At 68.0% G+C, this 46,316-nt stretch carries 42 protein-coding genes and 1 pseudogene; 17 read left to right on the top strand and 26 right to left on the bottom strand.

The window, feature by feature from the left end; all coding sequences use genetic code 11:
- Positions 1 to 949: ABC transporter permease (locus V7053_RS03575; protein ID WP_334170897.1), on the bottom strand; the 949-nt coding region annotated here is incomplete at its 3' end.
- 62 nt (positions 950 to 1,011) lie between these two features.
- Positions 1,012 to 2,008 (bottom strand): annotated as a pseudogene (locus tag V7053_RS03580) (substrate-binding domain-containing protein).
- 213 nt (positions 2,009 to 2,221) lie between these two features.
- Here V7053_RS03580 and V7053_RS03585 point away from each other — a divergent pair.
- The gene (locus V7053_RS03585) at positions 2,222 to 2,443 is read left to right on the top strand and encodes a hypothetical protein (protein WP_334170899.1); all 222 of its coding nucleotides are present in this window, start codon (positions 2,222 to 2,224) and stop codon (positions 2,441 to 2,443) included.
- 22 nt (positions 2,444 to 2,465) lie between these two features.
- Here the strand turns inward: V7053_RS03585 and V7053_RS03590 are convergent, their stop codons facing one another.
- Positions 2,466 to 3,092: an SOUL family heme-binding protein gene (locus V7053_RS03590; RefSeq protein WP_334170900.1), complete on the bottom strand. Its 627-nt coding sequence runs from the start codon at positions 3,090 to 3,092 to the stop codon at positions 2,466 to 2,468.
- A gap of 169 nt (positions 3,093 to 3,261) precedes the next feature.
- Between V7053_RS03590 and V7053_RS03595 the strand changes: the two genes are divergently transcribed.
- Positions 3,262 to 4,029, top strand: a complete 768-nt coding sequence (locus tag V7053_RS03595; RefSeq protein WP_334170901.1) for an IclR family transcriptional regulator — start codon at positions 3,262 to 3,264, stop codon at positions 4,027 to 4,029.
- On the opposite strand, the gene V7053_RS03600 is transcribed toward V7053_RS03595, so the two are convergent.
- The 3 genes from V7053_RS03600 to V7053_RS03610 are packed head-to-tail and all read right to left on the bottom strand — an operon-like array spanning position 4,026 to position 7,032.
- Complete coding sequence (locus V7053_RS03600; protein WP_334170902.1) at positions 4,026 to 5,651, bottom strand: FAD-dependent oxidoreductase; 1,626 nt, start codon at positions 5,649 to 5,651, stop codon at positions 4,026 to 4,028. The genes V7053_RS03595 and V7053_RS03600 overlap by 4 nt on opposite strands.
- Complete coding sequence (locus tag V7053_RS03605; RefSeq protein ID WP_334170903.1) at positions 5,648 to 6,742, bottom strand: zinc-binding dehydrogenase; 1,095 nt, start codon at positions 6,740 to 6,742, stop codon at positions 5,648 to 5,650. The genes V7053_RS03600 and V7053_RS03605 overlap by 4 nt, the downstream gene beginning before the upstream one ends.
- Positions 6,739 to 7,032, bottom strand: coding sequence for a YciI family protein (locus V7053_RS03610; RefSeq protein WP_334170904.1), 294 nt, complete (start codon positions 7,030 to 7,032; stop codon positions 6,739 to 6,741). The genes V7053_RS03605 and V7053_RS03610 overlap by 4 nt, the downstream gene beginning before the upstream one ends.
- 120 nt (positions 7,033 to 7,152) lie before the next feature.
- Between V7053_RS03610 and V7053_RS03615 the strand changes: the two genes are divergently transcribed.
- The 6 genes from V7053_RS03615 to V7053_RS03640 all read left to right on the top strand — a co-directional run bounded on the left by V7053_RS03615 (position 7,153) and on the right by V7053_RS03640 (position 15,423).
- On the top strand, positions 7,153 to 8,055 hold the full coding sequence (locus V7053_RS03615; RefSeq protein WP_334170905.1) for a LysR substrate-binding domain-containing protein: 903 nt from the start codon (positions 7,153 to 7,155) through the stop codon (positions 8,053 to 8,055).
- 113 nt (positions 8,056 to 8,168) lie between these two features.
- Positions 8,169 to 9,530 carry an MFS transporter gene (locus tag V7053_RS03620; RefSeq protein WP_334170906.1) on the top strand — a complete coding sequence of 454 codons (1,362 nt, stop codon included), beginning with the start codon at positions 8,169 to 8,171 and terminating at the stop codon, positions 9,528 to 9,530.
- Between the two features lie 36 nt (positions 9,531 to 9,566).
- Positions 9,567 to 10,640, top strand: coding sequence for a Gfo/Idh/MocA family protein (locus V7053_RS03625; protein ID WP_334170907.1), 1,074 nt, complete (start codon positions 9,567 to 9,569; stop codon positions 10,638 to 10,640).
- Positions 10,641 to 10,652: 12 nt separating this feature from the next.
- Entirely contained in the window at positions 10,653 to 12,725 is a 2,073-nt protein-coding gene (locus V7053_RS03630) for an FAD-dependent oxidoreductase (protein WP_334170908.1), read from the top strand.
- Positions 12,722 to 13,558, top strand: a complete 837-nt coding sequence (locus V7053_RS03635) for a sugar phosphate isomerase/epimerase family protein (protein WP_334170909.1) — start codon at positions 12,722 to 12,724, stop codon at positions 13,556 to 13,558. The genes V7053_RS03630 and V7053_RS03635 overlap by 4 nt, the downstream gene beginning before the upstream one ends.
- Positions 13,558 to 15,423, top strand: coding sequence for an FAD-dependent oxidoreductase (locus V7053_RS03640; RefSeq protein ID WP_334170910.1), 1,866 nt, complete (start codon positions 13,558 to 13,560; stop codon positions 15,421 to 15,423). The genes V7053_RS03635 and V7053_RS03640 overlap by 1 nt, the downstream gene beginning before the upstream one ends.
- Positions 15,424 to 15,923: 500 nt before the next feature.
- Here the strand turns inward: V7053_RS03640 and V7053_RS03645 are convergent, their stop codons facing one another.
- Together V7053_RS03645 and V7053_RS03650 are read right to left on the bottom strand one after the other, a co-directional pair.
- Complete coding sequence (locus V7053_RS03645; protein ID WP_334170911.1) at positions 15,924 to 16,829, bottom strand: alpha/beta hydrolase; 906 nt, start codon at positions 16,827 to 16,829, stop codon at positions 15,924 to 15,926.
- A 104-nt stretch (positions 16,830 to 16,933) separates the two neighbouring features.
- Entirely contained in the window at positions 16,934 to 17,809 is an 876-nt protein-coding gene (locus V7053_RS03650; RefSeq protein ID WP_334170912.1) for a response regulator transcription factor, read from the bottom strand.
- Positions 17,810 to 18,035: 226 nt separating this feature from the next.
- Between V7053_RS03650 and V7053_RS03655 the strand changes: the two genes are divergently transcribed.
- Positions 18,036 to 19,037 carry a heparan-alpha-glucosaminide N-acetyltransferase domain-containing protein gene (locus V7053_RS03655; RefSeq protein WP_334170913.1) on the top strand — a complete coding sequence of 334 codons (1,002 nt, stop codon included), beginning with the start codon at positions 18,036 to 18,038 and terminating at the stop codon, positions 19,035 to 19,037.
- Here V7053_RS03655 and V7053_RS03660 read toward each other — a convergent pair.
- Together V7053_RS03660 and V7053_RS03665 are read right to left on the bottom strand one after the other, a co-directional pair.
- Positions 18,972 to 19,457: a hypothetical protein gene (locus tag V7053_RS03660; protein ID WP_334170914.1), complete on the bottom strand. Its 486-nt coding sequence runs from the start codon at positions 19,455 to 19,457 to the stop codon at positions 18,972 to 18,974. The genes V7053_RS03655 and V7053_RS03660 overlap by 66 nt on opposite strands.
- Positions 19,458 to 19,475: 18 nt before the next feature.
- Positions 19,476 to 19,610, bottom strand: a complete 135-nt coding sequence (locus V7053_RS03665; RefSeq protein WP_334170915.1) for a hypothetical protein — start codon at positions 19,608 to 19,610, stop codon at positions 19,476 to 19,478.
- Positions 19,611 to 19,859: 249 nt separating this feature from the next.
- Between V7053_RS03665 and V7053_RS03670 the strand changes: the two genes are divergently transcribed.
- The 4 genes from V7053_RS03670 to V7053_RS03685 all read left to right on the top strand — a co-directional run bounded on the left by V7053_RS03670 (position 19,860) and on the right by V7053_RS03685 (position 24,724).
- Positions 19,860 to 20,714, top strand: a complete 855-nt coding sequence (locus tag V7053_RS03670) for a hypothetical protein (RefSeq protein ID WP_334170916.1) — start codon at positions 19,860 to 19,862, stop codon at positions 20,712 to 20,714.
- Between the two features lie 95 nt (positions 20,715 to 20,809).
- Complete coding sequence (locus V7053_RS03675; protein WP_334170917.1) at positions 20,810 to 22,072, top strand: PspC domain-containing protein; 1,263 nt, start codon at positions 20,810 to 20,812, stop codon at positions 22,070 to 22,072.
- A 1-nt stretch (position 22,073) separates the two neighbouring features.
- Positions 22,074 to 22,310 carry a hypothetical protein gene (locus V7053_RS03680; RefSeq protein ID WP_334170918.1) on the top strand — a complete coding sequence of 79 codons (237 nt, stop codon included), beginning with the start codon at positions 22,074 to 22,076 and terminating at the stop codon, positions 22,308 to 22,310.
- 56 nt (positions 22,311 to 22,366) lie between these two features.
- Complete coding sequence (locus tag V7053_RS03685) at positions 22,367 to 24,724, top strand: HAD-IC family P-type ATPase (protein WP_334170919.1); 2,358 nt, start codon at positions 22,367 to 22,369, stop codon at positions 24,722 to 24,724.
- On the opposite strand, the gene V7053_RS03690 is transcribed toward V7053_RS03685, so the two are convergent.
- The 4 genes from V7053_RS03690 to V7053_RS03705 all read right to left on the bottom strand — a co-directional run bounded on the left by V7053_RS03690 (position 24,702) and on the right by V7053_RS03705 (position 27,860).
- Positions 24,702 to 25,142: a universal stress protein gene (locus tag V7053_RS03690; RefSeq protein WP_334170920.1), complete on the bottom strand. Its 441-nt coding sequence runs from the start codon at positions 25,140 to 25,142 to the stop codon at positions 24,702 to 24,704. The two genes, V7053_RS03685 and V7053_RS03690, sit on opposite strands and share 23 nt — an antisense overlap.
- A 28-nt stretch (positions 25,143 to 25,170) precedes the next feature.
- The gene (locus V7053_RS03695; RefSeq protein ID WP_334170921.1) at positions 25,171 to 26,100 is read right to left on the bottom strand and encodes an alpha/beta fold hydrolase; all 930 of its coding nucleotides are present in this window, start codon (positions 26,098 to 26,100) and stop codon (positions 25,171 to 25,173) included.
- Positions 26,097 to 27,593, bottom strand: a complete 1,497-nt coding sequence (locus V7053_RS03700) for a long-chain-fatty-acid--CoA ligase (RefSeq protein ID WP_334170922.1) — start codon at positions 27,591 to 27,593, stop codon at positions 26,097 to 26,099. Before V7053_RS03700 ends, V7053_RS03695 begins: the two co-directional genes overlap by 4 nt.
- 102 nt (positions 27,594 to 27,695) lie before the next feature.
- Positions 27,696 to 27,860, bottom strand: a complete 165-nt coding sequence (locus tag V7053_RS03705; RefSeq protein WP_156144223.1) for a hypothetical protein — start codon at positions 27,858 to 27,860, stop codon at positions 27,696 to 27,698.
- Positions 27,861 to 28,010: 150 nt separating this feature from the next.
- On the opposite strand from V7053_RS03705, the gene V7053_RS03710 reads away from it, so the two are divergent.
- Positions 28,011 to 29,459 (top strand): MFS transporter, encoded by a 1,449-nt coding sequence (locus V7053_RS03710; protein ID WP_334170923.1) that lies wholly within the window; start codon positions 28,011 to 28,013, stop codon positions 29,457 to 29,459.
- 93 nt (positions 29,460 to 29,552) lie between these two features.
- On the top strand, positions 29,553 to 30,506 hold the full coding sequence (locus tag V7053_RS03715) for a beta-ketoacyl-ACP synthase 3 (protein WP_334170924.1): 954 nt from the start codon (positions 29,553 to 29,555) through the stop codon (positions 30,504 to 30,506).
- 15 nt (positions 30,507 to 30,521) lie between these two features.
- Here the strand turns inward: V7053_RS03715 and V7053_RS03720 are convergent, their stop codons facing one another.
- From V7053_RS03720 to V7053_RS03755, 8 genes are all read right to left on the bottom strand, one after another.
- The gene (locus tag V7053_RS03720) at positions 30,522 to 33,041 is read right to left on the bottom strand and encodes a glycoside hydrolase family 2 protein (RefSeq protein ID WP_334170925.1); all 2,520 of its coding nucleotides are present in this window, start codon (positions 33,039 to 33,041) and stop codon (positions 30,522 to 30,524) included.
- Positions 33,034 to 34,938: a hypothetical protein gene (locus V7053_RS03725; RefSeq protein WP_334170926.1), complete on the bottom strand. Its 1,905-nt coding sequence runs from the start codon at positions 34,936 to 34,938 to the stop codon at positions 33,034 to 33,036. The genes V7053_RS03720 and V7053_RS03725 overlap by 8 nt, the downstream gene beginning before the upstream one ends.
- Before the next feature lie 19 nt (positions 34,939 to 34,957).
- On the bottom strand, positions 34,958 to 36,019 hold the full coding sequence (locus tag V7053_RS03730; RefSeq protein ID WP_334170927.1) for a glycoside hydrolase family 130 protein: 1,062 nt from the start codon (positions 36,017 to 36,019) through the stop codon (positions 34,958 to 34,960).
- 49 nt (positions 36,020 to 36,068) lie between these two features.
- Positions 36,069 to 37,115, bottom strand: a complete 1,047-nt coding sequence (locus V7053_RS03735; RefSeq protein ID WP_334170928.1) for a hypothetical protein — start codon at positions 37,113 to 37,115, stop codon at positions 36,069 to 36,071.
- A 13-nt stretch (positions 37,116 to 37,128) separates the two neighbouring features.
- Positions 37,129 to 37,977: a carbohydrate ABC transporter permease gene (locus V7053_RS03740; RefSeq protein ID WP_334170929.1), complete on the bottom strand. Its 849-nt coding sequence runs from the start codon at positions 37,975 to 37,977 to the stop codon at positions 37,129 to 37,131.
- A complete protein-coding gene (locus V7053_RS03745) occupies positions 37,974 to 38,954 on the bottom strand; it encodes a carbohydrate ABC transporter permease (RefSeq protein WP_334170930.1) in 981 nt (326 codons plus the stop codon). The genes V7053_RS03740 and V7053_RS03745 overlap by 4 nt, the downstream gene beginning before the upstream one ends.
- 4 nt (positions 38,955 to 38,958) lie before the next feature.
- Positions 38,959 to 40,296 carry an ABC transporter substrate-binding protein gene (locus V7053_RS03750; RefSeq protein WP_334170931.1) on the bottom strand — a complete coding sequence of 446 codons (1,338 nt, stop codon included), beginning with the start codon at positions 40,294 to 40,296 and terminating at the stop codon, positions 38,959 to 38,961.
- A 107-nt stretch (positions 40,297 to 40,403) separates the two neighbouring features.
- A complete protein-coding gene (locus tag V7053_RS03755) occupies positions 40,404 to 41,417 on the bottom strand; it encodes a LacI family DNA-binding transcriptional regulator (RefSeq protein ID WP_334170932.1) in 1,014 nt (337 codons plus the stop codon).
- A gap of 140 nt (positions 41,418 to 41,557) precedes the next feature.
- On the opposite strand from V7053_RS03755, the gene V7053_RS03760 reads away from it, so the two are divergent.
- Positions 41,558 to 41,977 (top strand): VOC family protein, encoded by a 420-nt coding sequence (locus V7053_RS03760; protein WP_334170933.1) that lies wholly within the window; start codon positions 41,558 to 41,560, stop codon positions 41,975 to 41,977.
- Between the two features lie 39 nt (positions 41,978 to 42,016).
- Here V7053_RS03760 and V7053_RS03765 read toward each other — a convergent pair whose 3' ends face one another.
- Both V7053_RS03765 and V7053_RS03770 read right to left on the bottom strand, forming a co-directional pair.
- Positions 42,017 to 42,994: a YihY/virulence factor BrkB family protein gene (locus V7053_RS03765; RefSeq protein WP_334170934.1), complete on the bottom strand. Its 978-nt coding sequence runs from the start codon at positions 42,992 to 42,994 to the stop codon at positions 42,017 to 42,019.
- Positions 42,995 to 43,155: 161 nt separating this feature from the next.
- Positions 43,156 to 44,538 (bottom strand): M20/M25/M40 family metallo-hydrolase, encoded by a 1,383-nt coding sequence (locus V7053_RS03770; protein WP_334170935.1) that lies wholly within the window; start codon positions 44,536 to 44,538, stop codon positions 43,156 to 43,158.
- Positions 44,539 to 44,626: 88 nt separating this feature from the next.
- Between V7053_RS03770 and V7053_RS03775 the strand changes: the two genes are divergently transcribed.
- The gene (locus tag V7053_RS03775) at positions 44,627 to 45,232 is read left to right on the top strand and encodes a TetR/AcrR family transcriptional regulator (protein WP_334170936.1); all 606 of its coding nucleotides are present in this window, start codon (positions 44,627 to 44,629) and stop codon (positions 45,230 to 45,232) included.
- A gap of 49 nt (positions 45,233 to 45,281) precedes the next feature.
- Here the strand turns inward: V7053_RS03775 and V7053_RS03780 are convergent, their stop codons facing one another.
- Entirely contained in the window at positions 45,282 to 45,989 is a 708-nt protein-coding gene (locus V7053_RS03780) for a hypothetical protein (protein WP_334170937.1), read from the bottom strand.
- Positions 45,990 to 46,051: 62 nt separating this feature from the next.
- Positions 46,052 to 46,316: substrate-binding domain-containing protein (locus V7053_RS03785; protein ID WP_334170938.1), on the bottom strand; the 265-nt coding region annotated here is incomplete at its 5' end.

Here is a 46,316-nt window from a genome sequence, read left to right on the forward strand (position 1 = left end):
AGACGATGCCCTTGTTCGCCATGCCGAAGATGAACGCGCCGATCGCGCCGCCGACCGCAGAGCCGTAGCCGCCGGTGAGGAGGCAGCCGCCGATGACCGCGGCGATGATGTAGAGGAACTCGTTGCCCACGCCCTCGCCCGACTGAACGGTGTTGAAGGCGAAGAGATTGTGCATTCCGAGGAGCCATCCGCAGAACCCGACGCCCATGAAGAGCCCGATCTTGGTCTTCGTCACAGGTACGCCCACGGCGCGGGCGGCGTTCGCATCGCCGCCGACCGAGAAGATCCAGTTGCCGACCCGGGTCCGCAGGAGGATCCACGAGGCGATCAGGACGAGGACGATCCAATAGAAGATCGGGATCTTGATGTCCATGCCGGCGATCGTCAGCTCCGAGGCGAAGACGGCCTGAGCCGAGTCGAAGCCGTCCATGTCGGCGATCGACGGCGAGGAGACGCTTCCGCCGATGAGGCGGGTCAAGGCCAGATTGAGGCCTGAGAGCATCAGGAACGTCGCGAGGGTGACGATGAAGCTGGGCAGCCTCGTCTTGACGAGGATGATGCCGTTGACGAATCCGATGCCGAGGGAGACGACGAGCGCCAGCAGCACTCCTATCCAGATGTTGAACGAGAAGTACCAGGAGAACAGGGACGCGGTCAGGGAGGAGGTGATGACGGCGACGCCGGCGGAGAGATCGAACTCGCCGCCGATCATCAGCAGGGAGACGGCGACCGCCATGATGCCGATGGTCGAGGACCCGTACAGCACAGTCGCGAACGCATCGGGCTGGAGGAAAGTGCTCGAGACGAGCGAGAAGAACACGAAGAGGACGATCGCTCCGACCAGAGCCCCGATCTCGGGTCGCGTCAGGAGCTTGCGAAACGAATTGCGCTGGCCGACCCGCTCGTCCGCGATGGGGGTGGGCTTCGAAGGCAGGGTTGTGGTTGCCATGGGGAGAACTCCTTGTCGTTGGGGCTGCGCGGCAGCGGCCGCGCAGCCCCGGGACCTTCGGTCTAGCGGATGCCCTGCTGGACGTACTTGAGGACGTCAGAGATGTTCGACTTGTCCACGACCGCGGGGCCGGTGAGGACTGCCTGCCCGCCGCCTACCTTGAACCCGCCGAGCTTGTACTGCCAGAGCGAGTCGACGGAGAGGTAGCCCTGGAGCCATGGCTGCTGGTCGACCGTGAACAGGACCTTGCCGTCGCTGATCGCCTGCGCGAGCGCGGGGTTGAGGTCGAAGCTGGCTACCTTGATCGAGCTGCCCGCATCCGCCACGGCCTTGAGGATCGTGACCGTGTACGGGGCACCGAGTCCCACGATCACGTCGGCGTCCTTGGTAGCCTGCAGCTTCGCCGTCACGGTGGACTCCACAGCTGTCATGTCGGCGCCGTTGACGTAGAGGATCTCCGTGTTCGGTTCCTTCTCCTTCACGCCGGCGCACCGCTGCTCGAGCTGCACCTGCCCCTGCGACATGATGACGCAGATCGGGTGCTTGTAGCCTCCCTGAGCGAGCCGCGTGCCCACCGTCTGGCCGGCGAGCGTCTCATTGGAGCCGAAGTGGGTGAAGGCGCCCATCTGCGCGGAGACGTCCCCGCCGGCATTGAAGCTGACGAAGGGGATGCCCGCGTCCGTGGCCTTCTTCAGCACGTCCTTCATGGCGCCCGGGTTGGCGATGGTGACGGCCATGCCGTCGACCTTCTGGTCGATCGCCTGCTGCACCAGCTGAGCCTGACGCCCTGCATCGGAATCGTTCGTGTAGAGCAGGTTGACGTTGTCCTTGGCGGCGGCCGCCTGGGCGCCCTTGCGCACGATGTCCCAGAAGGTGTCGCCGGCCTCGGCGTGGGTGATCATCGCAACCGTCATCCGGGGGGTGGAGGCCGCCTGTCCGCCGGCTGCGGCGGCGGTGTCCGCGGGCTTGCCTCCCTGGCTGGAACATGCCGTCAGCGAGTAGGGGGACGAGGGCCAGAGCGGCCAGCCCCTTGGTCCATGTCTTCTTCAGCACAACCATCTCCTTTGATTTGTGCGGTCCGATTCAGATTCGAACGGAGGGTCCGCGGATGTGACGGGAGTCTCATCGTGGACCGGTCCAACTGTAGGTGGGTAACTCGCTCCCTGTCAATGGACCGGTCCACGGCGGTGTGGACCGGTCCACGGTATGATGAACGTCACACCAGACAGGGAGGTTGCCGTGAACCGTGTTCCGAGTCCACTCGCCCCGCGAGTGAGCGTGGTCCGCTGGAACTGCCTCGTTGGGTTCAGCGTGGAAGTCGTACGGCGAGGTCACGTGGTCGGAGGGGGGATCGTTGAGGCGGCGTCCCCGAACAGCGACTACGTGTGGCTAGCCGGCTATGGAGTAGACAGCCGGAGGCTCATCCATCGCGCCGAAGGCTACGAGCTGCTCGTCGACGAGGAGCAAGCCAGGATCTTGAACGGGCCGGCCTGAGAGCGGACACAGCACATGAACCCTATTGCTCATCCTGCTTCGGCGTCACGTCTTGGACCACTTCGTTGTGTCGCAGGAACCAGGGCTTGAACGGCGGGTCGAATCGGGCGAACCGGGGCGCCCCCACGGGTGTGATCCCGGCCTTGGCGAGGGCGTCCAGCAGTTCGCGGCTGTGCTTTGCGAAGGCGGATTCGGAGCCGCTTCCCGGGAAGCGGACGACTGCTGCAGTCGAGCCGGGCACTGTCCGGATCCTCACCTGCGGGTCGGCGGGGACGGGTGCGGAATCCTCGGTCATCCCGGCGGGGAGCACGAACGCGACCGCGTATGCGCCTTTGTCGGATCCGCAGGCGCTCGAGAGGGCGGCGTCCGCGAGCCGACTCTGAAGCACCGGCGCCGTCATCTGCACCGTCTGTGAGGAAGGCGTCTCGGGCCGCGCGACGCCCTTCTGGAGCACGGGGGCGGTCATCGCCAACGACTGTCGAGCCGTATTGTTGCCTTTGATGTAGTTGAAGAGGTGCCTGAACGCGGCGTTGCCCGCGCGGTCGAAGGACGCGTTGACTACCACTTCTGCCACCGCGTGGGGCGGGTATCTCCGCAGCTCGAAGTCCCTGTACCGCCGGACCAGCTCGTAGGGCTGCTGTTCAGTCATCGTCCTTCAGACGGTACGCCGGGAGGCGTGCAAAAGGGTGAATAGGCTGGAACGCGTTCGGCTCCGTACGCCAGGCGAAGGACCGTGATGAAGTACTGCATGTTCGGTGGGAGCGGCGTCGGCTCGGGCTGGTGCCTCGCCACGGTCAGCCCCGGCGACGGCTAGGCCAATGGCGAACAGTGATTCGGGCGAATCCGTGATCCGACGCGTGGCCCGCATCATGGGAGCGTTCACCCGCGCGAGGCCAGCCATGACGACGGCGGAGCTCGCCCGCGCGACGGGCCTCTCGAAGTCCACCGCACACCGCCTCGCGAGCGAGCTCGCCCGGGAGGGCCTCCTCGATCGAGACGACGCTGGCCGCTTTCTTGTCGGTGCAAGGCTCTGGGAACTCGCCGCGCGCTCCAACCTGCTCGAGGAGTTCCGTCGCAAGGGCCTCCCGTTCCTCGAGGGAATCCACGCGGCAGTCCGGCAGCACGTTTCCCTGGCCGTGCCCGACATCGACGACGGGACAGTGCTCTACGTCGAGCGTCTCGATCAGTATGGCAACGCCGTCATGAATCTCGGCGAAGTCGCGGCGCGCCTCGGCCTCACCTCGACGTCGCCGGGGCTCGCGATCCTCGCCCACGAGCCCGGCGAGGTGCGGGAGCGCTTCATGGTTGCTTCCGCGGACGACGGCGGCCGCGAACTTCGCGCGTCCCTCGCCGAGGTGCGCCGGGCCGGGTTCTGCAGATTGGCGAGCGGCCTCGTCGAGGAGAACGTCGGCTACGCCGTGCCGGTGTTCGGCCCGGGGAACGCCGTGATGGGCGCGATCTCGGTCGTGCTGCCCGTTGCCGAAGACCGCCCCGAGATGATCCTCCCCGTGCTGGTCTCCGCAGGCCGCGGCCTCTCGCGGGCGATGGGCGCCGAGAAGCGCCCTTACAGCGCGCTTCCCTTCTAGGGGACGGTAGCGGGGGAGCGGGCCACGAGGTGGCGAGCCGCTGCGAACCCCCGCGTCACGGCTGACCCGAGGGTCGCGCCGCCGCCCGGGTACGCGTCCCGGAACACGGTAGCCGAGCAGTTGCCCGCCGCGTACAGCCCGGCGATCGGTTCCCCGCTCGGTGTCAGGACACGGCCGTCGAGGTCCGTCAGAAGGCCCCCGGCTGTCCCCAGGGCCCCCGGGCGGATGCGCACGGCGAAGAACGGCGCCGCCTCAAGCGGGGCCAGGCAGGGATTCGGCCGGACTTCCGGGTCGCCGAGGTGTCGGTCCTGATCGCTGGACCCGCGGCCGAACTCAGCGTCCGAGCCGAGCAGGGCGTCAGCGTTGAAGCGGCGCACCGTAGCGGCCAGACCGCGGGGGTGGACTCCTATCTGCTCCGCAAGCCCTGCCAGGGTCTCGGCACGATGCATCCACGGGGGCGTCGGCCCAGCGGGGCTTCCTGCGACCGGATACTTCGCGTGGTAGGTCGCGTCGAACACGAGCCAGGCGGGGTCGTTGGCCGGCCGGGACGTGACCGGGTCGATGTTCGCGAAGACGCGCGAGAGGTCGTGGTAGTTCATGGCCTCGTTGACGAAGCGCCGCCCGGCAGAGTTCACAGTGATCGATCCGGGAAGGGTCATCTCGACGTTGCCCATCCGGCCGGTCGGCGCCCCGTCGTACTGGTGGCCCTCCGGTGCGATGACGGGGACTCCCCAGATCGACGTCGTGTGGGCGGGCATTCCGCCCGCACGGAGGCCGAGCAGGAGGCCGTCGCCGGTGTTCGACGGGGCCCCGATCGGCGTGGTCGCGAACTTCAGAAGCGACCCCGCCAGAGCGGGGTTCCGCTCGAAGCCGCCGGAGGCGAGCAGGACTGCCTGCGCGGTGAGGCGGGCGTGCCCTGCCCCGATCTCGACAGTCCAGCGCCCGTCGTCGGCCCGTTCGAGGCGGGTGACCCGAGCATCCACTGTGATATCGGCACCGCGTTCGACGGCAGTTGCGACGAGGGCACCGACGAGCGCGCCGCCCATGGTGCGGATGCCCGCGGATGCGCGCTCAGCCAGCAGGCTCGGGTGTGGTGGTGCGCCGTGGAGGGCATCGCGCTCGTTCATCGAGATGAGGGGAAGGTAGGTCGGCGGACGAAGGCGGCCGGCAAGGCCGGGGAGGACGGCGGGGTCGAACGGACTGTTGTCGAGGCTCCGGCCGCGGGCCACGGCGCCGGGCCACTCCATGTGGTAGTCGGGCCGGTCGAGGGGTGTGAGGGCCACGCGCGTCTCGTGGGTCAGGAATTCGACGGCCTCGCGCGAGGTGCGGAGGTACCACTCGATCTCGGCGTTGGACATGGCTCCGTCGGTGGCCGCCTCCAGATAGGCCGCCGCGCGCTCGCGCGAGTCCGTGCCCTGGGGCATCAGGGGATTCGCGGGCGCCCAGATCACTCCGCCGCCGGCCGCGCTCGTCCCCCCGAGCAGGGACGCCTTTTCAAGCACGACGACGGCGAGCCCGGCCGCGGCGGCGTGGCATGCAGCCGTAAGTCCAGCAGCCCCGCTGCCGACGACCGCGAGGTCGTAGTGCGGCGCCAGGCCGTGAAGCGGAACGGGGAACGTCACGAGAGCACCTCCGGCAGGTCGATCGCGATCTTGCCCACGCGCATCTCGCCGGGTTCCCCCGTGCCGCCGGTACGGCCCCTGAGGGTGCGGAACGCGGCGTCGAGCTCTTCGAAGGCGAAGCGATGGGTGATGAGGCTCCTGCATTCGTCCTGGTGCCGGGCGAGGAGGTCGAGCGCCTGGTCCATGAGGTGCCGCGAGTTGCGGGAGCCGAGCAGGTCGATCTCCTTGACCGGCAGGGCACGCATCGAGAGGGCGACCTCGCGTTCGCTGATGCCGACGACGACCACGCGGCCGGCCGGAGCGACGAGGTCGACCGCGCTGGCGAGCGACGCGGGCGCTCCGGTGGCGTCGATGACGAGCGAAGGCCCCTCGCCGTCCGTCCACTCCGCAAGCAGGCGCCGCTGGTCCACGGACGGGAACCCCGCAGCGACCGAGAGCGTGCGGGCGGCGCCGAGCACGGCAGCGAGTTCGAGCCGCTCACTGTCTGTATCGGCAATGGCGACGTCGCACCCCAGGTCTTTGAGGCAGACGAGCGCGAGAAGCCCGATGGGTCCGGCGCCGCTCACGAGGACTCGCTCGCCGGGGAGCGCGCGGCCGCGAGTGACGGCCTGAAGCGCGATCGATACGGGCTCCCAGAGGGGAGCGAGGTCGGTTGACAGGCCTGCAGGCAGCCGTCGGGCACGGTCGAGCGGGACGAGCAGGTACTCGGCGAGGGCCCCGTCGTCGTCATAGCAGCCGTAGACGCTCATCTGCGCGCAGGCGTTCGGTCGATCGATGGAGCAGGCGTAGCAGCGACCGCACGAGGAGACCGGCGAGACGGCGACGTCGTCGCCCACGGCGAGCGGGCCGCCGTCGTCCTCGGGATGGAGGCCGGCGATGGTCGCCGAGAATTCATGCCCTTGGACGATGGGCAGCTCGGTCGCGTAGTCGTCCTCCCAGATATGGAGGTCAGTCCCGCACAGCGTCACGCAGCGTACGCGGACGACGGCGTTCCCCGGCGTGGGCGATGGCACGGGCACTTCGGCGTATTCGATGGTTTCGGCGGCCACGGTCCTCGCGACTCGCATCGTTGGTTTCATCTCGCTGCTCATCGCGCCGAGGAGAGGCGGTCGGAGCCGAAGAACACGTTCCACGGCGTGATGGAACGGCGGGCGATGAGGCCTTCCTGGTGGAAGGGGTCAGCGTCGAGGGTGGTTGCGAGCTCCTTCGGGTCCTCGGCCGTGAACACGAGCAGTGCCTGGGACCCGCCGTCGAGCGGGCCGGAGACGAGCAGGTGGCCGGCCTCGTGCTGCCCGGAGAGGAACTCGACGTGCCGGGGTCGGTGCTCGGCCCGCAGTTCCGGCGCGTCCGTGTACTGGTAGGTGACGGCGTAGTAAGCCATGGTGGTCCTCCTGATCGGGGGTCGTGGGCTGGTTGCCTGCCCAGTCTGTTGCTGCTAGCCGGCAAGAGGGGCCGAGGTCCTATTCAATGGGATGCACCCCTCGGGTGCTTGAATGACCACATGGAGGTCAGATGGCTCGAGGCGTTCGTCGCGGTCGCAGAGGAGCTGCACTTCGGGCGGGCAGCGGCGCGGCTGCACATCGCGCAGTCCCCGCTCAGCCAGACGATCCGCAAACTCGAGAAGGACATCGGGGTGCCCCTCTTCGAGCGCAACACGCGAAGCGTTGGACTCACGGCGGCCGGACGATCGCTCCTGCCGCACGCGTACCGTGCTCTCGAGGAGCTCGAGGTCGCCCGCCAGGCCGCGCATGCCTCCGTCGGCGCGGTCTACGGGCACCTGACGATCGGCTTCTCGGGCGCGATCAACCACCGAACGCTGCCCGTGCTCACGCGCGTCCTGCGCCGCCGCTACCCGGACATCTCCCTGTCCTTCCAAGGGCGGGTGGTGACTGGCGACGCCGTCGCGATGCTTCAGCAGGGCACGCTCGACATCGCCTTCGTCGGCCTCCCGCTCGATCCCTCGCCGCTTGCATCGCGGCTCATCGCGCGCGAGGCGCTCGGCGCCGTGGTACCAGTCGACCACCCGCTCGCCAACCACGTCAGGCTGGATCTGGGGGACTTGCGTGACGAGGACTTCATCACGATGCCGCTCGGCCACGGCTCGGATCTCGAACGGACCGTGACGGCAGCGTGCGTCACCGCCGGATTCAGGCCGCGCGTCGTCCAGGAGATCGGCGATCCCTTCATGATCCTCACCCTCGTCGCAGCGGGCGTCGGCGTGAGCCTTGTGAGCGAAGGAATGTCGGACATCCTTCCGAACGGGGCCGCCTACGTGCCCCTCGCCGAGCCGCAGCCGTATCTCCATCACGGGATCGCCTGGTCGCCGTCGAACCCGTCGAAGGTGCTCCGAGTAGTCCTCGACGTCGCGGACGAGGTGCTTCCGACGCCTGCGTCCGCAGATTGAGCTGAAATCAAACAATAAGTCAGATCGAATAGGTGTTGGACGCAGCACAATCGATGCTCGCATGCTGGAGAGGCCGGTCGGGAACCGATCGGCTTCACCCCGAAGGGAGCATCATGTCAGCGTCGACATCCAGCGCTTCCCGCAGCCCGCGGAACAACGCGCGCATTGCGGCGGTCTCAGGATTCTTGGGCAGCACGCTCGAGTACTACGACTTCTTCATCTTCGGCTCGGCCGCGGCCCTTGTCTTCGGGAAGGTCTTCTTTCCTGACGCGGGTGCTGCCAGCACACTCATGTCGTTCGCCACGCTCGGGGTGGCGTACATCGCCCGGCCTCTGGGCGCCGTCGTCTGGGGCCACTTCGGCGACCGCCTGGGCCGCAAGAACATCCTCGTCCTCACACTCGTCCTCATGGGGACCTCGACGTTCCTGGTCGGCTGCCTCCCCACCTACGCGACGGCCGGCGTCTTTGCTCCGATCGCGCTTGTCGCCCTGCGCCTCGTCCAAGGACTCTCTGCCGGCGGGGAGTCGCCGGGCTCGAGTTCGCTCACTCTCGAGCACGCGCCCGACGGCCGCCGCGCCTTCTACACGAGCTTCACGATGAGCGGAATCCAGTTCGGCATCGTGATCTCCAGCCTCGCGTTCATTCCCATCACGCTGCTCCCGCAGGCCCAGCTCCTGGCCTGGGGATGGCGCCTGCCCTTCCTCGCGAGCGCGCTCGTGACCTTCGTCGCGTACTACCTGCGCCGCCGGCTCGAGGAGCCGGAGGTATTCGAGGAGATCAAGGACGACGCCGCCATCGCAGCCGTGCCGCTCCTCGATCTCTTGCGGAGGGACTTCCCCAACGTGCTCCGCGTGACCCTGTGCGCCCTCGTGACGATGGTCAACACCGTCTTCACGGTCTTCGCGCTGACCTACGCGACCGAGGTTGTCAAGCTCAGCAAGCCGATGATGCTCATCGTGATCGCCGTCGCGAACGTCGTGACCGTGTTCACCCAGCCGCTCTTTGCGCTGCTCTCCGACCGGATCGGCCGCAAGCCCGTCTTCATCACCGGCACGATCGGCAGCGCCGTCCTGGTGTTCGCGTTCTTCGCGGCCCTGTCCACGAGGAGCTGGCCGCTCATCTTCGTCACCGCGATTGCCCTCACGGGCGTCTTCTACGCGATGCCGAACAGCGTCTATCCCGCCTACTTCCCGGAGCTGTTCCCGGCCCGCACCCGCTATTCGGGGATGGCCGTGAGCCTCATGCTCGGGCTGCTCGTCGCCGGCTTCACCCCCGCGATCGGCACGGCCCTGACCGAGGGAAATCCCGCGAACTGGGGTCCCGTGGGCTGGATGACCGCCATCTTCTGCGCGGCCGCGGCAGGTTCCGCGTTCACGGCCCGCGAGACGTTCCGGGTGCCGAAGCACGAGCTCGGAAAGCCGGCCGCCCTCGCCGCCCAGCCCGCTGCCGCCGCCACTTCCACCGTCGCGCCCTGACCACTCGTCCCCGAGACGGCAATCTGAAAGGCAATGATGACCAGCCCCCCCTTTCGAGTCGGCATCGTCGGATGCGGAGCCATCAGCCGGAACCACATCGAGGCCTTCCGCGTCATACCCGAGGCGCAGATCGTGGCGGTATGCGACGTCGACGCGACGCGTGCCCTTGAGACAGCCGATCGCTGGGGGATCGACGGCGCCTACGGCTCTGTGGACGAACTCCTCGCCGCCGGTGTCGACATCGTCTCAGTCTGCACCCCGCATCCGACCCACGAGGCCGTGGTCCTCGCGGCGGCGGCCGCAAAGGTCCACGTGCTCTGCGAGAAGCCCATCGCGATCGAGCTCGAATCGGCCGAGCGGATGATTGCTGCGTGCGACGAGGCCGGAGTGAAGTTCGGCGTCCTCTTCCAGCGCCGCTTCTGGCCCGCGGCGCAGCGCCTCCGGAGGGCGATCGACGACGGCACCCTGGGCCGGCCGATCCTCGGCCACGCATCCGTCATCCTGCACCGCGACCCCGCCTACTACTCCGCATGGCGCGGGACCTGGGCCACCGACGGCGGCGGAGTGCTCATGAGCCAGGCCATCCACCACATCGACCTCCTGCAGTGGTTCATGGGCGAGGCCGTCGAGGTCCACGGTCACGTCGCGACCTTCAGGCATCGCATCGAGGTCGAAGACACCGCTGCCGCGGTCGTGAAGTTCGCATCGGGCGCGATGGCCGCCATCTCGGCGACCACGGCGGCGACGCCGAACCTCGGCGAGACCATCCGGATCACCGGGGAGACTGGTGCGACGGCAGAGCTGACCGAGTTCCCCGAGGGCAGCGATGGTCGCATCACCCTCTGGGCCCGCGGCACCGAGATCGGGACAGAGCCCGTCCACCCGGCTGGCCTCAAGCCGAACATCGACCTCTCCACGATCAACGGCCAGCTCATTCCGCACCACGCGTCGCAGATCCGGGACTTCGTCGACGCGCTCCGGGAAGACCGCGCCCCAGCCATTACGGGCCGCGACGCGACGGCAGCCCTGCGGATCCTGCTCGCAGTGTACGAGTCGTCCCGTACGGGGCGGCCCGTGCGGCTCGCCGCGTCTGCCGTCCCCGCGAGCTAGAGGATCCCTTCCATGAATTCTGCAAGCACCGCACTCACTCTCGGCCGCTATGGGCGGCGTGAGCGCACTCTCCGCAATCGGCTCGTCAGCTCGCCCATGGAGCGCAACTACGGCAGCACCGACGGGCGCATGAGCGAGCAGTACGCCGACTACCTCGTCACGCGGGCCCAAGCGGGGCTCGCCGTCGTGACCACCGAGGCGACCTACGTCCGCGCCGACGGCAAGGGGCGAACGCATCAGCTGGGCCTCCATGACGACGACGTCATCGCGGGGTTCCGAGCGCTCACCGACTCCATTCACGCGGCTGGTGCTCTCGCTGCGGTCGAGATCAACCACGGCGGCCGCACAGCCCAGTCGGTGGTCTCAGGGCTGCCGAACGTCGCGCCGTCGGCTGTGCCCTGTGAGATCGCCGGTGGGGAGGTGCCTCGCGAGCTCACCGGGGCCGAGTGCATCGAGCTCGCCCAGGCCTTCGCCGCGGCCGCCCGACGCGCGGTAGCCGCAGGGTTCGACGCCATCAGCATCCACGGCGGCCACGGCTATCTGATCCACCAGTTCATGTCTCCCCGCACCAACCTCCGGGCAGATGGGTTCGGAGCGCCTGAGGCCTTCCCGAACCTCGTGATCGACGCCGTCCGCGCCGCGGCACCCGAGGCCCTCGTGGGCATGAGGATTTCGATGGTCGAGGGCTGCGAGCGCGGGCTCGACGCGGAACAGACGCTGGACGTCGTGGGTCGCCTGCACCTCGAAGCCCTCGACTTCCTCGACCTGTCCGCAGGCAGCTACGAGGCGGGGGAGTGGATCGTGCAGTCGGGGGAGTGGAGGCCCGCGGTCCTCGCCGACCTCGCCCGCGCCTATCGCCGCTTCGGCATCCCGCTCGGGATGGCGGGGCGTCTCAACTCGCCGGAGGCGATCGAGGGCGTGCTGGTCGATGGCGTGTGCGACTTCGTCTCGCTCGGCCGTGCGGTGCATGCGGATCCGGGCTTTGTCCGCGCGGTCCTCGACGGTCCAAGGAATGACGGTGCGGTCTACCGCCCCTGCATCGCGTGCAACGTCTGCATCGACAACCTCGGGCTCGGGCAGGTCACCTGCACGGTGAACCCCGCCGTCGGACGTTCTCGGGTCCCCGTGCCCACGCCGCAGGTGCGTCGCGAGGCGCGCATCGTCGTCGTCGGCGCTGGACCGGCAGGTCTCACCGCAGCCCGAGAGCTGGCACTTGCCGGGGCGCGTGTGACGCTGCTGGACGCCGGTGAGGACGTCGGCGGCCAGTTCCGGCTCGCGGCCCACATGAAGTCGACGCCGGATTTCATCCGCTTCCTCGAATGGTCCAGCTCGGAACTGGTGAGGCTCGGCGTCGACATCAGGCGTGGCGCGGCGGTCAACGCGTGCGGCCTCGCCGCACTGGTCCGAGCGGAGCACGCGGATGGCGCAGTGATCGCAACCGGGGGAACGCAGCCGGAGCCTGGCTTCCGCGCTTCGGGCAGCGGGGCGGAGGACGGAGTGGTCGACGTCCGTGCTTGGCTCGCCGAGCATCTTGCCTTTCTGACCGGAAGCGAGCCCGGGCCGAGGAACGTGACGATCTGGGGCGCCGACTCCGTTGCGATGTCGGTGGCCGACACTCTCGCGGCCCGTGGCACGCACGTGCTGCTCGTCGGTCCGGAACCGGTCCTCGCGCCCGAGTCTGGCCGGCGCGCGAAGATCCTCGCTGTCCCGCGCCTCGAGACCAATCGCAACGTGCGGATCCTGCTGGATTCTCGGATCGTCGAGGTGGTCCGCCCGGGCAGAACGGATTGCCGGGTTCGGGTCGTCGGACCGGAGGGCGAACGGTGGCTCGACGCGCCGGGCCCCGTTCTTGTATCCCGCGGCGTGGTGCCGCTCGACGGGTCGGTGGACAGGGAGGGCCGGGAAGCAGCGCTGTCGGTCAAGGCGGGGGCCCCGGTGGTGCTGGCCGGGACGGTCATCGAGCAGTTGCCCGCGACGGCGTCGAATGCCATCAAGAGCGGCTACGACGCCGCGCAACGCCTGGCTGCACGGCTTGGCGAGGGGGCCGCCTCGGCCAGCATGGAGCTTGAGGGGGCCATCGCATGAAGAGGCAGCTCGGACTCGCTCCACTCTCACTCCTCGAGACGGCTCCTCCGGACCTCGTGGTCATAGCAGCCGAGGCAGGCTTCGACTTCCTTGGCCTGCGGGTCCGGGCCGTGACGGCGGCGGAACCGGCGTACGACCTGCAGCCGGGTTCGCCCCTGCTCGCCGAGACCCAGCAACGCCTCCGGGACACCGGCCTGACAGTCCGCGACATCGAATTCCTGCTCCTGGACGGATCGGATCAGCGCGAAGCGTGGCTTCGCATGCTCGAGGCTGGGCATGTCCTGGGCGCCTCCACGATGACGGTCGCCGGAGCGGACCCCGAGCCGAACCGTTTCGCCGACAACCTCGCCCAGATGGCCGACGACGCGAGAGCCGTCGGCATGACACCGACCCTAGAGCCCATCTCCTACCAGTACATCAACTCCCTCCCATCGGCGGCAGCTGCGGCCCGCCCCGCGGGATGCCAGATCGTCGCGGACAGCCTGCATTTCCGGCGTTTCGGCGGCACCCTCGACGAGCTGGCGGGGACGGCCGATCTTGTTCCGATGCTCCAGCTGTGCGACGGTCCGGCCCAGCGGCCCGCCGACCGCGAGGGGCTGATCCTCGAGTCCCGCGCCGACAGGCTCCCACCCGGCGAGGGCGCCTTCCGGCTCGCCGAGATCGTCGCGGCCCTCCCCCCGGGGCTCCCCGTCAGTGTGGAAGCCCCCTCACCCGTCATGGTCACCCGCCTCGGCCCACTCGGGTGGGCCCGGAGGCTCAAAGCCAGCGCAGTCCGCGTAATCGCCGAAGCGGCGACTTCCCCCTACGTCCCCGAGAAGAACGGATCCCAGTGATGACAGCGACTGCTGACGCTTCCCACCCCACGCCGGACGTCCTCGTCGTCGGCTCGGGCGCCGGCGGGCTTTCCGCAGCAGTGACTGCCGCGTACCACGGGCTGCGCGTCCTGGTCGTGGAGAAGGCCGAGGTCTGCGGCGGCGCGACGGCGTGGTCGGGCGGCTGGGCGTGGGCGCCAGGAAACCCGATGGCGAAGGCCGACGGCGTCGACGAGGACCCTGAGCTATTCCGCACCTACCTGCGCCACCGACTCGGGAAGCGGTATCAGCCCGAGCGGATCGACGCCTTCCTCGAGGCCGCCCCGCACATGGTCGGCTTCTTCCAGGACAAGACACGGCTCCAGTTCACGCCGGGCGCGAAGATCAAGGACATCTATGGCAAGACCCCCGGCGCCGGGACCGGCCACCGCTCCGTCGGCCCGGCACCGATCAACGCCCGGCGCCTCTCGCCGCGCGTGCGGAGGCTGCTTCGCGGGCAGCTCTACGAAACCTCCTTCCTCGGCATGGGAATCATGGCCGGACCGGATCTGTCGAAGTTCCTCTCGGCCTCCCAAGGCAGCCCGACCGGACTTCTCCACGCCGCCCGGCGAGTGGGGATGCATCTGCTCGACCTCGCCGTGCACCGGCAGGGCATGCAGCTGGTCAACGGAACCGCCTTGGTGGGACGGCTGCTGCAGAGCGCCATCGATCTCGGGGTCGACATCCGGGTCAACACCGCGGCCGTACGACTCACAACGGACGACGGCGGCCGCGTCACCGGGGCGGTCCTGCGCGGACCCGCCGGAGAGTACGCCGTGGGCGCCGAGCGGGGCGTCGTCCTTGCCGCAGGTGGCTTCCCCAACGACCTCGAGCGCCGTCGTCGCCTGTTCCCCAAGACTCCGACGGGCGCCGAGCACTGGACCCTCGCGCCCTCCTCCGCCGACGGCGACGGGATCACCCTGGGCGAGTCCGTGGGCGGCCACTTCGAGACCGACGTCGAATCGCCCGCAGCCTGGTGCCCGGTCTCGCTCGTGCCCTACCGAAACGGGAAGGCGGGGACCTTCCCGCACATCATGGACCGCGCGAAGCCTGGCTCCATCGGGGTGCGCCGCGACGGCGGGCGGTTCGTCAATGAGGCCAACGGCTACTACGACTACATCTCCGCCCTCATCGCTGCGACGCCCGAGGGCGAGCCGGTGGAGTCGTGGCAGATCGCGGACTCGCGATTCGTGCGCAAGTACCCCCTCGGAATGGCCAAGCCGCTGCCCGTGCCGCTCTTCCCCTACCTGCGCTCGGGCTACCTCATCAAGGGCCGCACTCTCGAGGAGCTCGCCCAGAAGTGCGGGGTCAGCCCAGCTGGGCTTCGGGAGACGGTCGATCGCTTCAACGCCCACGCCCGCTGCGGCGTGGACCCGGACTTCGGGCGCGGCGAGACCGAGTTCAACCGGTACGGGGGCGACCCGAAGATCCGGCCGAACCCCTCCCTCGCCCCCCTCGAGAAGGGGCCGTTCTACGCGGTCAAGATCGTCCCCGGCTCCTTCGGGACGTTCGCCGGGCTGGCCGCCGACGCCCGCTCACGCGTCCTCGACGCCACCGGAGCGCCGATTCCAGGGCTGTTCGTCGCCGGGAACGATCAGGCCAACGTCATGGGTGGCTTCTACCCGGCTGGTGGGATCAATCTCGGTCCGGCCTTGACCTTCGGGTACCTCGCTGGCCGCGAGCTCGCCGGCGCCGTGGCGTACGAGGACGACGGACTGGCGGCAACGTCAGGGGCTGGTTCGACCGGGCGCGCACGGGAGGACGAAGAACCAGTAGGCGGCGAGCACGCATCCGATGGCTGTCAGCGTTTCTCCGACGTCGGTGACAACCGCGCTTCCCACGTCTGAAAGGAAGAAGTACGCAGCGAAGCTGGCCCCGAAGGTGATCAGCACTCCAGCGAAAAGAAACGACGTTCCGAGCACAAGCCAGGGTGCCCGCTGACGATTTCCGACGAGCACGGCGCCCGTTACCGCCGCAACCCCAGATGCCGCGATCAGGACGGCGGCCAAGGCATACAACGGGGACAGGGACGACAGCGTCGACAGCATCAGGGCCCCTGCCATGAGGCCGACCAATCCGGCAGCCTGGATGGCCAGACCTTTCCTTGTCCGTTTCGCTGCCGACCCTGTCGCTCTGCGCAAAAGATTCGTGCCGGCGGCCGCAAGGGATAGACCGAACGCAATCAACGCGGCCGCGAGGAGCACTTCGATGATGGGCGCCCCGGAAGTCCCGTTCAGTGCCATCGCGACGAGAAGGCCCACTGCTGCCGCTGAATATCCGGCCGCCACGAAGTCGAGGGCCCGCGGACGAGGCGGACCGGGAAGCCCGTCGTCCCGGCCGAGAGCACTCACTGACCCCCCTCAGAAGCGTTGAAGAAGCGCACCACGTCGTCAGCGATCTGTCCAAGGCTGGGCCTGACCGGGTTCGGACCAACCTGGGCGAACATATGGCCCATGTTCTGAACAAGGACGAGCTCGGCACGATCGCCAGCGGAACGCAGCTCGTTGTACAGCTCTGTGGATTGAGCTGGGGGCACTTTTGCGTCGTCGACGCCTTGGATGATGAGAATCGGGGGTGCCCCTTGAGCGACGAAATGCGACGGGCTCGCGAGCCTGAGGTCATAGTTGGCGGGGAAGACCTTTTGGACGTCTGACGATGAGAATCCTGCGTCCTCTGTGAGGTTCACGGGCCCGAACAGGTCGACGACGGCCTCGACGCGGCTCGAGTATTGGGCGAAGGGACCGACGTCGAAAGCCGAGCGAGGACCCGTGAGGGCTGCGAGCGCTGCGAGCTGGCCGCCGACGCTGGTCCCGAACGCGAAGACATCCGTCGAGCTCAGTCCGAACGCCGCGGACTTGTTCCGGAGAAATCTGATCGCGCACTTCACATCCTCGATCTGGGCGGGGAACTTGAATACCGGCGCAAGTCGATAGTTCACACTCGCCACCGCATATCCCGCGGATGCAAGAGCGTTGAGCAAGGCCGGGTTGATGTCTGCCTTGTCTCCCGCGGTCATTCCCCCTCCATGGACGAATACAGCAAGTGGGAGCGGGCGCGTCGCGGCCTGACGCGGAACATACAGGTCCAGCGTCTGAGAATTGCAGTAGGACATGTCTCGATAGGAAACGCCAAGCGCAAAGACCACCTGCGGCGGTGCATTCGAGGAAATGATTCGAGCGATGGTCATGCCCGAGAAGACCGCAATGAACAGGACCGAGATGATCGCGAGTGTCGCAGCGAGGTGAGATCTCATGCGGGCTCCAGGCAAGGAATCTGACGCGGGGCAGAGTCCGACTCGACGCCAAAGCCTCGCGGATGCGACGGGAGGCGACGACTGCCAGTGGTCCCGGACGGCTCTCAGTGGTCCCTGAAATGGCTGTCCGGGCGCGCGGCCTGCAGGGCCAGGGCGAGCCTATGGGCGCCTTCCTCGCGCGTGTTCTCAGCGGCATGGCCTGCGCCGTCGCTCTCGGCCACACAGTCCAAAAGGGCCAAGGTCACGGCGTCGGCGGTCGCGGACGGTCGGCCAAGCCGGTCCGCCCAAGCCGTAGGAGCGATGCGGGCGAGTTCGCCGGCAATGAGCATCGCAGCCTGCGTGCGGTGCTGGAGGTCCAGCTTGCGCAGCACCGTGGAGGTCATGTTCTTGATCGTCTTCTCGGCGAGGACCAGGTCCGCGGCAATCTCGCGGTTGCTCATCCCATCTCCGAGCAGCAGGAGCACCCTGAGTTCTTGAGGCGAGAGGGCCAAGAGCCTCGGGTCGGCGGTGGACCCCCGTGGGGCCGGGCGGAGGAGCATGGTGCGGAAGACGGGGCTGAACGCGGTGCGGCCGCCCAGAATGCGGCGGAGGAGTCTGACCGTCTCGGCGCCGTCGTCCTCTTTGGACAGGCACCCCCAGGCCCCCGCGGTGACGGCTCCGATCAGGGCCGCCTCGCTGTCGCCGTCGGTCATGATCACGCAGCGGATCGAGGGATCCACGGCCCGCACCGATCGGCACACGTCCATTCCGGTCCCGTCGGGGAGCAGGTCGTCGAGGATGGCAATCGCAGGAAGCAGCGCGGGGATGCGGCGAGCCGCCTCCCGCGCCGATCCCGACTCTCCGGCACACGGTATCCCGGCCACGCGCAGAACACTCCGCAACCCGGCCCGGACGAGCTCGTGGTCATCGAGGACATATGCGCCCGTCTTGATTCTGGCCGGCGCGCCCCGTTCGGCCAGTGGATCGGATCCTGGTGGCATGCGGGCCTCCCGACCTCGGCGCACGGCGCCCATTGAGGGAGCCTCACCGCACCCACCGAACGAGGGGACCGGCATGCCCACGGACAGGGCACGCCAAACGCACAGTGCAGAGCGTCAAGGACAACGGTCCACCCTCGGACACCATCCGGAAAGGGACTTAGGTCCCGTCCCGGGATCAGGGCTTCCGCCTCTCGCCCGGTGGATGGGACACAGGTAGCCTCAGCTCGTGCATTCGGTATCGCGGGGCGCCCCGGCCGGTGGCCAGGCGGAGTCCGGCAGCGGCCCCCTGGCGCCCCGCGATACCAGGATCGACAGGCTCCGCGGCGTGCTCGTGCTCCTCATGGTGGGTGGCGACTACCTCGCGGGCGTCCAGTTCGTCCCCGCGTTCCTCAAGCACGCGCCAGACATCGGGCTGACCGTCGCCGATCTCGTGGCACCCTGCTTCATCCTGGTCATCGGGTTGAACTATGGGCCGTCCTTCGAACGCCGGAGCAGACAGAGCCTGCCCGACGCTTACCGTCACCTGTTGACGCGGTACCTGGGCCTGCTCGGAATCGGCGCCATCATCACCGCCGGAGGGACCGTCGTCGCGGGCCAGCCCACTGATTGGGGAGTCCTCCAAGCGCTCGGGATGGCGGGGTTGGTGGCTGCACCCTTCGTCAGACTCGGCACGCCGGCGAGATTCGCCGTCGGCATCCTCATTCTGGGCGCCTACCAGTACCTGCTGAACCACGGGATGCTGCAGAGCGTCCTGTCCTCGACCCACGGAGGCTTCCTCGGGTCCCTCGCGTGGGGTGGCCTGCTGGTGCTTTCTACGGCGGTCGCCGACGTCTGGCGCAAGGGCCATGGACCCTACGCGGCCTGCTGTGGCGTGCTCGCCGTCGTGGCGGCGGCATCCCTCCTGATCGCTCCGGTGAGCAAGAACCGAGTGTCGCTGAGCTACGTCCTCATCACCTTGGCCGTGAGCGCGCTCGCGCTCCTGGTCACGGATGTGCTCTCGAGCGGACTGGCTGCACGCGCAGGGTACTTCTGTTGGTGGGGCGAAAACGCTCTGGCCCTCTATCTGGCGCATCTCCTGTTGCTCGGCCTCATCGAGCTTCCCGCGTCGCCGCAGTGGTACTCCGTAGCGCCGGTGTGGCTTGCTGTCCTCCAGTTGGCGGCGCTACTTGCCGTCACCTCTCTGGTCGCCTGGTGGCTGCACCGCCGTCGCATCCGGATCGGCCTTTAGCGCGCGTTCGGTCAGGAAGATGTTCGCTCGGGCGAACTCGGGGACCGTACGACGGATGGTGAAGGCGCGATAGTCGTCCGGCATGATTCCTCGCCCCTCCTGCGGGAACCACGGACGTTCGAGGCGTCGTTCTGTCCACTGCGGGAGCTGCGGGCGCCCTCTCAGGGCAAATCGAGCACCCGCGGCGACCAGCGTGTCCCAGCGGGCGATGCCGATGCTCGCGCGCGGCTCGTGGAGCGTCCGGGGCTGCATTGTCCTGATTCGGGCAAATGCCGCCAGGAGCATCCTCATCGCGTGGGCATTCTCGCCTCGGTCCAGTGCGAGGCGGGTCCGGTCGACGACGGCGTCGAGCACCGCCTGAGGCTCAGCGCTCGTGATCGCCTCGGGCAGATGTGGTTCTTGTGCCTCGTCATCGTGCAACGTCGGGCTCGTTTCCGCTCAATACAGCTCGAGGATCGCTTCCAAGACCCTCATGATCTGGGTGTCGTCGTCTGGATGCTCAGGGACCTGCACCGGTTCCGTGAGGCCGTTGTGGGTGACGGTGAAGTGCCCGGCGACAAACCTTGCCGTCACACCCGCCCTGCTGGCTTTACGGATCCTGACCACCTGAGTCACCGCCTCGGTTGTTCTGGCCCTCGGTTGTTCTGGCCTCCATGGAACCACCCTCGTCGGTGGCTGACAGGAGGCTTTGGACCTGAAAGAGGAGTGGCGATTCAGCGACAACAGGTCCTCCCATCCCGGGAAGGCCGACCCATCGAGGCGATGAGCAGAGGGACCTTTGCCCCTTCCAGCAGCCCTTCCGCTCCGCGCACGATGGAGCCCATGTCAGCGGAGGAGTTCCACGGTGCCGACCGCTATGAGGCCATGGAATTCTCCCTCCCCTTCGGGTCGACGATGATCGTATTCGTCCCCGAGGGCTCGCTGCCCCCGGCCAAGGTCATCCTCGACATGGTCGCGCCGGTCAATCTGCTTCCGAGCAAATACCCCAAGCGGACCTATCCCGACGGGAACGAGTGGATCGTGCCCGATCAGATCTCCATCGCTGCGATCGCCGTCCTGCCGAGCTTGACCCGCGAGGTGCTCCTGACGTCGTACCCTGGAGCGAGCCCAGCCTCCCGCGCCCATCTGGCGAACCAGGTACACGCCCACTGCGCCGCCGAGTTCGCCGACTTCGAGGAGTCGAGGATGGATGCGCTCCGCGGCCTGCCAACCCTCGGGGTCGGCGCCGGTGCCACTGCCGTGCAGATCGGCAACGCCCTTGCCGCGCAGGACGTCCTCGACGCAGCTTTCGGGAGCCGCTCGTACACCCGCCGCCGGTTCAAGTTCCTGGGTGCTGCCCTGTATCACTATGAACACGGCGCCGACGCGGACTCTGCCCGGGCGAACGCCCTCGATGCCCGGATGAGGGCGGTGGCGACGCTACCCGAGACCGACTATCTCGCCGTCGCTCCCCGAGAGCGGGACCGTGCGATGGCCTACGTCCTGGTGCAGGCGCTGTCTCACCTCGGCGGCATCTCCACGCTCGGTCTCACGGTGCGAGCCGAGGCCATCGACCCCACCACAGCCTTCGCCGCCACGCAGCTGGCCAACCCGGGCAGGTACGCCAGGGCCGCGCTCATGCTCGAGACCCTCAATCCGGAGGTGCTCCGGCCGGTCCTGGGCAACTGGAGGCCGTAACAGGCGGAGGGAGCCTTGGTGCGCGAGCCTTATCGACGGGGAAGTCAGGGCTTTGTGCCGTAGGTGCGGCAGCCACAGCTGGCGACGATTGAACCATGAGCACGGAACCCAATGTCGGGGGGAGCGGACATCCCGCTTCCCATGCTGGTATCCCGGGGCAGGCTGGATCCGATTTCTTCGGCTGGGTCCGCAGCCTCGGTATCGTCCGCGGGCCTGATCGATGGGCGGGCGGAGTTGCCTCGGGCCTTGCCCGCCGTTGGCGGGTGAACCCTGTGCTCGTGCGCTGCATGTTCGTCCTCGCGGCGATTGTCCTCGGCGTGGGATTGCTGGCGTACGGCATCCTGTGGCTCCTGCTGCCGGAGCCCGATGGACGCATCCACCTCCAGGACGCCATGCACGGCCGGTGGACGGCGGGGATGACAGGCAGCCTCATCGCGACAGTCCTCGGGCTCGGAGGCGCACCCGCTCTCTGGTCGGGTCAATGGGGCGGAGGCTGGCCATTCTGGAGCCTTCTCTGGGTGGGCGTCGCGCTTATGGTCGTCTACGGGATCGCGGCGTCGAACCGATACCCTCGCTCCGCACCCCACCTTCGGGCCGAAGCATGGCAGCGCTCCGCTGCGGACGTCCCCATCGAACACAACGCTCCGGAGGCGCCTGCCGGCAGCTCGCCCGACCCCTACCGCAATCCCGGCTGGCAGGGCCAGCCTCTTCCGCCTCACGTGGTGAAGCCCCACCGGCCGAGTCCCGGCGGTGCCTTCGTCGCCGTCGTCACGGGCATCGCCGTTCTCGTCCCGGGTACGCTGCTGGCGCTCGAGCTCGCCGGAGCGCCGAGCCTTGACCCGAGCACCGGGGCGCTCTGGGCGCTCGCGGCCGGGATCATCGGGCTGGGCATCGTCGTAGCGGGCATCAACGGCAGATCCGCAGGCATCCTGTCCTTGTTCGCGATCCTCGCGCTCGTGACGGCTGCCATAGTCCAGCCGGTGTACAACGTGAGCCGCGCGCAGACCTCGGTGACATCGTCGCCGTCGTCCGTCCAGGAAGCGGTCAAGGGGTATCAGATCACCACCGGTTCCGGCCAACTCGACTTGCGCGCACTCGACAACACCGGACCGCTGAACTCGGATGCGGTAGTGCCTGTCGACGCGACGATGAGTCAGCTCCGGATCGAGATCCCCAAGAACATCCCGGTGCGAGTCCAGACCGACGCGACGATGAGCAACGTCCAGTTCGGCAGCAGGTCGTCATCCGGGCTGACCACGACCGACTCGCAGACCTACAACGACGGCCGAGCGGGCGCGACCCTCGTGCTCACCGTGCACGCCACCATGTCGAACGTCCAGATCGAGCAGGAGCAGTGAGATGAGCAGTAATCTGCCGGCGCCGCATGGGTACCCCGAGGGGCCGAGCACCGGGACCATCGTCTGGGGCGCCATCCTGGCGATCGCCTCCGCGCTCCTTGCTGCCGCCCGGCTCGGCTGGCTCGCACTGGACCCCAGATCCGCGATCGTCACCCTGATCGTGCTAGTCGGCCTCGGCCTCGTCATCGGCGGGGGACTCGCAGCCGTAGGAAACGGCAGACGGTCACGGGGGAACTGACGGCGGCCCCCTCCGGGCCGATCGTCGGCCTCAGCGAGGCGGAGGCCGCGGAACGATTGCGCGAGGGCCTGACGAACCGCCAGGATTTCTCGACGAGTCGCAGCCTCTGGGCCATCGTCCGGGCCAACACGCTCACATATTTCAATGGGCTCGTCCTGTCCGGCTTCGCACTGCTGCTGGTGTTGGGCCGCTGGCAGGACGCCCTTTTCGGCCTCACGGCATTAGCCAACGCCGTGATCGGAGCCGGGCAGGAGCTTCGGGCGAAACGTACCCTCGACCGCCTAAGCGTGCTCACCGCGCCGACGGCGAGGGTGCTTCGCGGCCCACAGGAGCGCGAACTCGATCCCCGCGAGGTAGTCCTCGATGACGTCCTCGTCGTGAGGGCCGGAGATCAAGTCGCTGCCGACTCCGTCGTCGTGGCCGCTGAGCGCTTGAGTGTCGACGAATCACTCCTGACCGGCGAGGCCGAACCGGTGGCACGCACGCTGGGGGAGACGCTGCTCTCGGGGTCGGCCGTCGTCGGCGGTTCTGGGCTCGCCCGGGTGACTGCGGTCGGGGCCGGGGGGTTCGCCAATCGGCTCACTGCGGAATCGCGGCGGTTCTCGCTCGTGCGTTCCGAGCTGCGGGAGTCTCTCGATCGGCTGCTGCGGTGGATCGGCTGGGCCGTCGTGCCCTTGGGCCTTCTGGTGCTCAACGCCCAGGTCCAGGTCCAAGGCGGTTGGGGGCCAGCGGCCGCCGACGGTCGCTGGCAGGTGGCAGCGGTCGACACCGTCACCGCCCTGATTGCGATGATCCCGCTCGGACTCGTCCTCATGACCAGCGTGGCCTTCGCCGTCGGTGCCATCGCACTCGCCCGGCAGCAGGTCCTCGTCCAGGAGCTGCCAGCCGTGGAGGGCTTGGCCCGCATCGATGTGCTCTGCATCGACAAGACCGGCACCCTCACCGACGGGCAGACCGTGCTCGACAGCGTCACCCCGGTGAGGGAACTCGCCGCGGACGGAGCGGCATCCTGGCGGGCGGCGCTGGCCTGGTTCGGGGCCGACCCGTCGGCGGGCCCCACCATCCGCAGCCTCAGGCGCGACTATCCGGGGTCCGACGGCGTGCACGCTGCGGCCGCCATCGACTTCTCCTCGGAGCGGAAGTGGAGCGCGGCGACCCTGATGGGAGGCGCGACGGGCACGTGGGTGCTGGGGGCACCCGACGTCATCGTGGGCCTCCCGGAGTTCGAGGCAGGGGACCACGGCGCGCAGGCCGTGCGACTTGCCGGCCAATTCGCGGGGTCCGGCCTGCGTGCGCTCCTGCTCGCCTATTCTTCAGCCCCCCTGACCCCAGCGGATGTCGCCGAGGAGAGGCCGCCCCACGGCGTTCGGGCGACGGCGGTCCTCGCCTTCCGCGAGCAGCTCAGGCCGCACGTCGCGGCGACCCTCGCCTACCTGCGTGAGGAAGGGGTCGACGTACGGGTGCTCTCGGGCGACCATCCGAGGACGGTAGCCGCGGTTGCGGAGGCCGCAGGGCTTGGCCCGGATCCTGGCTTTGATGCACGCGAGCTGCCCGAGGATGCCGAGGCGTTCGCGTCGGCGGTGCTGGCGCATCCGGTCATCGGCCGCGTGACCCCGGCCCAGAAGAGGCGAATCGTTCAGGCGCTCAAGTCCGCCGGCCACACCGTGGCGATGACGGGCGACGGCGTCAACGACGCCCTCGCGATCAAAGACGCGGATCTGGGCATCGCCATGGGCGCAGGTTCCGCTGCAACGAAGGCCGTTGCGCGGATCGTTCTGCTCGACAACTCGTTCGACCACATCCCGGAGGTGGTGGCCCAGGGGCGGCGCGTCCTGGCCAACATAGAACGGGTGTCCGTCCTCTTCCTGACCAAGACTGTCTATGCCATGGCGCTCTCGGTCGGGCTCGGGTTCTTCCTGATGGAGACGCCGTTCCTTCCGCGTCAGCTCTCCGTGACGGACGGGCTCACGATCGGAATACCCGCGTTCTTCCTGGCCCTGCTGCCGAACCGCCGTCGTCATGCTGCCGGTTTCCTGCGCCGCGCACTGGGCTTCGCCCTTCCCAACGGGGCCATCGTGGCAGCATGCCTGCTCGGGGTGACGGCCGCGGGAAGCTCAGCGCGCCTGGATCCAGCCCAGATCCGGACCGTGGCGACCCTCGTCCTCACCGCAGCAGGGCTGTGGGTCCTCGCGTGCCAGGCGCGGCCCTTGAAAGGCTGCCGGCTCGTCGTCGTCCTTTCCATGTTCGGCGCGGGCGCTGGCGTGTACCTGCTGCCCTGGTCGGTAGGATTCCTCGATTTCGCCGCACCGCCGCCATGGTTCGCCCTCCTGGGTGCGGTGGCTGCCGTCGCAGGGTGCGCGGGGGTGGAACTGGTCCATGCCCTCGTGACGCCTAAGGCGTCACAGGATGCCTGATCACGACCACCGTGCAGGGGCAGTGGTGCACCAGATGGGCGGACACCGAGCCGAGCAGGAGTCCTGCGAATCCGCCGAGGCCGCGCGAGCCAACCACCACGAGGTCCGCTCCCTCCGCGGCCTCGAGGATGACCTTCGCCGGACTCCCGTGGCCGACGACCGTGTCAATCCGCACGTCCCCTCCCGAGACGGCTCCCACAGCGAGGTCGAGGACGCGCTCGGCTGCGTGTGCGAACGCTTCCCGATCCATCGCGACAGTCTCCAGGCCCGTCACCAGAAGCGGGAACTCCCACGCGGTCACCGCAACCACCCGCCCCCCGCGCAGGGCCGCCTCCTCCGCCGCCCACGCGAGCGCCTCACGCGACTGCGGGGAACCGTCGACCCCGACGACGGCAACGAAGTCTTCGGTGACCCTCATCGCGATCCCCTCCTCCCGACGTCGTGAGTCATCTCGTGCTCACGCGCCCCACTTCGCTCACGAGGCCACCGATGTGCGCCGCGACAGCTGAGGCACCCGGGTGGTCCATCACCACGCTGTAGTGGTTCGTGTCGGGGATGTCGGTGACCCGCAACTGGGGGAAGCGCACAAGCGCGTGCGCCACGGCGTCGTCGGGGCAGAGCGGGGGGACCTGATCGAGCAGCCCGCGCTGCGCCCTCACCAGGTGCGTCGGTCGCGGGAGGCGGCCCAGTGCAGCGCGAACGGCCGACCCCCCGAAGAGGTCCCTGTTGTCGTGCGCGACAGCCTCCAGCGAGGTCGCGGGGCGAAGCTGCGGTGCCTCCCCTTGCAGGTCGTAGAGCAGGTATTCCTCGATTTCCGGGGACCAATGGGGTCCCAACGCCGGGTGGGGCCTCCAGTAGTCGAGGTATGCCTCGGGGGAGGGGAACTCCATGCGGAGCCGCTCCGCCGCCGGTCCGAGCACGGCCGCAAGGGCTTCATCGGCCGTCAGCCCGGGCGGTGCCTCGAGCGGGATCCCGCCGTCGATCAGGAGGAGGCGCCCCACAAGCTCGGGAAAGCGGTCGGCCAGAACGAGCGAAACGAACGCCCCCATGGAATGGCCGACGACGACGGCGGGACGGCTCTCGTCGGCGCCGGCCGCGCGGAGCACCTGAGCGAGATCATCCGCATGCTGGGCCATGCCCCACGGTCCGGGGAGCCCGCTGCTGCGGCCGCGGCCACGCAGATCGGGCGCGATGAGCCGGACCCCGGGCAGCTTCTCGGCAAGAACGGCCCACGCCAGATGCGATGCTGTGACTCCGTGGACCGCCAACACGAGGGGAGCGTCGCCGTCGTTGATGCCCCACTCGCCGACGCGCAGGGCGCCTCCTTGGACGGCCGCGTCCCACGTGCGGTACGTGCTGTTCTTCATCGCGCTCATGCCTCGGTCCTCTCCGCGCGGAGCTCGCGCTTGAGAATCTTTCCGGTGGGCCCCTTGGGCAGCTGGTCGACGATGCGGACCTCGCGGGGATACTTGTAGGCGGCGAGCTGGGACTTGACGTAATCGCGCAGTTCCTCGGCGGTGGCAGATTCCGGGCTGGAGAGGGCGACGACCGCCGTGACCTCCTCGCCCAGGTCAGGGTGGGGAACCCCGATCACCGCAGCTTCGGCGACGGCCGGGTGCTCGTAGAGGACCTCCTCGACCTCTCGGGGGTAGACGTTGTAGCCGCCGCGGATGATGAGATCCTTGCGGCGGTCCACTATCGAGAAGTACCCGTCGTCGTCGATCCGCCCCATGTCGCCCGTGAGGAACCAGCCGTCGCGGATTGCCTCGGAGGTGGCATCCGGCCGGCGCCAATACCCCTTCATGATGTTGTGTCCGCGCACCGCGATTTCGCCCACTTCACCGGGCGGCAGATCGCTCCCGTTGAGGTCGACGACTTTCAGCTCGACACCCTCCACCGCCGTTCCGATTGAGCCGGGCTTCCGCACCCGGTCAGGGTGGTTGAAGGCGGCCACCGGCGAAGTCTCGGAGAGGCCGTAGCCCTCGAGGATCATGCACTCGAATTCCTGCTCGAACCGTCTGAGGACCTCGACCGGGAGCGCGGCGCCGCCCGAAATGCAGACACGCAGGGAGGACGCGTCGTATCCGACGCGCTCCGGAAGAGACAGAAGTGCGCTGTACATCGTCGGCACGCCCGCGAAGACAGTGACCCTCTGCGACTCGATGGTGGCAAGCGCCCCCTGAGCCGTGAACCGCGGCAGCAATGCCACGCAGGCCCCCGCCGCGATAGCCGCATTGAGCGCGCAGGTCTGCCCGAAGGAGTGGAACAGGGGCAGGCCACCGAAGACCACGTCATCGTGGGTGAGACGGAGCAGCGTGCGGCGCACGACGTCGGCGTTCGTCGCCAGATTGGCGTGGGTGAGCTCTGCCCCCTTGGGTCGGCCCGTTGTCCCCGAGGTGTAGAGGATGACGGCGGTATCCCCGCCGTCCCGCTCGGCGACGCCGGGTGCCGGGGGAAGAAGCTGAAGCTGCTCCCGGAGACCTGCTGGTTCGACGACGAAGAGGCGCGTACCGGCCTCCGCCGCGCCTTTGGCGGCGTCGGATTCGGCTCCCCCGCCGGCGAAGAGAAGGCTCGCTTCCGAATCGGTCAGGTGGTAGGCGACCTCACGGGCCTTCAGCAGGGGGTTCATGGGAACAACGACGGCCCCGGCCCGGAGGACTCCGTAGTAGATCGCAGCAAACTCGGGCACGTTGGGCAGCATGATTCCGACCCGGCTGCCGGGCGTGACCCCCAGTTCCGACAACAGGGTCGAAACTCGCGCGCTCGCGTCGTCGAGGGCGGAGTACGACCAGCTGTCGCTGCCGCAGGTGATGGCGGGCTGATCGCCCTGGTCGATCGAACTGGCGACGAGGTATTGGGCAAGGTTCACGAAGCTCCTGACGGCATGACTGTGGCCCACGCCACTTTCCCGATCTAAGCATGGCACTCAGTTTCGGGGCAAGTGGTACTCAGTCGCAGTTTGTGCGAGCCCCTACGCTGGCACTTCGCGGAGCTGGAGGTGGTCGCCGCCGTCTTCGACCGGGCTTTGGCCGCACGAGTACACGAGCAGTTTCATCGGACCCTTGAGCCCTGCGAACTGATGCACCGCCACGATCTGCATGGGCCGCCCGCACACACACGTCATCTCAGGATCCATACCCAGAGGGTACGCCGGGGCCGTGTGGACGAGGTAGGTGTACCCGAAAGGACGGGGAGGTCCTTGGTGGATCTGGGTTTCGACCCTCAGATCGTAGGGTAGGAAAGCTCTCATCACCGGGCAGTGCAGCCGTCTTCGTAGGGGAGAGCCATGAGCAGAGCGACGTTGGGGACGATCAGAACGAACATTCCCGGCCGGCTGGATCGCCTGCCCTGGTCCCGATGGCATTGGATGGTCGTCGTGGGACTCGGCACTGTCTGGATCCTGGACGGGCTCGAGGTCACGATCGTCGGGTCAATCAGTGACCGCCTGACCCAGTCCGGCTCCGGCCTCGGCCTCTCACCAGCAGGGGTAGGCCTGGCCGCGGCGATCTACGTCGCGGGGGCGTGCGTGGGCTCTCTCGTCTTCGGGCACCTGACCGACCGCTTCGGGCGGAAGCGCCTCTTCATCATCACTCTCGGCGTGTATCTGCTGGCCACCGTCGCCACCGCGTTTTCCCCTTCACCGCTCTTCTTCTATATCTGCCGCTTCTTCACCGGGGCCGGCATCGGCGGCGAATATTCGGCTATCAATTCCGCCATCGATGAATTGATTCCGGCGAAGCGCCGAGGCACGGTTGACCTTGCCATCAACGGCTCCTATTGGCTGGGGACGGCATTCGGCGCGATCCTCTCGACTGTCCTGCTCAACACAGCGATCTTCGCGGAGTGGCTCGGCTGGCGCCTTGCGTTCGGACTGGGAGCCGTCCTCGGCCTGCTCATCCTCCTGGTCCGCCGCAACGTCCCCGAGTCGCCTCGATGGATGTTCATCCACGGGTACGAAGACGGTGCCGAGAAAGTCGTCCGAGAGATCGAGCGGGACATCGAGGACCAGACCGGAAGCCCGCTCGGGCCCGTCGAGGACTCCCTCACGATCACGCAGCGGCCGTCCATCCGCTTCAGCGAGATCATCGACGTCGCGGTCCATCGGTACCCGCGCAGGGTGGTCCTTGGACTCTCGCTCTTCATCGGCCAGGCGTTCCTCTACAACGCCGTATTCTTCACCTACGCTCTCGTCCTGACGAAACTCATGGGCGTGCCCGGAGACGCCGCACCGTGGGCGCTCGTGGCGATCGCCGTCGGCAACTTCGCGGGCCCGATGCTGCTCGGCCATTTCTTCGACGCCGTCGGCCGCAAGGTCATGATTTCGGCAACCTATATCGGCTCCGGAGTCCTGCTCTGTGGAGTCGCAGCGCTGTTCGGCGCGGGCGCACTCGACGCCTTCTGGCTGACTGCGTGCTGGAGCGCCGTGTTCTTCGTGGCCTCCTGCGGGGCCAGCAGCGCCTACCTCACGGTCAGCGAGGTGTTCCCCATGGAGACGAGGGCACTTGCTATCGCCTTCTTCTACGCGGTCGGCACGGGACTCGGCGGCATCGTCGGGCCCCTCCTCTTCGGAGACTTCGTCGGTCAGGGGGTCGGAGCTGTTGCCTTCGGCTACTACATCGGAGCAGCGCTGATGATCGCCGCGGGGCTGGTGGAAGTCGTCTTCGGCGTCGAGGCATCGCGGACGTCGCTCGAGAAGGTCGCGGCACCTTTGACGGCGCAGGAGCAGACGGCGTGATGTCCAGCTGAAGGCGGCGGGCGAGCGACGGCCGACGGCGCCGGACAGGGGGCCTGTCGGCCCCGCCCAGCGACGGTCAATACGATGGTGCTCATGGATCAGCGTTCACAGCGGGGATCGGCCCTCATCGGCCTGGGGCACTACCAGCCCGAGAACATAGTCACCAACGACGACCTGGCCCGGAAGGTCGACACGAATGACGAGTGGATTCGCACTCGCACCGGGATCCGCGAGCGGCGTATTGCCTCCGAGTCGGAGACGGTTGTCGACATGGGGACGGCTGCAGCGCGGATGGCCCTCGAAGACGCGCGGATCGATGACGTTTCTCTCGTGGTCGTCGCCAGCACCACCCTGATGGATCGAAGCCCGAATACCGCTGCGAGGGTCAGCGCGGAGCTCGGTTTCGCAGGCCCAGCCGTGCTCGACGTCAACACCGCCTGCTCGGGATTCGAGTACGCCCTCGCGATCGCCGATCAGGCCATCAGCGCGGGGACCGCCGAGCACGCTCTCGTGATCGGCGCCGAGAAGCTCTCCGGCGTGACGGACTGGACAGATCGTCGGACGTGCGTGCTGACCGCGGACGGCGCCGGCGCCGTCGTCCTGGGCGCGTCGCCGGAGCCGACCATCTCTCCCGTGGTCTGGGGCTCTGTCCCCGGGATGCTCGAGGCGGTCGTCATCGACAAGGAGACCCAGATCTTCTCCCAGGACGGCCGCAGCGTCATGCGCTGGGTGCTCACCGAGGCGGCGGACCAGGCCAAGCGTGTCTTGGACCGAGCCGGCCTCAACCCTGCGGACATCGACGTGTTCGCATTCCATCAGGCGAACCTCCGGCTGCTCGAACCGCTGGCACGCGCCCTCGGTGTCACCGACGGACAAGTCCTGATCCGCGACATCGAAGAATCGGGGAACACCTCGGCCGCGAGCGTTCCCCTTGGCCTCTCCAAAGCGTGGCACCGCGGCGAACTGCCCCGCGGCGGGCGGGCGTTCCTCTTCGGTTTCGGAGGTGGCTTCACTTTCGCCGGCCAGGTGGTGACCCTCCCCGTGTAGGACTTCTGGAGGTCCTCAGCGCACCAGCTGGTTCGCCGTCCTGAGGACCTCCCTCGACGTCAGCTGCTCGAGCGTGAGCGGAACCCCGCTGGAAATCCGGAATTCAGCGCATTCTCCGGGCAGGAGCGTGATCAGCATCTGGTCGACCCTTGCCCCCGCGTCGAGTCTGTCCGGCAGGACGGTGACGTCGCGAAGGAGCGTGTTGGCCGTGATCCGCAGGACCGCCAGGCCGTCGCCACGCTCGAGCTCCGCCGAAAAGTCGTCGGGCTCCAGCGCTTGATCCCGGCATTCGGCGAAGGACCAGAGTCCGCGGACACCGCCCAATTCGGCGACGACCATCTCCGACCGCGGTTCTTCCGGGAGGGCTATTCGCTCCTCGATGGCAAGGCGGGCGATGGATCTCGGCGCGACGGTCACGCTCGTGCGAGCCTCGGCGAGGGTCTCGCCCCGGAGGCTGCGCCGCGCCACGCGCAGTTCTCCCTCCCACGCTTCGTCGGTGTCATTGATCGCCACGGCCGCGAGCGGACTGGCGGACGACGCCGGGCCGGCCGGTTGGATGGTCACGAGCCGATCCGCGTTGGCGGCCCGAAGGGCCCCCCAGAGCGGCTTCTCCCGCCCGTCGCCGTCGACCGCCGCCCACGAGGTCACCGGCCAACAGTCGTTGAGCTGCCAGACGATGGATCCGGTGCAGTGCGGGGCCAGCGAACGGAACCATTCGATGCCGGTCCGCACGGCGTTGGCCTGATTGAGCTGCATGGCCCAGTGCCAGTCGTGAATCTCATCGGGCACCCGAAAGTGCGGGAGCAGGCCCCGGGTGAGCTTGGTGTTGCCTTCGGTGGCCTTCTGGTGGGAGATCATCCCCGGTGACTCCGGGGTGAGGGGATCGTCGCCGACCGCGCGGGTGAGCGTCGCCCAGACGGCAGGGCCCTGCCAACCGAATTCCGCGACGAATCGTGGGCGATAGTCGCGGTAGTGAAGGTAGTCCTTCTCATTCCACAGGTCCCAGATGTGCATCGTGCCCTTCGAGGGGTCGTTCGGCTCGATGCTCGGGTCGAAGTCCCCGTTTCGCGTCGGGGTGAAGGGAGAGCCCGGGGTATAGAGGACGTGGGGCGCCAATTCGGCGACGATGTCGGGGAGAAGCCGGTAGTAGTACTCGGCGCCCCACGATTTGCCGTCGAGCAGGAATTGCCAATTCCAGTCGGTGTAGCCCCAGAGGTTCTCGTTGTTGCCGTTCAAGACAATGAGGGACGGATGAGCGGCTAGACGCACGACTGCCTCGCGCGCCTCTGCATCGATTTCGCTGCGGAGGGGTTCGTCCTCTGAGTACGCGGCGCAGGCGAAGAGGAAGTCCTGCCACGTCATGAGGCCGTGCTCATCGCACAGCGAATAGAAGTCCTCCGATTCGTAGATGCCGCCGCCCCACACCCGCAGCAGGTTGAGCCCGGCCCCGACGGCTTGCTCGATGCGCCGAGCGTACCGGTCGCGACCGACCCGATGGGGAAAGGCGTCGTCCGGAATCCAGTTTGCGCCCTTGACGAAGACGGGCTTTCCGTTGATCTCGATGCCGAAACCGGTCCCCGCGTCGTCGTCCGGCATCGACAAAGCCACGGTGCGGAAGCCGATGCGGCGACTCCACGAGTCGAGCGGCGCGGTGCCAGCCGAATCGGCAGCACGGAGCTCGACGGAGAGTCCGTACAGCGCAGCGTCGCCGTGGCCCCGGGGCCACCAGAGGTCGACGTCGGGCACCCGGAGGGCGAGGACCGTCGCCGTCGCGCCGCGGGGGAGTTCCGCCTGGCTGGAGGCCCCGCCCACGGTCGCCGTGACCAAGAGCGGCTCGTCCGAGTCTCGCTCAACCTGGAGGTGGACCTCCACGAGCCCGTCCGACCCTTCGACGCGCGCCACGGGCCGCACCTCGGCGAGCCGCGCCGTCGACCATTCCTCGAGGCGAACGGGGCGCCAGATGCCCGCAGTGGCCGTGTCCGGCCCCCAGTCCCAGCCGAAGCTGCACGCCATCTTCCGGAGCGAGTTGTAGGGGTGGTGGTTCGCGTGCGGGCGTGCGCCGTACTCCAGGGAGCGGCGGTCGGCTTCGCGGACAGCGGAGGTGAAGTCCACCGTGAGGTGGTTCGTGCCCTCCGCCAGGAGGGGGCCGGCGTCGACCCGGTACGAGCGGTGCATGTTCTCCGCATGCAGGAAGGGCTGGCCGTTGAGCCGGACGGTCGCGACCGTGTCGAGGCCCTCGAAGACCAGGTCGGTCCGGGCTGTTCGGGGCGACCATTCGAACGATGCCGTGTAACGCCAGTCGGACTGCCCGATCCAGGCCTGCTGAGCCTCGTTCGCGTCGAGGTATGGGTCCCCGACGGCCCCCGCGGCGAGCAGGTCCGTGTGCACGGTTCCCGGGACGGCTGCCGGGACGTGGTCGAGGCTCGTCCCGGCCGGACGCGGTCCGGCGGTGTGGGAGAGCGTCCATCCGCGGGTGAGGGCGCTGCGCTTCATCGATGCTCCGTCGGTCGAGAGGAGGCTGACTGTCTCAGTCATGCGAGATGCTGAATCCGCCCGCGGCGTAAGCCGAGAGGACGAGTCCCGAGCGCCCGCCGAGGTCGAGATACGACGTGGCCGGCTCGAGGAGCAGCGCGTCGATCTTCGCGGTGCCGCTCACGTGGGCCGTGACGCTCACCGCATCGGCAGGGATGGTCACCGGCAGCGTGAGGGGGAGCAGCGCGTCTGGCGTCGGGGCGATGCCCTGGGCGCCGAGGCTGCCGTTGTCCGTGGTCCCGAGCGCAACGGTGCTTCCGTTGCCGAGAGTGGCCGTCCAGGCGGTAGTGCCCGAGGGCGAGGCAGCGAGGTCGACGACGGGGTGCACCTGGACGGCGCCCGCCAGCTTCCCGAGGGGGATGGTGACGGACGCGCCGTCGTTCGCGTTCACGTAGGAGCCGGACCAGTTCGCCGAGCCGGTCCACGCGCTCGGCGGAGTCGTGACGGAGGCGGGGCCGTTCAGGGTTCCGGACTCGGCCTCGACCACGGACACTCCGGATCGGGCCTGCACCGAGGTCGCGCCAGTCGCAACGCTCCGGACGTCGGGATGGGCGTCGAGGGCGAGCATCGTCAGTTCGGTGTGGATCGTCGATTCCGCGCCGCAGTTGCGGTTCACGGTGCCGTCACCGCCGACTCCATCGACGCACACGCCGGTGGAGGGGTTGTAGAGCGGGCTGTTCGTGGGGTTGGCGCCGAAGAACCAGCCCGCCGCGATCCCGGCGAGCTTCTTGAGGGACGGATCGTGGGAGTTTCCGGCGACTGCGAGGGCCGATTCGACGAGGGAGTCCGCACCGTAGGCGATCTGGGAGCGGTCGAACGGCGTCGGAGTCCAGCCGTTGTCCGGGCCGCCAGTCGTCAGGACCTGAGGAATGAAGTTCCTGACGGCGTTCTCTGCCGTCTGCTGGTAGTCCGCGCGCCCGAGGATCGCTCCTGCCTCCGAGAGGGCTGCCGGGGCTTCTCCGCCCCAGCCGTTCCACATGGACCGCGATGTCGTCGTGGCGAGGAAGCCCCCGAAGGGCCAGTGCCCGGGACTTCCCGTGGCCATCGCTGCAATCCCGGCGGCTTCCTTCTGGAGCGCCGCCCGGCTCGCCGCATCGCCCGGGTCAGCCTTCACGGCAGCGCTGAGGCCGAGGACAGCCTCGGACGAGGCCGTGGTGCTCTCCGAGACGAGCCACGCGGGCACGCGCGCACCGTTGGCCGTCTCCCATTGCCCGTACTTCGCGAGGGACCCCCGGTTGAGCGCGGTCAGGGCGAGGTCGTACCGATCCTTGAGGAAGGAGCCGAAGGCGGGATCTGCGCTCTCGAAGGCCGGGTAGGCCTCGCCGAGCGCCCAGATGGTGCGGGCGAGCCAGAAGGATTCTCCGGTGTCGCTCGGGTTCGGGCTGTCGGGCGGCGTCGGCGTCGGATTGAGGGTTCCGTCGGGCTGCTGCCACAGCACGACGTTGCCCGCGTTGGGCCCCGACGAGGTCTGCAGATAGGTCAGCTCCCGCAGGAGCTGGTAGGCGTGTTCACGGCTCGCCGCCGTGCGGTTCTGCTCCCAGTCGCGTACATAGACCACCGCGGCCCGGGCGATGTCGTCCGCGTCGAACGACCCTTGCCCCCAGTGCCCCGTGGACGGGTCGTACGAACCGCCGCCCACACGCTGGAACGAGCCATCCGCCTCTCGGTTCGCGTAGACCCAAGGGGCTTGGGCCGTCGGCTCCTGTGCCTGCTGATAGGTGGTGTGCCCGGGGACGCCAGCCAGCAGCGGCGCCGAGTCGAGCAGGAAGTCGAGGTGGGCCAGATTCGTGACGTTCGCCGTCGTCGTCGTGCCCTCAGGGGCCGCCTGCGCTTGGGCTGGCAGCGCGGGCGCGGCGATCAGGGCGAGAGCTGCTAGGGAGGTGAGTGCTGGTCTGAGCATCAGGGCTCTCCGATCCGGGTCAGTTGCGGTCGAGGCGGGCTGCGCCGATCTTCGAGTCGGCCATTCCGTAGAACACGTAGCGGGTCCCCTCGATCTCCTCGATGGCGGTGGGGAAGACGACGTTCGGCACGATTCCGTCGCGTTCGTCGTCGGTGTCAGCCGAGAGAAGCGGTGCACTGGTCCGGGCGATGACCCGCCACGGCTCGTCGGCGTCGAGGATCATGGCGCCAGCGCCGTAGTTGACGTTCTTCTGCTGGGCGACGCCAGGCACGAGTTCGCCGACGACGCCGTGGTAGAGCAGGAGCCACCCCTCCTCGACCCGGATCGGGGCCGGCCCGCTGCCGATCTTCGTCTGCTCGAACGCTGCTTCGGGCCACGCGACAACGCGGTGCTTCCGCCACCTCGTCAGCGCCGCAAGATCCTGCTCGACCTCGGCGGCCGGGATGAAGCTGATCCAGATGCTCGGACGATCGTCCGGGAGGCCGGCCGGGGGCGTTGCGACCTCGCCCGGGCGGATGTCCTGCAGGTCCCACGATGGCCGGTGCAGGACGGCGAAGCTCTCCACACCGTCCGGGTCGCGTACCGTTTCAGGGAAGAAGACCGTGTCCTTGTTCGGGTACAGCCCGAGGTCGACGTCGGCGTCGTCGTCGTACTCGAAGGTCACGGGCCCCAGCCGACGCCATGAGCGTTCGTCCGTGGAGACCGCGAGAGCGGTCCGCGGCCCGAGGGGACCGTAGGCGACATAGGTCATGACATTGAGCCCGAGATCCGGCACGAAGGTGACGCGCGGATCCTCGACGCCCGCGTTCTGGGCCCCACGCTCCCAGCTGCGATCGGGGGAGAGGACGACCCCCTCGCGGGCAACGCTGACCGGTACCCCGTCCGCAACCTTGATCTCGGCAAGGCCGATGCGGGAGACGTTCCCTTCGGCCACCAATCGGGGAAGCAGGTAGAGGCGGCCGTCGGCACCTCGCACCGTGGCGGGATTCAGGACTCCCTCGGTCTCGAGGTCATTGCCGGGCTCGGGGGACATGATCACCCCTGCGCGCGTGAGGGCGTAGGGGAAGGACGTGTCAGTCATGGGTTCTCCAGGAAGTCGGGTCGGGCCGCGGTAGGGCCGGAGAGCGGGGTCAGTGTTCTGAGCGGTAGAGGTAGAGCTCGCGACGACCGGCCGGGGCGTCCCAGCCTTGGGCGAATGTCCAGCGATCGCCGTAGCGGATGAGGCCGCCCCACGCGAGCGAGCCGCCGCGGTGGAGCGCGAGCTGGGTGAAGGGGTCCTCGAGCGAGTAGAGCGCCTGAGCCGCGGCGAACTCTCCGTTGTGGTCGCCGTAGAAGAAGTCCAGCACCAGGTGCCCGTTGACGACGACGGCGCACGCGACTTCGTGGAGCGAGCCGAGTGAGGAGACGTCGAGGTACGGCTGCTCGCTGAACTCCCACGTCTCGAGATCTCGGGAACGGCCGATGACGGGCCTCCCGTCGCAGCCTTCGGAGAGGAACATGAGGTAGTCGCCACCGACGGTGGCCGCTTCCCCCGTGCCGTCGGTCGGGATCACGGCGCCCTTCGCCCACAGGTGCGAGACCTCGTGGGGGACGACGCGGCCGCGCTTCTCCCAATGGACGAGGTCGTCGGAGACGGCGAGGTTGATATCGCACCCCACATCCCCGAGAGGCCAGCCCTGCGAGGGGTATTCGGCGCGCTCGGTCGTGCCGGCGAGCGGCCAGATGCCGTTGTAGAAGAGGTAGTAGCGGCCGTTCGCCGAGTAGACCTTCGGGTCCTCGACGCCGAGCAGTTCGTTGTCCAGGGTCGGGTAGACGACTGGGTTCGCCCCGTCCGACCAGCCTTCGCCGGGGGTGTAGACCGCGGTTCCGATCCGGCTTTCGAGACTCTCCTTGCGCGGGGACGCACGGTAGAAGAGGTGCAGCCTGCCGTTTCGCTCGATGAGGCTCGGGTTGAAGATCGAGGAGCTCGTCCAGCCGATTCCCGTGGGATCGGGCCACTGCCGGTCGAGGGTGAAGGTGAGTTTCTCGTCCTTTCGGAAGGGCCCGATAGCCCAGTCCGGGCGATCGTCCCAGTGGGCCGAGAACTGGTCCGTCGAGAGGGCGTCGGTGGCGGAGTTGGAGTGGGCGACGGCGCGATCGAGCCCTTGCCGCAGGCTGTCGGTGGTGAGGAGGTGCATGATTCCTTCCGGGTCAGCCCTTGACGGACGATCCGATGTCGGTGGACGTGAAGTAGCGCTGGAAGGCGATGAAGAGCACGACGACGGGCGCGGCGAGCACGAGCGCACCGGCCAGCACAGCGCCGAAGGGGTTTGCGGCCGTCGCGGCGACGTTGCTGATGTAGTTCGCGAGCGAGACGGCGAGGGGCTGCATGTCGGCTTGCTTGGTGATCAGGAAGGGCCAGAGGAACTCGTTCCACGGGCCGATGAAGGTGACGAGAATGACCGTCACGAGGGCCGGACGCACGAGGGGGAGCGCGACCCGCCAGAGAAGGCGCAGGTCTCCGGCGCCGTCGATGCGCGCCGCATCGAACAGCTCTCGCGGGACCTGGAGGAAGTACTGCCGGAAGATGATGACGGCGGTCGAATTGATGGCGAACGGGAGGATCATGCCGAGGTAGCTGTCCGCAAGCCCGTAGTCGCGTGCGATCAGCACATAGAGCGGGATGATGAGCAGCTGGAACGGAACGACCTGCACGAGCAGGGCGAGGGCGAACGTCGCGCCGCGGCCCCGCCACTGCAGGACCGCGAGGGAATAGCCTGCAAGGACTCCGAAGACGACCGTGCACAGGAGGACGCCGCCCGTGAAAATCCCGGAGTTCACGAGCCCCGAGACGAGGTTGATGCGGCTGTCGATCGCAGTGAAGTTCGCGAGGGTGAGGTTTCCCGGTTGGGGGAAGGCCCCCGCGAGCGACGTGTCCGGATTCTCCTGAAGCGCCCCGATGATCATGTAGTAGAAGGGAAAGAGGAACGCGAGTGCACCCACCGCAAGCACGAGTCCTCTGAGGATCGCCTGCCCTCGGCTCAATTTCATGGCTTTCATGAGTCCCTTCCTCCCGCAAAGCGGTTCTGCAGGAAAGCAATGGCAAGGACCAGGACGACGAGGACGATTCCGATCGCTGCCGCATATCCCGGGTGTCCCTGTTCGATGCCCTGCTGGTACATCACGAGGACGGGGCTGGTAGAGGCGCCGTTGGGGCCGCCCCCTCCCGTGAGCAGGTAGGGCTCGGTGAACAGGTTCGCGCCCGTGACTGTCGAGAGGAGGAGCACCAGCACCGTCGCGGGACGGACTCCCGGCACCGTGACCGACATGAAGGATCGGATTTTGCCTGCCCCATCCGTCGCCGCTGATTCGTACAGCTCTCCCGGCACGTTCTGGAGCGCTGCGAGATACAGCAGGATGTAGAAGCCCAACTGCTTCCACGTCACGAACAGCGCGATCATCGGCATGGCGAGTTGGGAGTTCACGAGCCATGTCGGGTTGGGCGCTAGCGGGCCCAAGACGCGGTTCACGAGCCCGTCTCCGGAGAACAGGAACAGCCAGACGCCCACAACTGCCACGCTCGCTGTCACGTAGGGCACGTAGTAGCTCACCCTGAGGAAGGTGCGGAAGCGGACGGCTGAATTGAGCGCGGCAGCGAGGATCAAGGACAGCACCACCGTCAGGGGGACGTTGATGACGAGGAAGATCAGGACGTTCCCGAAGGACTGGAGTACTTGGGGGTCGGTGAAGACCTGGGCGTAGTTGTCGAGTCCGACGAATGGTCGATCGACCTGCGCCCCGGGTGCCGCGAAGAAATAGTCGAAGAACGACATGTAGACGGCGAAGCCGAGGGGGTAGGCGAAGATCGCGATCACGAAGACGAGGTACGGTGCGCTGAACAGCCAGCCGAGAGGGTTGCGGCCCAGGAAGCGGCGGTGGAAGGGTGCCCCCTTCCGGGGCTGTTGCCGACGATCGCTGGCCGGATGGCCCGGGGCGTTGGAGCCCCGGACCGCCGGAACCGTATGGGATGCAGGCATCGGACTACTTCGCGCTCCACGCTTGGGTGATGCTGTCCGAGGCTTGCTTGAGCTCGCTCGACAGGTCTCCCTGGCCTGAGATCACGGCCTTGGTGTAGAAGTTGCGCAGGTCCTGGAGCGCAGCAATCGTGTTGGGGCCCGTCGGGTCATCCACTGTCCGCGCGGCCTGGCTCGCGAAGTCCTTGTAGGCCGGGTGCTGGGCGAAGTAGTCGCTGTAGACGGACTGCAGGTTGTTGCGGAGCGGCATCTGGCCCGTCGTCTGGAGAAGCTTCCCGTCCTCGTCTTGGCTCGTCGCGAACTTCAGCACGTCCCACGCCGTCCCCTGGTTCTTGCAGGACGTGTACATGCCGATGTTCTTGGCATCGGGGAACGTGTAGGTCTGGCTGGCCGGCGTGCCGTCCTTGGTCGGAACTGCCACCTCACCCCAGTTGACCTTGTTGTAGACCGGGATGGCCCATGGCCCGACGATCGCCATCGCCGCCTCGCCGGATGCGAAGACGTCGTCCTGCACCGGCTCCTTCCCGGCGAGGCCTTCTGAGTAGATCGTCTTCCAGAACTGGGCGACGTCCATTCCCGCTTGGCTGTCGATCGTTGCCTTGTTGTCCTTGATGAGCGAGGTGCCGTTCGTCTCTGCCGCGTACAACGGCAGGAAGTCGAAGTTGGGCTGGAAGAATTCGCTCGTGGGCGACGGGTAGATGGCGTACTTCGCGGCTCCGCTGGACTTGATCTTCTGTGCTGCCGCCAGGAAGTCGGCGTAGGTCGAAAGCTTCGGGTTGTTGGGATCAAGCCCGGCCTTCTTGAAGATGTCCTTGTTGTAGAAGATCATGACCGGGTTTGATTTCCACGGCATCTGGTAGAAGTCGCCGTCGGGCGACTTGTACTGGTCCGCCGAAGAGCCCGTGCGGGACGTAATGTACTGGTTCGCGTCGGGGAACTTCGAAAGGTCCACCAGTCCGCCCTGCTTCTGGAACTGTCCGGTGGCGGCGGGCAGGTTGTTGAAGACGAGGCACGGCGTTGTTCCGGCGGTGATCGCGGCGCCGATGACTTCTTCGGTGCTCTTGCCCGCCGGGACCTCCTGTCCGGTGATCTTCTCGTTCGGGTGGGCGGCGTTCCAGTCATTCACCATCGCCTTGCCCCAGGTCACTTCCTGAGCATTGTTCGAATACCAGATGGTGATCGGTCCGTGGGAGGTCAGGGCGCTCGAGGCACTTCCCGAACCGCCGTTCGAGCAGCCCGAAAGCGCCATGGCTGCGACACCAGCGACGGCAACGGCCGTGGCCAGAGTGCGTTTGCGGGCCGACTTGTCGAGCTGAATTCGGGCACGCGTGATCGCACGCATCATTGCGTCTCCTTTTTTTGTTGAGTTGGCGAAGAATTGTTGTGTTGGCGAAGAATTGTTGAGTTGGCTGCGGGGGCGTTCTTCAGGGACAGGTGTTCAGGGGGTGAAGATCAGGAGGAGGGCGCCGGGCCGGTCGAGGCCCGGACGATGAGCCGTGGCGCGGGCATGACGACGTCCGAAGCCGTGCGTTCGCCGGCGATGGCTCCGAGGAGCACTGCGGCGGCCTTGCGACCCCAGGAAATGGGGTCGGCGGCTACGGTCGTCAACGGGGGGTTCAAGTACTGAGCGAACTCGGCATTGTCGTAGCCGACGATGGAGAGGTCCTGCGGGATGTCGAAGCCGAGGCTCTGTGCTTTCGACTGACCGGCTGTGGCCATCAGGTCATTGGCGTAGACGATCGCCGTCGGCGGTTCCGAGAGCGAGAGGAGTTGGGCGGTGGCTTCGACGCCCGCCTCGGCTGTGAAGTCCGCCTCGACGAACAGGTTGGGCTGGAGGCCTGCTTCGAGGAGCGCTTCCGCCCAGGCGTTCCGCCTGCCGGCGCCGTGCACATAGGACTGGGGGCCCCCTACATGTGCGATCCGCCGGTGGCCGAGACTGACAAGATGCCGCACGGCCTCCTTGACGCTTTCGCTCCCATCCATGCACACGGCTGGGAACGGGGAGTCGATCGTCGGCCGGTTCAGCGTGACGGCAGGGAGCCCGAACCCACCCAGCAGGGCGATGCGGGGATCGTCCGTGCGGAGGTCGGTGAGGATGAAGCCATCGACCCTCCCTGCCGAGAGCTTGCGGTAGCCGGCCTCGGCGGCCGATCCGTCCGCGACCGCGAGTACCAGCGTGTATTCGTGGGCGGCGAGAACGGTTTCTATGCCGGCGATGAAGCCGGCGAAGAAGGGGTCTGTGCCGAGCAGCCGCGGATCGCGCTCGAGCACGATCCCGATCGCGAACGAGCGGGAAGAGGCCAACCCCTTGGCCCGGAGGCTGGGGGTCCACCCCAGGTTCTCCGCCACCGTGAGGATCCGCTTGCGAGTGTCCTCACCGACCCCTTTCTGGCCGTTCAACGCGAGCGAAACGGTGCCTTTGCTCACTCCGGCAGCAGCTGCGACGTCGCTGATCGTCACGGCCATGGCAGCACCTCCTTTCCCTCGAGCGGCTTTCCGTGATCGGCTTCACAAAACCGGTTTAGTAAAAGCTAAACCGGTTCGGTAGGAGTGTCAACCCCGGCTCATCCGCCCCGTCAGGGAAAAGTCTGCAAGGATCGTGTCCCGTGGACGAGCTGCGGTGCGAGATCTTCCCCTGCGACCTGGACGTGACAGTGGACTTCTACACACGAGTGCTGGGGTTCGAGCTGGTGCAGGACAGCCGGGCGAGGGGAATCGCCTACGTCGCCTTGCGACGTGGGCGCATCCGGGTGGGCGCTGCCCAGCGTCCGGACATTGCCGAGCGGACAGACAGGCGCCCTCCCACGGGCGTCGAGCTCGTCCTTGAGACCGATGATGTGCAGGCCGCGCGGGATCGTGCCCTGGGACGCGGATGGTTGCTCGAAGAGGACTTGGTCGAGCGACCTTGGGGACTCCGCGACTTCCGGCTCCTCGACCCGAGCGGCTACTACTGGCGAGTGACGGAGAAGCCACGCGAGGGAGCGATCGATGGCCGTCCACTCCGAACGCCTCCAACGCCGCTCTGACGGTGGCGGTGGCAGGCCCGGCCCCGGGAGGGAAAGGGCTCAGCCTCTGGGCCCTCCGTTTTCAGGCCCTTCCGGCTTCCCGCCTGCCGGCCCGTTGCCTTCCCCGCGCGGTTCGTCGAAGCTCACGTCGATGCGCTCGAAGCCTTTCAGCTGCTGGGCCTTGGCCTGGCGGGTATACGACTTGCGGTCCCCTGCGGTGAGGTCCACTTGGTCGGTGAACGGAGTGAGCAGGGCGCGGGGGTGGAGCCTGTCGACCCGGACGACGTTTGCCTCGACGCACAGCACGATGGCCACGGCCGCGAGGTAGAGGAAGGCGAGCAGGCCCAGGACGACGGCGAACACGCCGTTCATGGCGCTGGCCCGCCTCACCACCTGGGCGATGTACACAGGCCCGACGGACTGGAGCAGCTGCCACGCGATGGCGGCCCCGACGGCACCGGGGAGGACTTGCCTGACGGTGAGCGGACGGACGGTGCCGATGCGGAACGCAAGGATGAACGCCCCCGCATTCACGGCAACCGACAACGCGAGGAAGACCACCCGGCCCGCGGCTCCGAGCGCGTCGGCATAGCCGCCCAGTGCCGAGAGGATGGTGGTGCCGATCAGCGCGAGGCCGACGGTGCCGAGCAGGAGCAGGCTGCGGCCGCGCGACTTGAACGGGTCCGGCCGGCGGTTGCGCGGGATCGACCAGGCGGTGTTCATGGCGTGCTGGATCGCCTGCGCTACCCCGATCCCACCGTACAGAGCACCGAGAACGCCGATGACGACGCCCACGGTCCCACCCCCCAGCCCCTTCGGCTCGGAGAGCTGGGAGCCGATGACTGGGAACTCGGCGAGCGCAGAGGTCATCACCTGGGTTCGGAGCTGGGGATCGCCGGAAAGCACGAAGCTGAGGAGCGTCGAGAGCAGCAGAAGCAGCGGGAACAGCGAGACGAAGCCGTAGTAGGTGATCAACGCCGCGAGAAACGGCCCTTGATCGTCGAAGTACTTGTAGAGCACCGCGAGGGGATAGCCCACCCATGGATGCCTCTGCTGGAGGGCGTCGAAACGCCCGACCGACCCCATCGCTCGCTTGCCTCCCCGCGCTCGGCGATCCGACCGCCGTCGGCCGCAGTAACCCCTCGCGTCCATCCTGCCCCATTGACGGCGGAAGGAGGCCTCGGGACATGGGCGGGCAGCTAACGCGCGTTGAGCTTGGCCAAGAGGAGCGCTTCGGCGAGGATCGAGCGCTTCAGTTCGCCGAGATGCACCGACTCGTCCTCGCCGTGGGCCCGCGAATCGGGATCCTCCGCGCCGGTGATCAGGATCTGGGCCGCAGGGAAGTGGCGGGCCAATGCCGAGACGAGCGGGATCGAGCCGCCCACTCCGGCACGGACGGGAGCGACCCCCCACGATTCCTCCATCGCCCACAGGGCGTCGCCGACGGCGGGGGACGAGAGGTCGGCGGCGAAAGGCCTGCTCGCGCGCCCCGGCCTGACGGTTACCTCGGCACCGCCCGGCGCGTGCAGCGCGACGTGGCGACGGATCGCGTCCATCGCATTCTCGGGGCGGTCTCCGGGCGCGATGCGGAGGCTGAACTTCGCGGTCGCCGCGGGAACGAGCGTATTGGATGCGGTGGCTACGGCGGGAGCGTCGAGGCCGATGATCGCCAAGGCCGGTTTGGTCCAGAGCCTCGAGGTGATGGTCCCCGTCCCGGCGAGCCTGACGCCAGGGGGAACGGCGGCGTCGGTCCGGAACGTCTCCTCGTCGATGTCCCGGTCCGCCCCGTCGGCAGCGACGAGTCCCTCGACCGCAACCGCACCGGTCTCGTCGTGCAGCGTCGCCAACAGCTTGGCCAGAAGCGTCACCGCGTCCAGCACAGGGCCTCCATAGGTGCCCGAGTGAAGGCCGTGCTCGAGGGCACGGAGTTCGATGGTGCCGTCGACCAGCCCTCGGAGGCTTGTCGTGAGGGCGGGGACGCCGATCTTCCAGACGCCCGAATCGGCAACAATGATGACGTCGCTGGCGAGGAGCGCCGCGTGCTCCGCGAGAAACCTGTCGAGGGTGACGGACCCCGACTCCTCTTCCCCTTCGATGAAGAGCGTGATCCCCAGCCCGCAATCGTCGCCGAGCACCTCGATCAGGCAGCGGAAGGCCGCAAGATGTGTGACGACCCCGGACTTGTCGTCCGCAGCCCCGCGCCCCCACAGGCGGCCGCCTCTTTCCTCCGGAGCGAAAGGCGCGGAGGTCCAGAGCGCGGGGTCGCCGGGAGGCTGCACGTCGTGGTGCGCGTAGAGCAGCACCGTAGGCCAGCCCGGCTTGGCAAGGCGGCGGGCGACGACGGCGGGCGCGCCGGGAGCGCCGTCTGGGCCTTCGGCGGCAAGGACGTCGACGTGGGTGAATCCCGCAGACCGGGCGAGAGCGGCCACGAGGCCCGCACTCCTCGCGAGGTCGGCCGGGTCGAACTCCGCCCAGGCGACCCCCGGGACAGCAACCAAGGCCTTCAGCTCATGGATGGTGCGTGGGTAGTCCGCGTCGACCTGCTCGCGAAGCAACTGCACGGGCACGGGGGGAGGGGCCATGCGCCCCAGCCTAGCTGCGGAGACGGGGCTGGCCCCCCTTCCGGCCCCGGCGTTGGTTCGTCTTGAGTATGTTGGGTAAGTGCCGGGTATGGATGTGAAGGGTGACGCTCAGGTGCCGGCGAAGCCCGGCGCCCGTCAGCGGATCCTCGATGTCTCCTTCACACTGTTCGCCGAGCGGGGGATCCGGGACGTCGGAGTGGACGAGCTGATCGAGCGCTCCGGCGTAGCCAAGGCCACCTTCTACAAGCATTTCCATACGAAGGACGATCTGGCCCTCGCGTATCTCCAGCGCTGGTACGAGGAACGCAGTTCGGCGATCGACGCGGCCGTGAAGCGCCACAGGGGAAGCGAGACCCCTGCCCTCCTGGCCGTCTTCGACGTCTTCGACGAATGGTTCCGGCAAGGAGCATCCGAGGCGAGTTCCTTCCTCCACGTCCTCATGGAGATGGGCCCGACGCATCCGCTGGGCAGGGCGAGCCTGGACTACCTCGCCCGCACGCGAGACCAGCTCGCAGACATTGCCCGGGACGCCCACCTCAGCGACCCGGAGGGGTTCGCCTGGTCGTGCCATATCCTCCTCAAGGGTGCGATTGTCGCCGCCGCCGAAGGCGATCCAGACGCAGCGGCGCGGGCGCGCCACATGGCCGCTCTCCTGATCGCCGACCGGCGTCCGCACGAGCACGACGGCGAGTGAGCGCTGCACTCCAGTGCGGGCGGCGTCGTCGTTCGGGGCGCGCCGGGCTTCAGGGGACGGGCTCGTTTCCTGTGAGCTCGTATTCCCAGCCCGTCTGCGGTTCTTCCTGGAGGCTCGAGTAGTAGATCCGGGTGTTCGGTTCAGGCCGCACGAGCGCTAGGCCCACGGCGTGGCCGAGGAACGCAGGGTCGAGGCAGAGCGCCTTGCCTGCGCCGACGGTCGAGAAGGGTGCTGGGAGGGGCGCCTCCACGTCCGCCCGGACGGCCCCGAAGAGGATTCCGTATCCGGCCCGACTGTAGAGGTCCGCGGCCGAGTGCAGCAGGGCCGCTCCGGTTCGGGAGGATTCGGGGACGGTCATCGTGAGGATCTCGGCCGCGAAGATCAGGCTGAGCCGTTCGAGCTGGCTGTGGCCGGTGAACGTGTCCGGCTGTCGGAAGGCCCGCACGGCCGGCGTCACGATGAGGCTCCCGAGGGGTTCGTCGTCGGCCGTGACGGCGACCAGCGCCGCGGAGACGGAGGACAACGCGGTGTTGTAGCCCCTGGCGTGCGCGGCAGCGAGTGCTTCGTGGAACTTCTGCCGGCCCTCGGTGGCCGCCTCGAGGGACGTTGACAGACCACCTTCACCGAGCGCCCATGCAAGCTGCGGGGGCAGCGGTCCGAGGAGCTCCGGATGCCGCTCCGCATCCTGGGGGAGTGCGGGCCGGATGCGGATGGGGGAGAGCGCGTGGGCGGGAGTGGCGGCGGGGGCGGAAGCCATGGGGAGGCCCTTCCGGGGAGTAGAGGGGAATTCGGCAGGTCCGGCATGGGGCGGCGGCGCCTCTAGGCCGAATCTTCCTGCGGTGGTCTGGAGCTTGCCCGCACGATGAGCTGCGGGGCGATGAGGCTCGGCTCGGCTGGGATGCCAGGCGCACCGTCAAGCTGTGCGAAGACGCTGCCCAAGGCCCAGCTCGCCGCCTCTTCGAGCGGCTGACGCACCGAACTGATGCCGAGGGCGGCCGCCGTGGGCGTGTCGTCGAAGCCGACGACGGCGCCGTGGCCGCCCGCCGTTCGGACGGCGCTGAACGCGCCGATCGCGAGCGAGTCC

This window comes from Sinomonas sp. (assembly GCF_036848755.1).
GTDB lineage: Bacteria > Actinomycetota > Actinomycetes > Actinomycetales > Micrococcaceae > Sinomonas.

Bases quoted from the DNA above. Each gene is read 5' to 3' on its own strand.
- V7053_RS03745 (WP_334170930.1), bottom strand. From the start codon at position 38,954: ATGCCTGCATCCCATACGGTTCCGGCGGTCCGGGGCTCCAACGCCCCG.
- V7053_RS03605 (WP_334170903.1), bottom strand. From the start codon at position 6,742: ATGAGCAGCGAGATGAAACCAACGATGCGAGTCGCGAGGACCGTGGCC.
- V7053_RS03705 (WP_156144223.1), bottom strand. From the start codon at position 27,860: ATGGATCCTGAGATGACGTGTGTGTGCGGGCGGCCCATGCAGATCGTG.
- V7053_RS03670 (WP_334170916.1), top strand. From the start codon at position 19,860: ATGTCAGCGGAGGAGTTCCACGGTGCCGACCGCTATGAGGCCATGGAA.
- V7053_RS03730 (WP_334170927.1), bottom strand. From the start codon at position 36,019: ATGACTGACACGTCCTTCCCCTACGCCCTCACGCGCGCAGGGGTGATC.
- V7053_RS03625 (WP_334170907.1), top strand. From the start codon at position 9,567: ATGACCAGCCCCCCCTTTCGAGTCGGCATCGTCGGATGCGGAGCCATC.
- V7053_RS03610 (WP_334170904.1), bottom strand. From the start codon at position 7,032: ATGGCTTACTACGCCGTCACCTACCAGTACACGGACGCGCCGGAACTG.
- V7053_RS03590 (WP_334170900.1), bottom strand. From the start codon at position 3,092: ATGACTGAACAGCAGCCCTACGAGCTGGTCCGGCGGTACAGGGACTTC.
- V7053_RS03675 (WP_334170917.1), top strand. From the start codon at position 20,810: ATGAGCACGGAACCCAATGTCGGGGGGAGCGGACATCCCGCTTCCCAT.
- V7053_RS03710 (WP_334170923.1), top strand. From the start codon at position 28,011: ATGAGCAGAGCGACGTTGGGGACGATCAGAACGAACATTCCCGGCCGG.
- V7053_RS03780 (WP_334170937.1), bottom strand. From the start codon at position 45,989: ATGGCTTCCGCCCCCGCCGCCACTCCCGCCCACGCGCTCTCCCCCATC.
- V7053_RS03770 (WP_334170935.1), bottom strand. From the start codon at position 44,538: ATGGCCCCTCCCCCCGTGCCCGTGCAGTTGCTTCGCGAGCAGGTCGAC.
- V7053_RS03755 (WP_334170932.1), bottom strand. From the start codon at position 41,417: ATGGCCGTGACGATCAGCGACGTCGCAGCTGCTGCCGGAGTGAGCAAA.
- V7053_RS03635 (WP_334170909.1), top strand. From the start codon at position 12,722: ATGAAGAGGCAGCTCGGACTCGCTCCACTCTCACTCCTCGAGACGGCT.
- V7053_RS03740 (WP_334170929.1), bottom strand. From the start codon at position 37,977: ATGAAAGCCATGAAATTGAGCCGAGGGCAGGCGATCCTCAGAGGACTC.
- V7053_RS03680 (WP_334170918.1), top strand. From the start codon at position 22,074: ATGAGCAGTAATCTGCCGGCGCCGCATGGGTACCCCGAGGGGCCGAGC.
- V7053_RS03775 (WP_334170936.1), top strand. From the start codon at position 44,627: ATGGATGTGAAGGGTGACGCTCAGGTGCCGGCGAAGCCCGGCGCCCGT.
- V7053_RS03725 (WP_334170926.1), bottom strand. From the start codon at position 34,938: ATGCTCAGACCAGCACTCACCTCCCTAGCAGCTCTCGCCCTGATCGCC.
- V7053_RS03630 (WP_334170908.1), top strand. From the start codon at position 10,653: ATGAATTCTGCAAGCACCGCACTCACTCTCGGCCGCTATGGGCGGCGT.
- V7053_RS03695 (WP_334170921.1), bottom strand. From the start codon at position 26,100: ATGAGCGCGATGAAGAACAGCACGTACCGCACGTGGGACGCGGCCGTC.
- V7053_RS03595 (WP_334170901.1), top strand. From the start codon at position 3,262: ATGGCGAACAGTGATTCGGGCGAATCCGTGATCCGACGCGTGGCCCGC.
- V7053_RS03690 (WP_334170920.1), bottom strand. From the start codon at position 25,142: ATGAGGGTCACCGAAGACTTCGTTGCCGTCGTCGGGGTCGACGGTTCC.
- V7053_RS03650 (WP_334170912.1), bottom strand. From the start codon at position 17,809: ATGCCACCAGGATCCGATCCACTGGCCGAACGGGGCGCGCCGGCCAGA.
- V7053_RS03715 (WP_334170924.1), top strand. From the start codon at position 29,553: ATGGATCAGCGTTCACAGCGGGGATCGGCCCTCATCGGCCTGGGGCAC.
- V7053_RS03615 (WP_334170905.1), top strand. From the start codon at position 7,153: ATGGAGGTCAGATGGCTCGAGGCGTTCGTCGCGGTCGCAGAGGAGCTG.
- V7053_RS03735 (WP_334170928.1), bottom strand. From the start codon at position 37,115: ATGCACCTCCTCACCACCGACAGCCTGCGGCAAGGGCTCGATCGCGCC.
- V7053_RS03620 (WP_334170906.1), top strand. From the start codon at position 8,169: ATGTCAGCGTCGACATCCAGCGCTTCCCGCAGCCCGCGGAACAACGCG.
- V7053_RS03640 (WP_334170910.1), top strand. From the start codon at position 13,558: ATGACAGCGACTGCTGACGCTTCCCACCCCACGCCGGACGTCCTCGTC.
- V7053_RS03720 (WP_334170925.1), bottom strand. From the start codon at position 33,041: ATGACTGAGACAGTCAGCCTCCTCTCGACCGACGGAGCATCGATGAAG.
- V7053_RS03645 (WP_334170911.1), bottom strand. From the start codon at position 16,829: ATGAGATCTCACCTCGCTGCGACACTCGCGATCATCTCGGTCCTGTTC.
- V7053_RS03750 (WP_334170931.1), bottom strand. From the start codon at position 40,296: ATGATGCGTGCGATCACGCGTGCCCGAATTCAGCTCGACAAGTCGGCC.